Source organism: Pseudomonas sp. JV245A (assembly GCF_032424515.1).
GTDB lineage: Bacteria > Pseudomonadota > Gammaproteobacteria > Pseudomonadales > Pseudomonadaceae > Aquipseudomonas > Aquipseudomonas protegens.
In genome coordinates this window covers 1-57,671 of the sequence record NZ_VYKE01000025.1, presented here as the reverse complement: position 1 = coordinate 57,671, position 57,671 = coordinate 1, and the positions used below count along the sequence as shown (strand labels likewise).

General features: G+C 59.7%; 44 protein-coding genes (1 of these 44 running past the window's edge). 33 read left to right on the top strand and 11 right to left on the bottom strand.

The window, feature by feature from the left end; all coding sequences use genetic code 11:
• The 12 genes from F6S12_RS10330 to F6S12_RS10275 all read left to right on the top strand — a co-directional run.
• A protein-coding gene (locus F6S12_RS10330; protein ID WP_011059436.1) for a gamma carbonic anhydrase family protein crosses the window boundary here: on the top strand, positions 1-71 show its 3' portion. Its footprint begins 454 nt before the window's first position; only the last 71 of its 525 coding nucleotides appear in the window; the start codon falls outside the window, past its left edge; it ends in the stop codon at positions 69-71.
• A complete protein-coding gene (locus F6S12_RS10325; RefSeq protein WP_011059437.1) occupies positions 68-283 on the top strand; it encodes a DUF1289 domain-containing protein in 216 nt (71 codons plus the stop codon). Before F6S12_RS10330 ends, F6S12_RS10325 begins: the two co-directional genes overlap by 4 nt.
• Before the next feature lie 132 nt (positions 284-415).
• Complete coding sequence (locus tag F6S12_RS10320) at positions 416-883, top strand: hypothetical protein (RefSeq protein WP_015634275.1); 468 nt, start codon at positions 416-418, stop codon at positions 881-883.
• Positions 884-976: 93 nt separating this feature from the next.
• Positions 977-2,158 carry a formate-dependent phosphoribosylglycinamide formyltransferase gene (gene purT / locus F6S12_RS10315; RefSeq protein WP_125062598.1) on the top strand — a complete coding sequence of 394 codons (1,182 nt, stop codon included), beginning with the start codon at positions 977-979 and terminating at the stop codon, positions 2,156-2,158.
• Positions 2,159-3,269: 1,111 nt separating this feature from the next.
• On the top strand, positions 3,270-4,724 hold the full coding sequence (locus F6S12_RS10310) for a mannose-1-phosphate guanylyltransferase/mannose-6-phosphate isomerase (RefSeq protein WP_161466233.1): 1,455 nt from the start codon (positions 3,270-3,272) through the stop codon (positions 4,722-4,724).
• Positions 4,725-4,921: 197 nt separating this feature from the next.
• Complete coding sequence (locus F6S12_RS10305) at positions 4,922-5,716, top strand: ABC transporter permease (RefSeq protein ID WP_125062600.1); 795 nt, start codon at positions 4,922-4,924, stop codon at positions 5,714-5,716.
• On the top strand, positions 5,716-6,963 hold the full coding sequence (locus F6S12_RS10300) for an ABC transporter ATP-binding protein (protein WP_161466234.1): 1,248 nt from the start codon (positions 5,716-5,718) through the stop codon (positions 6,961-6,963). Before F6S12_RS10305 ends, F6S12_RS10300 begins: the two co-directional genes overlap by 1 nt.
• Entirely contained in the window at positions 6,960-9,059 is a 2,100-nt protein-coding gene (locus tag F6S12_RS10295; RefSeq protein ID WP_194237944.1) for a class I SAM-dependent methyltransferase, read from the top strand. Before F6S12_RS10300 ends, F6S12_RS10295 begins: the two co-directional genes overlap by 4 nt.
• 259 nt (positions 9,060-9,318) lie before the next feature.
• Positions 9,319-10,539 (top strand): glycosyltransferase, encoded by a 1,221-nt coding sequence (locus tag F6S12_RS10290; RefSeq protein WP_169892746.1) that lies wholly within the window; start codon positions 9,319-9,321, stop codon positions 10,537-10,539.
• Positions 10,540-10,772: 233 nt separating this feature from the next.
• On the top strand, positions 10,773-12,044 hold the full coding sequence (locus F6S12_RS10285) for a glycosyltransferase (RefSeq protein WP_315868879.1): 1,272 nt from the start codon (positions 10,773-10,775) through the stop codon (positions 12,042-12,044).
• On the top strand, positions 12,041-13,171 hold the full coding sequence (locus F6S12_RS10280; RefSeq protein ID WP_161466238.1) for a glycosyltransferase family 4 protein: 1,131 nt from the start codon (positions 12,041-12,043) through the stop codon (positions 13,169-13,171). The genes F6S12_RS10285 and F6S12_RS10280 overlap by 4 nt, the downstream gene beginning before the upstream one ends.
• A gap of 8 nt (positions 13,172-13,179) precedes the next feature.
• On the top strand, positions 13,180-14,304 hold the full coding sequence (locus F6S12_RS10275) for a glycosyltransferase family 4 protein (protein WP_125062606.1): 1,125 nt from the start codon (positions 13,180-13,182) through the stop codon (positions 14,302-14,304).
• Between the two features lie 98 nt (positions 14,305-14,402).
• Here the strand turns inward: F6S12_RS10275 and cysC are convergent, their stop codons facing one another.
• The 4 genes from cysC to F6S12_RS10255 form a co-directional block, all read right to left on the bottom strand.
• Positions 14,403-14,999, bottom strand: coding sequence for an adenylyl-sulfate kinase (cysC, locus tag F6S12_RS10270; RefSeq protein WP_125062607.1), 597 nt, complete (start codon positions 14,997-14,999; stop codon positions 14,403-14,405).
• 406 nt (positions 15,000-15,405) lie between these two features.
• Complete coding sequence (locus F6S12_RS10265) at positions 15,406-16,719, bottom strand: MFS transporter (protein WP_125062608.1); 1,314 nt, start codon at positions 16,717-16,719, stop codon at positions 15,406-15,408.
• A gap of 290 nt (positions 16,720-17,009) precedes the next feature.
• Positions 17,010-18,239 carry a transporter associated domain-containing protein gene (locus F6S12_RS10260; RefSeq protein WP_315868878.1) on the bottom strand — a complete coding sequence of 410 codons (1,230 nt, stop codon included), beginning with the start codon at positions 18,237-18,239 and terminating at the stop codon, positions 17,010-17,012.
• A 9-nt stretch (positions 18,240-18,248) separates the two neighbouring features.
• Positions 18,249-19,061, bottom strand: a complete 813-nt coding sequence (locus F6S12_RS10255; RefSeq protein ID WP_011059442.1) for an inner membrane protein YpjD — start codon at positions 19,059-19,061, stop codon at positions 18,249-18,251.
• Positions 19,062-19,270: 209 nt separating this feature from the next.
• Between F6S12_RS10255 and ffh the strand changes: the two genes are divergently transcribed.
• The 5 genes from ffh to rplS all read left to right on the top strand — a co-directional run bounded on the left by ffh (position 19,271) and on the right by rplS (position 22,842).
• The gene (gene ffh / locus F6S12_RS10250) at positions 19,271-20,647 is read left to right on the top strand and encodes a signal recognition particle protein (RefSeq protein ID WP_161466239.1); all 1,377 of its coding nucleotides are present in this window, start codon (positions 19,271-19,273) and stop codon (positions 20,645-20,647) included.
• Positions 20,648-20,897: 250 nt separating this feature from the next.
• Entirely contained in the window at positions 20,898-21,149 is a 252-nt protein-coding gene (rpsP, locus tag F6S12_RS10245) for a 30S ribosomal protein S16 (protein WP_007927680.1), read from the top strand.
• Between the two features lie 5 nt (positions 21,150-21,154).
• Positions 21,155-21,691 carry a ribosome maturation factor RimM gene (gene rimM, locus F6S12_RS10240; RefSeq protein WP_011059444.1) on the top strand — a complete coding sequence of 179 codons (537 nt, stop codon included), beginning with the start codon at positions 21,155-21,157 and terminating at the stop codon, positions 21,689-21,691.
• On the top strand, positions 21,673-22,446 hold the full coding sequence (gene trmD, locus F6S12_RS10235) for a tRNA (guanosine(37)-N1)-methyltransferase TrmD (RefSeq protein ID WP_019094770.1): 774 nt from the start codon (positions 21,673-21,675) through the stop codon (positions 22,444-22,446). The genes rimM and trmD overlap by 19 nt, the downstream gene beginning before the upstream one ends.
• Positions 22,447-22,491: 45 nt before the next feature.
• Positions 22,492-22,842, top strand: coding sequence for a 50S ribosomal protein L19 (gene rplS, locus F6S12_RS10230; RefSeq protein WP_009047143.1), 351 nt, complete (start codon positions 22,492-22,494; stop codon positions 22,840-22,842).
• Between the two features lie 58 nt (positions 22,843-22,900).
• Here rplS and F6S12_RS10225 read toward each other — a convergent pair whose 3' ends face one another.
• The gene (locus tag F6S12_RS10225; protein ID WP_315868877.1) at positions 22,901-25,027 is read right to left on the bottom strand and encodes a DUF4132 domain-containing protein; all 2,127 of its coding nucleotides are present in this window, start codon (positions 25,025-25,027) and stop codon (positions 22,901-22,903) included.
• 324 nt (positions 25,028-25,351) lie between these two features.
• On the opposite strand from F6S12_RS10225, the gene F6S12_RS10220 reads away from it, so the two are divergent.
• Positions 25,352-25,765 (top strand): acyl-CoA thioesterase, encoded by a 414-nt coding sequence (locus F6S12_RS10220; protein WP_019094772.1) that lies wholly within the window; start codon positions 25,352-25,354, stop codon positions 25,763-25,765.
• A 69-nt stretch (positions 25,766-25,834) separates the two neighbouring features.
• On the opposite strand, the gene F6S12_RS10215 is transcribed toward F6S12_RS10220, so the two are convergent.
• Positions 25,835-27,637 carry a cation:proton antiporter gene (locus F6S12_RS10215; RefSeq protein WP_053149192.1) on the bottom strand — a complete coding sequence of 601 codons (1,803 nt, stop codon included), beginning with the start codon at positions 27,635-27,637 and terminating at the stop codon, positions 25,835-25,837.
• A 107-nt stretch (positions 27,638-27,744) separates the two neighbouring features.
• Between F6S12_RS10215 and xerD the strand changes: the two genes are divergently transcribed.
• The 6 genes from xerD (at position 27,745) to F6S12_RS10185 (ending at position 37,531) form a co-directional block, all read left to right on the top strand.
• The gene (gene xerD, locus F6S12_RS10210) at positions 27,745-28,641 is read left to right on the top strand and encodes a site-specific tyrosine recombinase XerD (protein WP_011059449.1); all 897 of its coding nucleotides are present in this window, start codon (positions 27,745-27,747) and stop codon (positions 28,639-28,641) included.
• Positions 28,642-28,790: 149 nt separating this feature from the next.
• Complete coding sequence (locus F6S12_RS10205) at positions 28,791-29,522, top strand: thioredoxin fold domain-containing protein (protein WP_011059450.1); 732 nt, start codon at positions 28,791-28,793, stop codon at positions 29,520-29,522.
• Positions 29,523-29,656: 134 nt separating this feature from the next.
• The gene (locus F6S12_RS10200) at positions 29,657-30,961 is read left to right on the top strand and encodes a homoserine dehydrogenase (RefSeq protein ID WP_011059451.1); all 1,305 of its coding nucleotides are present in this window, start codon (positions 29,657-29,659) and stop codon (positions 30,959-30,961) included.
• Between the two features lie 107 nt (positions 30,962-31,068).
• Positions 31,069-32,478, top strand: a complete 1,410-nt coding sequence (thrC, locus tag F6S12_RS10195; RefSeq protein WP_011059452.1) for a threonine synthase — start codon at positions 31,069-31,071, stop codon at positions 32,476-32,478.
• Between the two features lie 100 nt (positions 32,479-32,578).
• Positions 32,579-36,181, top strand: coding sequence for an ATP-binding protein (locus tag F6S12_RS10190; RefSeq protein ID WP_315868876.1), 3,603 nt, complete (start codon positions 32,579-32,581; stop codon positions 36,179-36,181).
• Between the two features lie 90 nt (positions 36,182-36,271).
• Positions 36,272-37,531 (top strand): EAL domain-containing protein, encoded by a 1,260-nt coding sequence (locus F6S12_RS10185; protein ID WP_011059454.1) that lies wholly within the window; start codon positions 36,272-36,274, stop codon positions 37,529-37,531.
• On the opposite strand, the gene F6S12_RS10180 is transcribed toward F6S12_RS10185, so the two are convergent.
• A complete protein-coding gene (locus tag F6S12_RS10180; RefSeq protein WP_047335782.1) occupies positions 37,528-38,190 on the bottom strand; it encodes a response regulator transcription factor in 663 nt (220 codons plus the stop codon). The genes F6S12_RS10185 and F6S12_RS10180 overlap by 4 nt on opposite strands.
• 208 nt (positions 38,191-38,398) lie before the next feature.
• Between F6S12_RS10180 and F6S12_RS10175 the strand changes: the two genes are divergently transcribed.
• A complete protein-coding gene (locus tag F6S12_RS10175; RefSeq protein ID WP_011059456.1) occupies positions 38,399-38,686 on the top strand; it encodes a DUF3509 domain-containing protein in 288 nt (95 codons plus the stop codon).
• A gap of 168 nt (positions 38,687-38,854) precedes the next feature.
• On the opposite strand, the gene F6S12_RS10170 is transcribed toward F6S12_RS10175, so the two are convergent.
• On the bottom strand, positions 38,855-39,706 hold the full coding sequence (locus tag F6S12_RS10170) for a TIGR02285 family protein (RefSeq protein ID WP_015634285.1): 852 nt from the start codon (positions 39,704-39,706) through the stop codon (positions 38,855-38,857).
• Between the two features lie 76 nt (positions 39,707-39,782).
• Positions 39,783-40,982: a CaiB/BaiF CoA transferase family protein gene (locus F6S12_RS10165; RefSeq protein WP_011059458.1), complete on the bottom strand. Its 1,200-nt coding sequence runs from the start codon at positions 40,980-40,982 to the stop codon at positions 39,783-39,785.
• 320 nt (positions 40,983-41,302) lie between these two features.
• Here F6S12_RS10165 and F6S12_RS10160 point away from each other — a divergent pair, with 320 nt between their 5' ends.
• The 6 genes from F6S12_RS10160 (at position 41,303) to F6S12_RS10135 (ending at position 51,505) form a co-directional block, all read left to right on the top strand.
• Entirely contained in the window at positions 41,303-41,923 is a 621-nt protein-coding gene (locus tag F6S12_RS10160) for a YjfI family protein (RefSeq protein WP_011059459.1), read from the top strand.
• Between the two features lie 15 nt (positions 41,924-41,938).
• Positions 41,939-42,634: a PspA/IM30 family protein gene (locus F6S12_RS10155; RefSeq protein WP_041116143.1), complete on the top strand. Its 696-nt coding sequence runs from the start codon at positions 41,939-41,941 to the stop codon at positions 42,632-42,634.
• Between the two features lie 66 nt (positions 42,635-42,700).
• A complete protein-coding gene (locus tag F6S12_RS10150) occupies positions 42,701-43,342 on the top strand; it encodes an OB-fold-containig protein (RefSeq protein WP_011059461.1) in 642 nt (213 codons plus the stop codon).
• Between the two features lie 37 nt (positions 43,343-43,379).
• Positions 43,380-45,455, top strand: coding sequence for a flotillin family protein (locus tag F6S12_RS10145; protein ID WP_011059462.1), 2,076 nt, complete (start codon positions 43,380-43,382; stop codon positions 45,453-45,455).
• 176 nt (positions 45,456-45,631) lie between these two features.
• Positions 45,632-50,779, top strand: a complete 5,148-nt coding sequence (locus F6S12_RS10140) for a DNA repair ATPase (protein ID WP_019094778.1) — start codon at positions 45,632-45,634, stop codon at positions 50,777-50,779.
• Between the two features lie 36 nt (positions 50,780-50,815).
• The gene (locus F6S12_RS10135; protein WP_011059464.1) at positions 50,816-51,505 is read left to right on the top strand and encodes a phospholipase D-like domain-containing protein; all 690 of its coding nucleotides are present in this window, start codon (positions 50,816-50,818) and stop codon (positions 51,503-51,505) included.
• A gap of 29 nt (positions 51,506-51,534) precedes the next feature.
• Here F6S12_RS10135 and F6S12_RS10130 read toward each other — a convergent pair whose 3' ends face one another.
• Both F6S12_RS10130 and F6S12_RS10125 read right to left on the bottom strand, forming a co-directional pair.
• On the bottom strand, positions 51,535-53,253 hold the full coding sequence (locus F6S12_RS10130; protein ID WP_315868875.1) for a hypothetical protein: 1,719 nt from the start codon (positions 53,251-53,253) through the stop codon (positions 51,535-51,537).
• Between the two features lie 69 nt (positions 53,254-53,322).
• Complete coding sequence (locus tag F6S12_RS10125; RefSeq protein ID WP_019093924.1) at positions 53,323-55,059, bottom strand: hypothetical protein; 1,737 nt, start codon at positions 55,057-55,059, stop codon at positions 53,323-53,325.
• 219 nt (positions 55,060-55,278) lie between these two features.
• Between F6S12_RS10125 and F6S12_RS10120 the strand changes: the two genes are divergently transcribed.
• Together F6S12_RS10120 and recJ are read left to right on the top strand one after the other, a co-directional pair.
• A complete protein-coding gene (locus F6S12_RS10120; protein ID WP_011059467.1) occupies positions 55,279-55,821 on the top strand; it encodes a YaeQ family protein in 543 nt (180 codons plus the stop codon).
• A gap of 57 nt (positions 55,822-55,878) precedes the next feature.
• On the top strand, positions 55,879-57,588 hold the full coding sequence (gene recJ, locus F6S12_RS10115; protein ID WP_072451195.1) for a single-stranded-DNA-specific exonuclease RecJ: 1,710 nt from the start codon (positions 55,879-55,881) through the stop codon (positions 57,586-57,588).
• Positions 57,589-57,671: the final 83 nt, after the last annotated feature.

Genomic DNA, 57,671 nt, shown 5'->3' with positions numbered 1-57,671 from the left:
AAGCCAGCGCCGCGCACTACGTTCATAATGCCCAGCGTTATGCCCGAGACCTGGTTGAGCAAGAACAATGACAGCCCCTGAAAGACCCGTCGCTTCGCCCTGCGTGAGCATCTGTGCCCTGGACGAGCAGGATATCTGCACCGGTTGCCAGCGCACGGTGGACGAGATCACCCGCTGGAGCCGCATGGACAACGCCGAGCGGCGTGCGGTCCTGGCCCTGTGCCATGAGCGGGCCAAGTCCAGCGGCTTGCTGTGGATGATCGGCTCCAGCTCGGCAAGTTGATCCGCTGGTTTCGCCAGCAAGCCGGCTCCTGCAATCTTGTGCAGGTGCCAGCGTGCTGGCGAAAGGGCTTCTTGGCCCAGCCCCGGGCCTGCAGTAACCTGTGCACCTTCCTGACAGGTACCCTTCGCCCCCATGTTCTTCCTGATCGCCTATATCAGCAGTGTCGTGCTGATCAACTACGCCTTTTCGTCTGCCCCGCATCTGGACATCATCTGGTCGGCCTGGGGCGGGTTGGTGTTTGTCCTGCGGGACATGGTGCAGACTCGTTTCGGCCACGGCGCCATCGTCGCGATGCTGGCGGCCCTGGTGCTGTCCTATGTGACCTCCGATCCGACCATCGCCCTGGCCAGCGCCACGGCATTCGCCGTCTCGGAATGCATCGACTGGCTGGTGTTCAGTATCACCAAGCGGCCCCTGCATGATCGTCTGTGGATCAGCTCGGCCCTGAGCATTCCCCTGGATACCTTCATCTTCTTCGGCATGATCGATGCCTTGACCCCTGGGGTGATCCTGACCGCCCTGGGTTCGAAGTTCGCCGGTGTCACCGTGGTCTGGCTGGCCATGGCCTGGCGTTTGCGCAAAGCGGCGTGCGCCGGCTGAGCCAAAGCCCGCGCTTCATGTAAAATGCCGCTCCCCATGGGTCGCCCGCCTGGCGCTCGGCCCTCGATGATCCGCTCCTTTGAGGACCTTCAGATGACTCGTATCGGAACTCCACTGTCGCCAACCGCGACCCGCGTCTTGCTTTGTGGCTGTGGTGAGTTGGGCAAGGAGGTGGTGATCGAGCTGCAACGCCTGGGTGTCGAGGTGATTGCCGTGGACCGCTACGCCAACGCTCCGGCGATGCAGGTGGCCCATCGCAGCCACGTGATCAACATGCTTGATGGCGCGGCGCTGCGGGCCGTGATCGAAGCCGAGAAGCCGCACTTCATCGTGCCGGAAATCGAAGCCATCGCCACCGCGACCCTGGTGGAACTGGAAGCCGAGGGCTTCACCGTGATCCCCACCGCCCGGGCCACCTCCTTGACCATGAACCGCGAAGGCATCCGGCGCCTGGCCGCTGAAGAGCTGGACCTGCCGACCTCGCCGTACCATTTCGCCGACACCTTTGAAGACTATTCCAAGGCCGTGCAAGACCTGGGCTTCCCGTGCGTGGTCAAGCCGGTGATGAGTTCCTCGGGCAAGGGCCAGAGCCTGCTGCGCAGCGTCGACGACGTGCAGAAAGCCTGGGACTACGCCCAGGAAGGCGGCCGTGCCGGCAAGGGCCGGGTGATCATCGAAGGCTTTATCGACTTCGACTACGAAATCACCCTGTTGACCGTGCGTCATGTGGGCGGCACCACCTTCTGCGCGCCGGTCGGCCATCGTCAGGAAAAGGGCGACTACCAGGAATCCTGGCAGCCTCAGGCCATGAGTCCCAAAGCCCTGGCCGAATCCGAGCGGGTGGCCAAGGCTGTCACCGAGGCCCTGGGGGGGCGCGGCCTGTTTGGCGTGGAACTGTTCATCAAGGGCGACCAGGTGTGGTTCAGCGAAGTGTCGCCGCGCCCACACGACACTGGCCTGGTGACCCTGATTTCCCAGGACCTGTCCCAGTTCGCCCTGCATGCGCGGGCCATTCTCGGCTTGCCGATTCCGCTGATCCGCCAGTTCGGCCCTTCGGCTTCGGCGGTGATCCTGGTAGAAGGCACATCCACCCAGACCGCCTTCGCCAACCTCGGTGCCGCCCTGAGCGAGTCGGACACTGCGCTGCGCCTGTTCGGCAAGCCGGAAGTCAATGGCCAGCGCCGCATGGGCGTAGCCCTGGCGCGTGACGAGTCGATCGAAGCCGCCCGTGCCAAGGCGACCCGTGCTGCGCAAGCGGTGGTAGTCGAGCTGTAAAGCCCTTATCGACAGTGGGCCACTTCATTCTGACTGATAGTGGGAATATATTTCCCTCGGTTGTGACATGAATAGTGGCCTGCTGTTCCTGCCTATCAATATGTACATATTCAATGTTCAGGTAGTGTCTGAATGCTGGATGGTGTCTCAATGAATATCTAGTTACTTTAGTATGGACAACAATATGTTCCATTCTAAGTGTCCAGGCGTAATAACCCTCAGCAAAGAAACCTGAGTTCTACAGGGCAGAGAAGCTATGTGTGCTTGATTCTGCCTGCTACGAAGCAAGCGTGCCGAGATAGCGCAAGCATGTTTTCTTGCTTCATAATCTTTGGATAGCCGATTGAACTGCTTTTTAAGGTGCCTGCTTTTTGAGTGGTCCGCATCCAGCATAGGTGTTCTCGAGTAAAATTAATAACCAGAAAATTCTCGTATATATATAGAAAATTCTTGCATATTTTTTTGGGATATTCGTGAATTATAGACGCGCTTGCTAACGGCAGATCCCCCTAGTCTCAACTCATCCGAACAACTGGGCTCTAGAGTTAATCATACTTCACTTTAACGACTGTGCTGTTGGGGTTTTTATATGGCGGCCAGGAGTTTTGGGTATGTAATGGTTGAATTAAGTGCTTTGGAATCTTGGTAGTTCCTTCATGAAAAAACGGTTGATCTAGATGGGGTCTCCGGCTTGATTTTTTGTGTCTAATGCAATTTAAGTATTGTGGCGGTAGTTAACTAGCGTCTTGTTTTCAATGTTCTTTCTTCTTTTTTAAGTTAAACATTGGATGGGAAAATTGTTGTAGGTATGGATGGTTTAATTACAGATTCTAACAAGTTAAAGGAGCGAAAAGAGCATCTGTATCCAGCGTATCCAAGGTACGGAAGTGTCTTGGATGCTTTGATTTTTTAGTTATATATAGTTGGTTTTTTACAATTTTTTGTGCGGATTCCCTTGTGGTCGGTTATGATCTGACTGATTAGTCCTATCAGTGATCCATCATCGAGGGTCAGGAACGAGTCGGAATGGCAAGCGACCAGCCGGCAAAATTTGAATGCTGCATCAAGACTTCCGGTGGTCCGGGAGGTCTTAGCGAAAGGAATAGCGCTCGTGAATCTTATTCCCGTAATCATGTCTGGCGGTGTGGGCAGCAGGCTTTGGCCTGTGTCTAGGGAACTCCACCCCAAACTATTCATGCCTCTTCCAGATGGCCAGAACCTGATCCATAAAACCTTCGTGCGCGTCTCTAGTCTGGAGGGCGTATTGGAGGTGATGACGGTGACCAACAACGAGTTGTTCTTCAAGACTGAGGACGAGTATCTACGCACGGGAAAAGCGTGCTCTGCGCAAAGTTTCATCCTCGAACCTTTTGGCCGAAACACCGCGGCGGCGGTAGCAGCAGCGGCGACTCAACTGAATGACATCCATGGGGCGGATGCTCTGATGTTGGTTTTGGCGGCAGATCACCTGATTACGGATCAGGCAGCTTTTGCCGAGTCGGTTAAAAAAGCGCAGGTGCTGGCAGCAGAAGGCTGGCTGGTGACCTTCGGCGTCAAGCCCCAATACCCTGAAACAGGTTTCGGTTACATCCAGGCCGATAGCAACTCTCCGCTGAGCAACGGATTCAAGGTTCAACGTTTTGTCGAGAAACCCGATCTTGAGACTGCCAAGGAATACATGGCAGCGGGGAGTTATTACTGGAATTCGGGCATGTTCTGTTTTCGCGTAGGCACACTACTTGAGGAGTTAAGTGCTCACGCTCCCGACATCCTTGATGCCGTACGTACCACTCTTGAACATTCTCGCTTCAGCGAGGGAGAGCAGCATCGCTGTGTGCGTCTGGACGGAGAGTACTTTGCCAAGGTCGCGGATATCTCCATCGACTACGCGTTGATGGAGCGATCGGACAGAGTGGCAACCGTGCCTTGTGATATTGGCTGGAGCGATATCGGTTCCTGGAGTGCCATGAGCGAGTTGACTCCCGCAGATGCCAGCGGTAATCGCCTGGAGGGCGAAGTCCTTGTTCACCAGGCCAACGGCAACTTCGTGCAGAGTCCTGAGCGTCTGACCGCGCTGGTCGGCGTCAAGGATCTCATCGTCGTCGTTACTCCTGATGCAGTCCTGGTCTCTCACAAAGACAGCGCTCAGGAGGTCAAGCAGATTGTCGCTCAATTGAAAAAGAGTGGTCATGACGCTCATCTGACTCACCGCACTGCCCAGCGCCCTTGGGGTACTTACACCACGCTTGAAGAGGGGGAGCGTTTCAAGATCAAGCGCATCGTGGTAAAGCCAGGGGCTTCCCTTTCGTTACAGATGCATCATCACCGCAGCGAGCATTGGGTCGTGGTCAGTGGCATGGCGCGGGTGCTCAATGATGAGAACGAGATGTTACTCGATACCAATGAGTCCACCTTCATCCGTGCAGGGCGCAAGCATCGCTTGGAAAACCCAGGCGTGATCGATCTCGTACTGATCGAAGTACAGAGCGGCTCCTATCTTGGTGAAGATGACATCATTCGTTTTCAGGATATTTACGGTCGCGCTGGAAGCGAGAAGAACTTATAGAGTAAATATGCAGTGCTGCTATATAAAGTCCAGTGCTGCAGTCTATTAAGGCTTAAAAATCATATTTGGTTTGTGTGATGGCTTTATTGTTTGAATGAATCATTAAGCTATTGGTGGGCGGGGCTTGAATCTCAAGTCGTATATATATTATGTCTGGAAGACTTAAGTGTTTTTGTGACAAATGAGGAAGCCTGCAGATGCAAGACGCGGTTAAAGCGCTATGGGGCTATCGAGGATTCATATCTGGTAGTGTCAAGCGTGAGTTTCAATCAAAGTATCGTAACTCCCTGCTGGGGGTCGCATGGACAGTTCTTCAGCCCCTTGCGATGATCATCGTATATACCGTGATTTTTTCCCAAGTCATGCGCGCCAAGTTACCTGGCGCAGAAAGCCTATTCGGTTACAGTATCTATCTCTGCGCAGGGATACTTACGTGGGGCTTTTTCAGTGAGATTGTGGGGCGTGCGCAAAATATTTTTATCGAGAACGCCAATCTTCTTAAGAAACTCAGTTTTCCTCGGCTTTGTCTTCCCGTGATCCTGGTTCTCAGCGCCTGCTTGAATTTTACGATAATTTTCACTTTGTTTACTGCCTTTCTGTTGATAAGTGGCCAATTTCCAGGGTGGGTGTTCGTCGCTTTATTTCCAGTTTTTTTGATCCAGATCCTATTCTCTGTCGGGCTGGGTATTACGCTTGGTGTTTTGAATGTGTTTTTTCGAGATGTCGGCCAATTATTTGGTGTGGTGCTGCAGTTCTGGTTCTGGTTAACGCCTATAGTTTATCCCGCGAGTATTCTACCAGCAGCGGTAAAATCTCTGATGGAGTTCAATCCAATGGCTTCTTTTATTGGCGCCTATCAAAAAATTTTAGTTTATGGGCAATGGCCGGTATGGGGGACCCTCTGGTTTCCTGCCTTACTGAGTATCTGTTTATGTGCCTGGGCTTTACGCTTGTTCAGGAAGCATTCAGGTGAGCTGGTGGATGAACTCTGATGGGGAGAATTATCGTTCGAAACTTGGGCAAGGCCTACAAGCAATACCCTTCGCGTTGGGCACGCCTGTCTGAGTGGATAATTCCGTATCGAAAACCCCGGCATGTTTTGAAGTGGGTGCTGCAGGACTTGAATTTTGAAGTGCATCCAGGAGAGGCCTTTGCCATCGTTGGAATCAATGGTGCTGGTAAGAGCACCCTGCTCAAGATGATCAGCGGTACCACCCAGCCAACTACTGGAAGCGTCACTATCACTGGTCGAGTGGCAGCCTTGCTTGAGTTGGGGATGGGATTTCATCCCGATTTTACAGGGCGCCAGAATGTGCTTATGTCCGGACAGTTATTGGGCTACAGCAGCGAAGAAATATCTGAATTGATGTCGGCGATAGAGACTTTCGCTGAAATAGGGGATTACATTGACCAGCCAGTACGGGTTTACTCCAGCGGAATGCAGGTGCGTTTGGCATTCAGTGTGGCTACCGCAATAAGACCATCAGTATTGATTGTTGATGAAGCACTGGCTGTTGGTGACATAGCTTTCCAGAGGAAGTGCTTTGCACGGATTGAAGAGTTCAGGAAGCTTGGAACTACATTGCTTTTTGTAAGTCACGATCTAGAGACAATAAAGAAACTGTGCGATAAGGCGGTATTTTTAAATCAAGGAAGTATCCAGTGCCAGGGAGCTCCAAAAGCGGTATGTGCCGAGTATGAAAAAGTCATCTTCGGGGTCGAATGCCCAAGTGATGGGGCGGTGGAAGTAAATGCCTGCAAATATGACGGAGCACTCTCCGTTTCCGCCTGTGAAGAGTACGGAGACTCTGCTGTAGTTATTTGTGGTTATCGCATTGAAGATTCCGAAGGGAATAAGGCCAATGTGTTTTCTGGTGGAAGTCGGATAATAATTACATATACGCTTTTCTTTAACGAAGAAGTGATGGATCCGATTGTTGGCATGATGCTGAAAACTCGAGAAGGCGTTTGTATATATTATATTGATACGAAGATTTTACGGCTTCATCCTGGTGGTTTCGGTGCTGGGCAAAAGTGCGATGTGAAGATAGTTCTCGAAAATAACCTCACCCCGGGAAGTTATTTTTTAAATTTTTCAATAAGAACAGAGATGGGTGATAAACAAGCAGTCCACCATCGTATGCTTGATGCCGCAATCATAACAGTAAACCCGCGGCACGCTGGTAAATATCCAGGTGGTTTGACTGATTTAGACGCAAAAGTTAATTTTTTGAGATGAGTTTAGATATGCAATCAGAAAAAAGCGTCATGATCCACTCCATGTTTCGGACTGGAAGTACCTATATTTTCAATGTGTTCAGGCGCTCTAAATCAGGATTTTGGTGTTATCAGGAACCACTGAATGAGGCTCTTGCTGATCTCTCGCCTGATGCTATGTGGCGTCAACAGGGAATGGGTGAGGCGCGGACATCCATAAATAGGCACCCAGAGTTGGATCGCCCATATTTCTGGGAGTTTTCACACTGCCCAGATGTTGTGGAGTCGCTATACAAGAAAGAATTTGAGTTCAACAGGTTTTTCTTGGAAGCCGAAGCAGATGAGCCAGATCTGCTGAGATACATCAAAGCTTTAGCTACGGCAGCGTGTGGGCGGCCGGTATACCAGTTCTGTAGATCAGTCGGCAGGATGGGCTGGTTCCGGCGCCAGTTCGATGCGACTCATCTATATCTGTGGAGGAATCCATGGGATCAGTGGTGGTCCTATAAGGTAGATAGTTATTTTGATAATACTTTATTAAGCGTATATTCCAGCAAAAATTTGCCTATTTTTTTTAAAAATCTAAAAGAACACTCCGGACTCATTAAGCTTAAATGCCCTGATGCTCTGGAAGGTGTTTACGATTATGAAAATGACGTTCCGTTAATTTCGGATTCGCAGTTGAGCTATTTTCTATTTTATGGACTTTGGGTGTACGGGCTTGTTTCGAGCCGAGAGTGTGTGGACGAATATATAAATATAGATTCACTTAGCCAGTCCCCCGAGTATCGTCAACGCCTTATCGAACGACTTGCTGAGCATGGGTTGAGCGGAATCGAATTCGATGACGCGAGAGTGGCGCAGATTGGTTATGAGGAACGGGATCGAGATTTCTTTACCCCAATAGAGAATAGAGTCCATCAGGTGCTGATGTGCAGTGGCTATGCACAGGAAGATATCGATTGGTTACTTGAGCAGAGAAAAGCTCATGAACCAAATATCCCTGTGGCATCTGCTGGGCAGCAGGTGATTGCGCTGAGACACCTATATCTACGAAGCGGAGAGTCTGTCTCGGAACTTAAGAGAAAGCAGGCTGCAGTTTTGAATAAGGTCACAGACCTAGAGCAAAAAGTAGCTGACTTGGAGATGCAACTGCAGCGTGAAGAAAAGAAAGCGGTTTCCGCAGAGCGTGATAGGTCTGAGTTGGAGGGACAGCTGATACACAGCAGATATGAGTTCGAGAAGGTACTAAAAAGTACTTCATGGAGGATCACCGCGCCATTGCGTTATTTGCGAAATGCAGATTTTAGGTTTATGCAGGACGGACAAGGAAAGCTTCCTGATGCTGGGGGAATGAAGCTGGAAGGCGGCCGACCTATGTTTTCTCCGCTAAATATATCGTGTTCCCCGGAATGTTCGAATATTTTGAATTCAAGTATCGAACATCGCCGAAAAGCATTTCTTGAATGGCTCGAGGAAAATACACAAACTCAATATGATCTCGATCATAAGCTTCGCTTCTGGGAAACTTATTTACGGCTTGATGAGTTTCTGAGTCCTACTACCAAGATTGTCGAGCTTGGAGGAGAGTCAAAAATAACTAACTACCTTAAGGGTGAGTTGGGGTTGTCTGTAGATGTATATGGCCAAGACTTGCGGTATGAGTTCGATGTTGAAAGTTCCGTCTATGATTTGGTCTTGTGTCTCGAAGTGATTGAGCATATCAAAGATCGTACTGAAACGCAGGGTATAAATGAAGTTGCGATGTTTACTCGGTCGGGAGTGCGCAACGTATTTGCTGAAAGTAGTCGTGTTTTAAAAAGAGAGGGTCTATTGTTTATGACGACCCCGAACGCCTGCGGCGTTGATTCGATTGCAAAGTTGTTCCTTTATCAGTCACCACAAATTTATGCACCTCATGTGAAGGAGTATGCGGCTCAGGAACTCCAGCAACATGCTGAAGAACATGCTTTTGAGTTGGTTGCTTTTAGCACTGCTAATGTGTGGAATCCTCATCCAGCTATTGAGCGTAGTAAAGTTATGGATATTCTGCGTGAACATGAAATACCAACTGATCATCGTGGTGATGATATGTTTCTTGTCTTTAGAAAGAAGTGAAGGCTTTTCATGATTCTGGCACGGGTTAAAAGTTATATTAAACGGCTCATTAATTGGTGGCGTCGTCGGCGTGATGTTGCGGCGCGCGTTTCTCGACTCGAAAGCGAAGTGCAATCGCTGCGTACCCGGATAGAGGTCATGAGTGCTTTCTACGAGCGTAGGCTCGATGCAGCTATTCATGCCCTGATGGAAAGAGAAAGCAAACCGGGATGCAGTCAGTATAAAAGTGAACTGGATAGCTCAAAGAGCACCCAATGATATGAGTCGGCGAGCACTTCAAGTTTGTTATTACCCTATCCGAAATCCAATTGCTGGAGGACAAATTCGTGCTACGCAACTGGCAAACCTGATTGAGGGCATGGGCTACAAACGTGAGTTCATGGGGATATATCCACATCGTGTTGATGGCTGGGTAAGTGACTTCCCCATAGGGCAAGTAGCCAATGATTGGGTTTTCAGTGTGCCACATGATTTTGAAATGCGGCTCACTGACGCTGTCATCGCTGATATCGATTTTTATAATAAAATCTTGAAGCAGGCCAGTGCTTATGATCCGGATCTATTATGGCTGGAACATCCATTTTTGTGGCCGATTTTTAAAACCTGGGCATGTTCTCGTCATGACCGCATGAAGGTTGTTTATAGCAGCCATAATGTCGAGTGGGCCATGAAAGAGCAACTTTTGAAGCGTCATGAGGTATTTGATAATTATTGTGTGCAGCGAATATACACTACTGAGCGGGATCTACTTCTGAGTGCTCATGGGGTTTTATGTTGCAGCGAGGATGACCAGAAGACCTATGCGTACCATGGAAGGAAAGATGCTCTAGTTATCCCAAATGGTTCAAGTTGTCCAGAAATCAGTGAGGAGAACTTGGGGGAGCCGAGCTTAATGGGGGGGCTGGACATATCAGAGGGTAAAGTTGTCCTGGTTTTTATAAGTTCTTACCACGAGCCGAATTGGTTTGGACTACGAGACCTTGTTCTTTCCCATATGGTTTCAGGTGGGCTGTTGGAGAATTCGCTTCTTATCTTGATGGGCGATATATGCCGACTGTATGAGGATTGGTGTGCGAGCACGGGGCATAGAATTTCCGGGGTGCATTGTGTAGGGCGAGTCACTGACGAAGAAAAAAGCAGCTACTTCAAAACCGCGGATATTGCGGTTTTGCCCATTACTGATGGTGGTGGAACAAACTTGAAAACGGCTGAAGCACTACTCTCATGCCGTGCGGTAGCTGCCACTAGCATCGCATTTCGTGGTTTTGAACGCCATATGACATTGCCTGGTGTTTTCTGCTCTCCAGTCGAGGGTTTCGCTAGCGCACTTTTCGAGGCGATGTCCTTCGTCAAGGAAATGGGGACCCGGTCAAAAATGGAGCTGGCATGTGCTGCTCGCCATGATCAAGTTGAAGACTGTCGTTGGCCTGAAATAATCCGTAATGGAAAAAAGTTCTCTGAAATTTTAGATAAACAATAGTTGCCTTCCAATAATGGTGAAGTCTTAAACTAAGGGAGTGCGATATCCGATGCTAAGCAGGCTTCGCGTGCCATCTATACAGAGTTGGAGTAACGCGATGAACTGGAAATGTATGCAGGGATAGTTATTGCTACATCAGGTTTGGTTTTGTACCGACCCTTCATATAAAAAATGGGGACTTGGAGTGCCTGGCGTGGTGGCTTTGTCCGCCTGAAATTAATTGGAGTTTTATAATGATTTACTTTTTATCTCCATTGCCCCCTAAACAAACGGGTACCGCAGATTACATAATGCAGCTTCTGTTTGACTTGGAGTGCGATCTGGGAAGTAAAGTTCGTCAGAATATAACGCTTTTAGATAAGGCTCCAAGTGCCGATGGGCTGAATGAACTTCGAGGGAAGGGCTGGCTCGCCGAAGATATTTCCGATGTGGTTTTTTGCGATACAGATGTAGTGATTCTATTCCTTGCATCAAACGAATTTCATCGTTGGGTATGGGAGGTGCTCGCCGAGTCCAACCTTCCTAATGTTGTTGCGGTAGTACACGATTTAACAGCCTTTCCAATGCTTAGATCTATGGCAAGAGACCCAAATAGTTCTTTCTCTCGTGAAGATGAGATTCTGGCATTACAGTTCGAGTTTGGTATGCAAGCGGAGTGGATGGCGGATAACTTCGACAATTTACCTGAAACATCACGTTATTTTCTTATGGGGCAAGGTATAACGCTTTCCCGGGCAGATATAGTGGTTGTTCATTCAAAGTATGCACGATTACGCTTGGTTTCTGAGGCGATAAAAGGAGTGCAGTTGCCCACTATTCTAGTGTATGACCATCCGCGACCAAGAGTATTTGAAGTTTCTCCCCTTACTACAGGTCCGGCTGAGGGGGGTTTTTGTGTAGGGTCTATTGGGTTCTATAGTGACATCAAAAGAAATGAGATTTTGCTCGAGGCATTTGGGGCTTTTGCACGTTCTCTGTCGGCAGCAGATAGAGCGCGTGTTGAACTAGTGTTTGTGGGGAAGATTGATGGGGACCTACGTTTTGCCGCGGAGCAGATTATTGAGCGTTGGCAAATCAAGGAGCTAGTCAGGTTCACCGGCTATGTAGAAGAGGAAGTTCTGCAGGCTTGGCAAAATCGTATCGATTTACAAATGAACTTGAGATTCCCTTCGTGTGGAGAAACATCCGGGACTCTTGCCCGTGCCCAAGTCATGGATAAACGTGTAGTTTGCTCAAGTTTTGCAGCCTTCCATGAGGAAAATGCTACTTGGAAAATAAGTGTAGATCCGCTTAGGGAGTTTCCGCAATTGCTTGAGGTAATAGAAAAGGAGTTTTTACTTTGGAGGGATAAAGTTGCGCCGTCAGGGATCCGTGAAGAGCATATTTCTAAAAAGTTGGCCTTTTCAAGGTTAGTGTCGCTTCTGCTTGATGGTAATTATTTAATGGGAAAGGGCAAGGGCTCCCTTTCCGAATTGGTAATCATTAATGAAGAATTGGTGCGATGAGAATTGGTGTTGATGCGAGTTCTATCTCCGGGGATATAACTGGAATTGGCCGCTACACGTTGGAACTGCTCAATCGACTAGTGATGATGGGACACGAGTGGTTTCTATATTCGAGTGACGATGTCAGTTCCAAGGTTCCGGTAGGGGGCGAGGTTAGTTTCAGGGTCTCGGAAAAATTTGGGCGTATTCCCAATCTATTTAATGCCCAGTCTTTTTTTCCTTTTTATGCTTGGAAGGACAGGGTTGACGTGTTCTGGTCTCCGACACATCGACTACCTTTTTTTTTGAGCAAACGTATTGCTAGTGTAGTTACTGTTCATGATTTGGTCTGGAGGTACGCACCGGCAACAATGCATCCGGTTAATAGGCGTATGGACTCTTTTTTCATGCCGCTCGCAGTTCACGCAGCTGACCGGGTAATCGCGGTTTCTAAAAGTACGGCGTCGGATTTGAGCGTAGAGTTTCCAAATCATGTGGCGAAGATAAGGGCTCTTCAATTGGGAAGTTCTTTGCCCTCTGGAGAGGAGCAACTGGGTCTCTTAGAGTCCACCGGCATAAATTACCCATATTTTCTGTTTGTTGGGACCCTGGAACCTCGCAAGAATCTTTCTCGATTGATTGAGGCTTTCTCTCTCTTACCGTTACGTATTAGAAATGGACGTAAGTTGGTCGTGGCTGGTGGTGGTGGTTGGGGAGGGATCGATGCAAGCAATATCGCGAAGAGGTTTTGTGTTGAAGATGATGTCGTTGTACTTGGCTATGTAAGTGAGGCACAGCTATCAGCTTTGTATCGAAATGCGTTGTTTTTAGCAATGCCATCTCTCTATGAAGGCTTCGGCCTTCCGCTTCTGGAGGCGATGGCCAACGGCGTACCGGTTCTTACCTCTAACTGCTCTTCGATGCCGGAGGTCGCGGGACAGGCGGGGATCTTGGTTGATCCCACTAACCTGGCATCAATTGTGAACGGGTTGGCTCAACTATTGGACGATGAGGCTGGTCGGAAACGCCTGGCTGGATTGGCGGTATCTGTAGCGGGCCATTTTAGCTGGGACTCGACAGCAATGGAGACACTTGCCGTCTTTGAAGAGGCCTTTATGAGTCGTAAAAAACGCAATTCGCAATGTTAGGCCTGTAAATGAAAGTATTGCATTTTTATAAGACTTCATACCCAGATACCATGGGCGGGGTTGAACAAGTAATTAATCAAATTGCCCGTGGCGCCAAAAGATTGGGTGTTGAAACCGATGTTCTGTCACTGACCTCTGAAAGATTGCCGCGCTCATTTGAGGTAGATGGTTATACAGGGCATCGAGCCAGGATGGACTTGCAGGTGGCCTCGACTGGATTCTCCGCTTCTGCTTTTTTCAGATTTGCGAAACTTGCTAAGGAAGCGGATATAGTTCATTACCATTTTCCTTGGCCGTTCATGGACTTGGTGCATTTTGCCACCCGTGTCAAGAAGCCAACAATTGTAACTTATCATTCCGATATAATTAGGCAGAAAAATTTGTTGAAAATTTATCGGCCATTGAAGTTAAAATTTTTGGGGGATGTTCAACATATAGTAGCAACCTCTCCTAATTACTTTGAAACTAGCGATGTTCTAAGGAGGTATTCTGACAAAGTCAGTGTTATCCCGATTGGCTTGGATAAATTAAGTTACCCTTCTGTGCCACCATCATTGCTCGAGGCTTGGCGTGAAAGAGTCGGATCTAAATTTTTCTTGTTTGTCGGGGTTATTCGTTACTATAAAGGCTTGCATATACTGATGGAGGCTGGCCAAGGGTTGAACCACCCCATTGTCATTCTTGGTGCGGGGCCTATCGAATTAGAGTTAAAGGCCCAGGCTGAAGCTCTCGGTTTGTGCAATGTTCACTTTTTGGGGCAACTGCCAGACGAAGACAAGGTTGCATTGCTTACGCTTTGCTACGGAGTGGTATTTCCATCCCATTTGCGCTCCGAGGCTTTCGGTATCTCGCTGCTCGAGGGAGCAATGTATGGAAAGCCAATGATTTCAAGTGAGATTGGTACCGGTACTACATTCATCAATATTCATGGGGAGACCGGTATGGTTGTGCCTCCTAGTGACGCAGGGGCCTTGCGTCAGGCCATGAACTATCTTTGGGACAACCCCGTGCATGCCGCAAATATGGGGGAAAACGCTGAAAAGAGATATTGGGAACATTTTACTGCGGAGCAGATGGTTCGATCATATGTGGGCTTGTACTCGGAGCTGATAGCGACGTTTCACTCTAGATAAAATAAAGGCGTATTGAGCTCTTGGTGGTTAAACGATAGCAAGGGTTCAAGAACCTTGCCAATTTAATGACCGTTTGTTTTTATGTACTCGCTTGGTTATCAGGAAGAGTGGTTTTTCAAGTCGAGATACTCCAGGATTTTTTGTACTCCGGTTGCTATGGCCTCTTCCTGTGTATTGATCCGGATGTCTGGATTGATGGGCACTTCATAAGCCGAGTCTATGCCGGTGAAGTTCCTGATCAACCCAGATCTGGCTTTGTCGTACAGGCCTTTGGGGTCTCTTCGTTCACATTCGACCAAGGGGGTATCAACAAATACCTCTATGAATCTATCGGTAGAAATTACTTCCCTGGCCATGGCTCGGTCACGTTGGAATGGAGAAATGAACGCGGTGATCACGATAACACCAGCATCTACAAATAATTGAGCGACCTCGGCAACTCTTCGGATATTTTCCTCGCGATCGATATCGCTGAAACCTAGATCGCGACATAGCCCCATTCGAACATTATCGCCGTCCAGGAGATAAGTATGATGTCCAAGTTCAAACAGAGCCTGTTCAAGGGCATTTGCCAGTGTTGATTTACCCGCACCGCTCAATCCGGTAAACCATATAACTGCCGGCCGCTGCTTTTTCAGGTTGGCTCGAGCGTGTGCATTCACCGTGGAATATTGAAATACCAACTCTTGAGTCATGCGTTATTCATCCTTAGAAACGTCCTGGACAGTTATGCCTCTATACCTGGGCTCATGCCGAATATAAAAATTCACATTCAGTGAAGGCTATCTCGGAAGCTCTGGTTGGAGCTTGTCCAGAGGGACAGTTCGGTCGTTATCGATAGCTGAGCACTATCTTTTAACAGGAGTATTCAATATTTGCCATGTCGCGGTTTAATTGTTTGCGAAGTGGCCATCGATCTCATAGCTAGCAGGTGGATTTTTATAGCGGAGTGACTTATGCAGAGGCAGCCTGCGGCGGCTAAGAGCTGACCGGTCAGAGTGACGTGTATATGGAAACATCAGCATTCGAGTTCAGGTGAATTTTTTCATTCATTGAAGGGCTCGTTCCCACGCTCTGTCTGGGTGGGAACGATTTATTTCTTCAGATTTTGTTCAAATCGTTATTGCGCGTTTCCTTCAGGCACAGCACCGCGATCAGGCTCAGGATCGCCGCCCCTGAAACATACCCCCCAACCCAGCTCAAACCGCCCATCGTCACCAGTTTCTGGGCGAAGAACGGCGCGGCCGAAGCTCCGACGATGCCCCCCAGGTTGTACGCCGCCGAAGCGCCGGTATAGCGCACGCGGGTCGGGAACAGTTCCGGCAGCAGGGCGCCCATCGGGGCGAAGGTGACCCCCATCAGGAACAGTTCGATGCACAGGAACAGCGCCACGCCGGCGGTGGAACCCTGGGTCAGCAGGGGTTCCATGGTGAAGCCGGACAGAATCGCCAGCACGCCGCCGACAATCAGCACCGGCTTGCGCCCGAAGCGGTCGCTGGCCCAGGCCGACAGAGGCGTGGCCGCGGCCATGAACAGCACGGCGAAGCACAGCAGGCCGAGGAAGGTTTCCCGGCTGTAGCCCAGGGTAGCGACGCCGTAGCTCAGGGAAAACACCGTGGAGATGTAGAACAGGGCGTAGCACACCACCATCGACGCGGCGCCGAGCAGTACCGGTAGCCAGTACTGGCTGAAGAGTTCCACCAGTGGCATCTTCACCCGTTCCTGGCGTGCCACGGCGTTGGCAAAGACCGGGGTTTCGTGCAGCTTCAGGCGCACGTACAGGCCCACCATCACCAGGGCGGCGCTGAGCAGGAAGGGAATGCGCCAGCCCCAGGAGCGGAACTGCTCGTCATCCAGGCCCATGGCCAGGGCCAGGAAGAGGCCGTTGGCAGCGAGAAAACCGATGGAGGGGCCCAACTGCGGGAACATGCCGAACCAGGCGCGCTTGCCTTCTGGTGCGTTCTCCGTGGCCAGCAGCGCGGCGCCGCCCCACTCGCCACCCAGCCCCAGGCCCTGGCCGAAGCGCAGCACGCAAAGCAGGATGGGCGCCCAGGCGCCGATGCTGGCGTAGCCTGGCAGTACGCCGATCAGGGTGGTGCACACGCCCATCAGCAGCAGCGAGGCAACCAGGGTCGACTTGCGTCCAATACGGTCGCCGAAGTGGCCGAACAGTGCCGAGCCCAGGGGGCGGGCAAGGAAGGCGATGCCGAAGGTCAGGAACGCCGAGAGCATCTGGGCGGTGCCGGAGGTCTGGGGAAAGAATACCGGCCCTATCACCAGTGCGGCGGCGGTGGCGTAGACGTAGAAGTCGTAGAACTCGATGGCGGTGCCGATAAAGCTGGCAGTGGCCACCCGCGAGGCGGAATTGCTCGGTTGGGCAGGCGTGGTGGCGCTGTAGGCGGTGCTGGTCGTCATGTGGTTATCCCTGACAGTCTGTGCTCCGGTGGAGCGAATTATTATGGTCGAGCACCCAGGGATGTGGGTTTGGCGCGGTCGTCCCTCGGGATGGGAGTGACGTCGAACAGAAGGGCTGGTTATCGGCAGGTTTGCGCTGGGTGCGGGTAGCACGCGGGTCTGCACAGGGCTTGGGTAAGCGGATCGATTATAGAAAGGCGGCTAACGATTCAACAAGGGGCTTGGCGGCTGCCGGGCTGGCGAGAAGGTTTTCGACCTTCAGGGGCGCCATTGGCTGCGGCGGCAGGCGATCAGATGCGGGCGGGGACGCTGCTGGTGTGCCAGATCAGTACGCGGCTGACGCGGTTTTCCTCGGTTTCGAGGATTTCCAGGCGGTAGCGGCCGATTTTCAGGCACACCGCGCTGTCGGGGATGGTTTCCAAGGCTTCGGTGACCAGGCCGTTGAGGGTCTTGGGACCGTCGCTGGGCAGGTGCCAGCCCAGGCTCTTGTTCAGCTCGCGGATCGATGCCGCACCTTCCACCACATAGCGGCCATCGGCCTGGGGGTGGATGTGCGGGTTGTCCAGGCTGTGCTCGCTTTCGAGCTCGCCGACGATTTCTTCGAGGATGTCTTCCAGGGTGACGATGCCCAGCACTTCGCCGTATTCGTCCACCACCATGCCCAGGCGCCGTTGCTGCTTGTGGAAGTTGAGCAGTTGCAACTGCAACGGGGTGCTTTCCGGGACGAAGTAGGGCTCGTGGCAGGCCGCCAGCAGGGCGTCCTTGGTCAGGCTGGCGTCCGGCAGCAGGTGACGGATCTGCCGGGTGTTGAGCACCGCTTCGACCTGGTTGATATCGCTGTGGAACACCGGCAGCCGTGTGCGTCTGTTCAGGCGCAGTTGGGCGATGATGTCCTCGATCGGGTCGTCCAGGTTGATGCCGTCCACTTCGCTGCGGGGCACCAGGATGTCATTGACGGTGATGTTGTCCAGGGCGTGGATGCCGGACAGGGCATGTGGCTCCTGTGGCGTGGGCTCGTCGTCCAGTAGCGCCGGGTCGTCGTCACTGTGCTTGACCGCGCCGGCCTTGCGGGCAAACGGGCGCAGCAGCAACTGGCTGAGGGTGTCGAGCAGCCAGGCCAGGGGATAGACGATTTTCATCGGGATGAGCAGCAGGCTGTTGCCAAAGCCCAAGGTACCTTCCGGGTAGCGCACGGCCAGGGCCCGCGGCAGGTATTCGGCCAGCACCAGCAGGGCGCAGGTGCTGATCAGGCAGGCCAGCCAGGGGCCATTTTCCGCCCAGTAGAACAGCGCCAGCAGGGTGCTGATGATCACCGCCAGGACCCGGCACAGGGTATTGCACAGGATCAGGCTTTCCTTGGGGAAGGCCAGGCGTGCCTGGGACTTGTCGCCATTGCGCGAGTTGCCGCGCAGGGTCAGCAGGTGCTGCTGGGCGGCATCGATAGCGGTGAACAGGCCCGACCAGACGATGAGCAGGGCGATTACCGCGAGCATGGGCCCGGTGGGCAGGGAATCGGTCATGGCCGGTCGTCAGATGTGCAGGATGTATTCACGAACCAGCTTGCTGCCAAAGTAGGCCAGCATCAGCAGGCAGAAACCTGCCAGGGTCCAGCGAATTGCCTTGTGCCCGCGCCAGCCGAGGCGATTGCGGCCCCATAGCAGCACGCTGAACACTACCCAGGCCAGGCAGGCCAGCAGTGTCTTGTGCACCAGGTGCTGGGCGAACAGGTTCTCGACGAACAGCCAGCCGGAGATCAGCGACAGCGACAGCAGGGTCCAGCCGGCCCAGAGAAAACCGAACAGCAGGCTTTCCATGGTTTGCAGCGGCGGGAAGTTCCTGATCAGCCCGGACGGGTGCTTGTTCTTCAGCTGATGGTCCTGCACCAGCAGCAACAGGGCCTGGAACACCGCGATGGTGAACATGCCGTAGGCCAGGATCGACAACAGGATGTGGGCGAGGATCCCGGGTTCCTCATCGATCACCGGCACTGTGCCGGTGGGGACGAATTGCGCCAGTAGCGCGGTCAGGGCGCCGAGCGGGAACAGCAGTACCAGCAGGTTTTCCACCGGGATGCGCCAGCAGGCCAGCAGGGTCAGGGCGATGACTGCAGCGGCAATCAGGCTGGCGGCGCTGAAGAAGTCCAGGCCCAGGCCGACCGGAGTTAGCAAGTGGGTCAGCAGGCTGGCGGCATGGGCCAGCAAGGCCAGGATGCCGAGCGTAACCAGCAGGCGCTTGTTCGCCTTGGCGCCTGTGGCCAGGCGGGAGCCTTGGTAGAAGGTCGCAGCGGCATAAAGGACGGCGGCGGCGAGGGTGGGTAGCAAACTGGGTGACAAGGGGAGCATAAATCCTGTTAGGCAGGCCCGAAAGTCGCTGAGTTTGGCATAGAACCCAGAGCCCTGAAAGACCAGGCAAGCAGACGGCGAGGTGTCCGCCACGCACAGTCTTCGCTATAATCCGCGACCTGCCCACGCCGCAGGCTCATCGAGCACCTGTTTATTACGCTCTGGGCCGCCATTACCCCCGGTCTACCTTGGGCCTGAAAGGATCGAGCATGTTTGAAAACCTAACCGACCGTCTCTCGCAGACGCTGCGCCATGTCACCGGCAAGGCCAAGCTGACCGAGGACAACATCAAAGACACCCTGCGCGAAGTGCGCATGGCGCTGCTCGAAGCCGACGTTGCGTTGCCGGTGGTCAAGGACTTCGTCAACTCCGTGAAGGAGCGTGCGGTCGGCACCGAAGTGTCCCGCAGCCTGACGCCGGGCCAGGCTTTTGTGAAGATCGTCCAGGCCGAGCTGGAAAGCCTGATGGGCGCGGCCAACGAAGATTTGAACCTCAGCGCAGTGCCACCGGCCGTGGTGCTGATGGCCGGTCTGCAGGGTGCGGGTAAGACCACCACCGCCGGCAAGCTTGCGCGCTTTCTTAAAGAGCGCAAGAAAAAGAGCGTGATGGTGGTCTCCGCGGACGTCTACCGTCCGGCGGCTATCAAACAGCTGGAAACCCTGGCCAATGATATTGGCGTGACCTTCTTCCCATCGGACCTGAGCCAGAAGCCGGTAGCTATTGCCGAAGCGGCTATTAAGGAAGCGAAGCTCAAGTTCATCGATGTCGTGATTGTCGACACCGCCGGTCGCCTGCACATCGACAGCGAGATGATGGACGAGATCCAGGCGCTGCACGCGGCCATCAAGCCGGTGGAAACCCTGTTCGTGGTCGACGCCATGACCGGTCAGGACGCCGCCAACACCGCCAAGGCCTTTGGCGAAGCGCTGCCGCTGACCGGTGTGATCCTGACCAAGGTCGACGGCGATGCCCGTGGTGGTGCCGCGCTGTCGGTGCGGGCCATTACCGGCAAGCCGATCAAGTTCATCGGTATGGGCGAGAAGAGCGAAGCCCTGGAGCCGTTCCACCCTGAGCGCATCGCTTCGCGCATCCTCGGCATGGGCGACGTGCTCAGCCTGATCGAACAGGCTGAAGCGACCCTCGACAAGGACAAGGCCGACAAGCTTGCTAAAAAACTGAAGAAGGGCAAGGGCTTCGACCTCGAAGACTTCCGCGATCAGTTGCAGCAGATGAAGAACATGGGCGGTCTCGGCGGCCTGATGGACAAGCTGCCGAACATCGGTGGCGTGAACCTGGCGCAGATGGGCAATGCCCAGGGCGCGGCAGAGAAGCAGTTCAAGCAGATGGAAGCCATCATCAACTCCATGACCCCGGCCGAGCGCCGCGACCCCGAGCTGATCAGCGGTTCGCGCAAGCGCCGGATCGCCCTGGGTTCCGGCACCCAGGTGCAGGACATCGGTCGCTTGATCAAGCAGCACAAGCAGATGCAGAAGATGATGAAGAAGTTCTCCGCCAAGGGCGGTATGGCCAAGATGATGCGCGGCATGGGCGGTATGTTGCCCGGCGGCGGCATGCCGAAGATCTGAAGAATCCGCGCCGGCCGTCATGCCGGCGCTTTTTCCACGGGGACGTGGAATCCCGGGCAAACCCTCGATTGGGGTGCGCTCACTCGCTGTCGCTTGCGGCAGCTCCATGGCAAATCTGAATGGCAGCCGACGGGCGCCGGAAAAAGTCATTTGCAAAAGTCCGGATATTCCTTAGAATATGCGGCCTTTCGGGCACCCATGCCCGCTGTGCATTTAGATTTGCAGCACCGACTACAGGAACGATGTTCACATGCTAACAATCCGTCTTGCCCTTGGCGGCTCCAAAAAGCGCCCGTTTTACCACTTGACCGTGACCGACAGCCGCAACCCACGCGACGGTTCGCACAAAGAACAAGTTGGCTTCTTCAACCCGATCGCTCGTGGTCAAGAAGTCCGCCTGTCCGTGAACCAAGAGCGCGTAGCCTACTGGCTGAGCGTTGGTGCACAGCCTTCTGAGCGTGTTGCTCAGTTGCTGAAGGAATCGGCTAAGGCTGCAGCCTGAACCCTATGAACGCGACGCCAGCTCCTGCTGATGATTTGATCGTTATCGGCAAAATCTACTCTGTTCATGGCGTTCGCGGCGAAGTGAAGGTCTTTTCCTTTACTGATCCGATTAAAAACCTGTTGGACTACAAAACCTGGACGCTCAAGCGCGAAGGTAGCGTGAAGCAGGTTGAGCTGGTCAGCGGACGCGGGAACGACAAGTTCCTGGTCGCAAAGCTCAAGGGTCTTGATGATCGCGAGGAAGCTCGTCTTCTGGCCGGTTACGAGATCTGCGTGCCGCGCAGCCTGTTCCCTGAACTGACCGACGGCGAGTACTACTGGTACCAGCTGCAAGGTCTCAAGGTTATCGACGGCCTCGGGCAACTGCTCGGGAAGATCGATCACCTGCTGGAGACCGGCTCGAACGATGTAATGGTGGTCAAGCCTTGCGCTGGCAGCCTGGATGATCGCGAACGCCTGTTGCCCTATACCGAGCAATGCGTGTTGGCTGTCGACCTGGCCGCGGGCGAGATGAAGGTGGAATGGGATGCGGACTTCTAAGCGTGGCTAACTTGCGCGTAGAAGTGATCAGTTTGTTTCCCGAGATGTTCTCCGCCATCAGCGAGTACGGCATAACCAGCCGCGCGGTGAAACAGGGGCTGTTGCAGCTGACCTGTTGGAATCCGCGAGACTACACCACGGATCGACATCACACTGTGGACGATCGCCCGTTTGGCGGTGGTCCGGGCATGGTGATGAAGATCAAGCCCCTGGAAGATGCACTGGTTCAGGCCAGAAACGCAGCCGGGGAGGGCGCGAAGGTGATCTACCTGTCGCCCCAAGGCCGCCAACTGAATCAGTCGGCGGTGCGCGAGTTGGCGAATGAGGATGCATTGATCCTGATTGCTGGTCGTTATGAAGGCATTGACGAGCGTTTTATTGATGCTCATGTCGATGAAGAGTGGTCGATTGGCGACTATGTACTCTCCGGTGGCGAGCTGCCGGCGATGGTCCTGATTGATGCGGTTACGCGACTGCTGCCCGGAGCTTTAGGGCATGTGGATTCCGCGGAGGAAGATTCCTTCACGGACGGTCTGCTGGATTGCCCGCACTACACCCGACCGGAGGTGTATGCGGATCAGCGTGTTCCCGACGTGTTGCTAAGTGGCAACCACGCACACATCCGGCGTTGGCGTTTACAGCAGTCCCTTGGTCGGACCTATGAACGACGCGCCGATCTTCTGGAAAGCCGCTCGCTTTCTGGAGAAGAGAAGAAGCTGCTCGAGGAATATCTCCGCGAGCGGGACGATAGTTAACAACGTATCGATGGTAGATCCGACGATTTACCTTAGGAGCACAGCATGACCAACAAAATCATCCTTGCACTCGAAGCAGAGCAGATGACCAAAGAGATCCCAGCCTTTGCCCCGGGCGACACCATTGTCGTTCAGGTGAAAGTGAAGGAAGGTGATCGTTCCCGTCTGCAGGCGTTCGAAGGCGTAGTTATCGCCAAGCGCAACCGCGGTGTGAACAGCGCGTTCACCGTACGTAAAATCTCCAACGGCGTTGGCGTAGAGCGTACTTTCCAGACCTACAGCCCGCAGATCGACAGCATGGCTGTCAAGCGTCGCGGTGACGTGCGTAAAGCCAAGCTGTACTACCTGCGCGACCTGTCGGGTAAAGCAGCTCGCATCAAGGAAAAACTGGCTTAAGTCCAGCTTCCGATGCAGAAAAAAGCAGCCTACGGGCTGCTTTTTTGTTGCCTGTCATTTAATGCCCGGAGCGGTTCAGCAGGGCGCAGACCGTGTTGGCGATCCGTTCCAGCAGTACCTCGTCATAAGGCAGCCAGGGCAGGGCGGTCAATTTGCCGCTTTGCGCCGCCAGGGCCATCTCCACGGGTTCGCCATCGCGTGTCACGCGCCCGGTGGCCAGATGCACCGCATGGTCGCCGATGCGGACATGGCGCCCCTCCATCGACAACACCCCCTGCTCGATAAGTGGGGCGAAAGCCCTGCCCAGCACGTTCTGGCGCATCAGAGCCATCTGGGTGAGGTTGTGCCCGGCCAGCAGGTTCAGGCGTTGCTCGCGCCTGGCTGTCGGCATTTGCGGCAGGGGCTGGCCGGTGGCGCTCTGTGCCAGCTCTTCGATGGCGAAACTGCTGACGCTCACCAGCAGGTCGATGGCCCGGCAGGCTTCTGAAAACACCTGCGGCGGCACATCCTGCAGCAGCATCGGCTGCCAGTGTTTATCGGTGCGCCGAGCGAAGCTTGCGCTGCCGGACAGGCAGTGCCCCTGCAGCCCCGGATAGAGTGCCGCGTCCACCGCAAAGCTCACCCGGATATCCCCCAGGTTCCGGCTCAGGCCGCTGTCCCTGTCGATCTTCCAGCCTTCGCGGCGGGCCAGGCCGATCAGGGGGCGGATGGACAGGCTGTATCCGGCGAATGCCTGGCAGGTGTGGCTTTCCAGCTCTTGCTGAGAGGGCAGGTAGTACTCGCGAAACACTTGGCGCAGCGGTTGTTTGATCCGGCGTTCGCTGATCAGGGCCTGCCAGGCGTGGCGCTCTGCGGCGTTGGCTGACAGCGGGTGCCATAGCGAAATCCTGCACCCGGCATCCAGGCTCAGCGGTTGGCCCCGGGAGTCTAGCGCTTGCGCATCTGCGTCCAGCAGGAAGCTGCGGCGTTGGCCATCTGTGCAATGGGCAACCCAAACCAGTGAGCGGGCAAAGGGCGAGCCCACGGCGGAGTCCGCCAGTTGCGCTCGCCAGTCGCGCAAAGACAACTCAAAGGCTTGCCACAGCCCGGATTCCAGGCAACTGGCCAGAAGCCCGTGCTGGGCCTTGCCGGGCGTGCTGGTGGGGGCCAGGCGCAGGGCGATCTCGGGGCGTTGGGCCAGGCCGCGTTCGGCAGGTTTGAGGTTGCGGGCGAGTTTTTTCTGGATGCTGGCATGGCGCACCAGGCCCAGGGCGCTGCGCAGTGCCTGCACGCTTTCCGGGGTTGGCACCTGCTCGATGCAATGCCCCAGGGCAATGGCCAGGGACTGCGACGGCGCAGTCTTGGCCTGGGTCGGGGCGACGCAGGCCTTGGGCAGCAAAATGTCCATTAGTGGCGGCAGCCAGGAGGCATCGCGCAGCAGGGCGACCCGCGCGGCGCGGGCGATCACCGGAGTGTCATCGGTGGTAAAGGCGCCATCGGCCACATAGGGCGTGGCGCCGTTGTGGATGGCGTCCAGGCGCTGGGCTGCGGTACTGAGGATCTGCTGTGAGAATTCGACGTACGCCGCGTCATCCATCAGCACCCTGGCCGGATCGGCGCTCAGGTGATGATGGCCGGTCCAGTACTCGCTGCCGGCCAGGGCCTGCCGTGAGCGAGGCTCCAGTTGCCCAAGCAGTTCGAACTCCTGCCGGGCGTAGGGCGCATCGGCGTAGTGTTGTTCCACACAACGCCGCAGCGCCGTGCGGGTTTCTTCATCCACCCATTGCGCCAGCACGTACGCCTGGTGGTAGTACAGCGCCCACTGTGGGCCCGGCTCCGCAAGGATCCTGCGCAGTTCCTCGGCCAGGGCGGGGCTCGGTGTTCCGCTGAAACAGGCCAGTTGTTCCAGCGCTTCCTGCCAGTTCACGCAACTGCGCAGCGCCTCCAGCAGGGTGGTTTGATCGAGGGCCGGGCTCAGCTCCAGTTGCGTGGCCTGCTGCACGATCGCGGTCGCCAGTTGCTGCGCTGCCGGGTTGGCATGATCGCGCAGGGCTCGGCGGATGGCCGGCCACAGGCTGCCCAATTGAGCGGGCGTCAATGGGCTGATGTCGGGCGGCGGGCCGATGAAGTTCGGATGATCCACTCGGTCGGTGTTCAGGCGTTGTTGCAGGTGCGCGACGAGCGAAGGCGCGAGCGGGGCATCCATGGCGGCGGGTCTCCTTTTTCAGTGCGCGGATAATCGCATTTTTTATCGCCGGTTGTGGCCTCTGGCCCCTGGCGGGTTCTTTCGGCCCCTGCCGGGCGGCGATATACTCGCCGGCCCAATAAAGTGTGATCGCCCGATCCGTGCAGCCTGCACGGACGCCCAGGGTGCGTCGCATCCTCCCGGCAATCCTGGCCTGGTTCTATCCACAGGCAGGCCGCCCCGATTATTCCCATCAAGCCTTGGGTCGCTGCCCTGCAGCGCTCATGGGCGTTCCATGCCCGCAGCGTGCCCGTGCGCGGATCCATCCATTCAGGCAGTAGTCCGATGACCCTTCGTGAGCAAGAAATCCAGCGCCGTACCGAACTCTCGGTGACCCGCGTGACCAAGGCGGTATTCCCGTCCACCACCAATCATCACAACACCCTGTTCGGCGGCACTGCCCTGGCCTGGATGGACGAGGTTTCGTTTATCGCCGCGACCCGCTTCTGCCGGCTGCCGCTCGTGACGGTGTCCACCGACCGCATTGATTTCAACCATCCGATTGCCGCAGGTTCGATCGTCGAATTGGTGGGGCGAGTGGTGAAGGTGGGTAACACCAGCCTCAAGGTCGAAGTCGAGGTGTTTGTAGAGAGCATGAGCTGTGATGGTCGGGAAAAGGCCATCCATGGCTTGTTCAGCTTTGTCGCCATCGACGATGACAAGCGCCCGGTGCCGGTGCTTCCAGGGTTTGCGACGTAGGAGCCGGCGTGCCGGCGAATAAGCCATCGGGCCTCTTCGCTGGCAAACCAGTTCCTGCAAGGGGGAGCGTTACAGGGACTCGGGCTGGATCAGGGCCAGCAGCGTCCAGCCTGCCGCCGGCTTGAGGCTGCTGTCTGGGGTGACGACATGCACCCAGCCGCTACTGTCGCGGGCAAACAGCAGAGTGGCGCGTTCGCCGTGCAGGGCCTGGTAATCGTCCCAGCCAAAGGCTTCGGTCAGGTTGGTGCTGTACAGCTCCGCGCCCTGGCCCAGCAGGCTGGCCAGCTTGGTGTAGGTCAAGGCCTCGCTGCCCAGCAACTGGCCGCGGTGTTCGTGGCTGGCCCGGTGCTTGTCGGTGCGCCGGCTTTCCTGGCTGTTGGCCAGGGCGAACAGGCGCTGGTGGCCGAAGTCGTGGCGAAAGCGCATGGCGGCCAGGGTGTTCAGCTCTCCTGAGGGCGAGAGTGCAAGCAAGTGGCCCAGGCCCACCAGGTCCAGATGGGCGTCGGCGTGCTGCGAGGCCGGGTTGCCGAAATAGGTGGGCAGCCCTTCCATGCGCGCCGCGCGAATGTTTTCCCAGCTGGAGTCGGTCAACAGCACCCGGCTGCCCAGTTGCTGCAAGGCTTTGCCAAGGGTCCGTGCCGGGCCGTTGGCGCCGACGATGAGAAAGCCGCTGGGCGCCGGCTCGGCGACTTTCAACAGGCGCGCCAGGGGGCGAGCCGTGGCGCTTTGCAGGACCACGGTGCCGATGATCACGGCAAAGGTCAGTGGCACCAGCAGCAATGCCCCCTCATGACCGGCTTCATCCAGGCGGATGGCGAAGATCGCCGACACCGCTGCTGCAACAATCCCCCGTGGGGCAATCCACGCCAGCAAGGCGCGTTCACGCCAGTTGAGGTTGGAACCGGCCGTGGACAGCAGCACGTTCAGTGGCCGGGCGATGAACTGGATCACCAGCAGCAGGATCAGCACCAGCGGGCCCAGGGCAATCAGCGCCTTGAGGTCCAGGCGTGCCGCCAGCAGGATGAACAGCCCGGAAATCAGCAGCACGCTGAGGTTTTCCTTGAAGTGCAGGATGTGCCGCACATCCACGCCCTTCATGTTGGCCATCCACATGCCCATCAGGGTCACCGCCAGCAGTCCGGATTCGTGCATCACCTGGTTGGAAGCGATGAAGATTCCCAGCACTGCCGCCAGGGTTGCCAGGTTGTGCAGGTATTCCGGCAGCCACTGGCGGCGCATGATGCTGCCCAGGACCCAGCCGCCGGCGATGCCGAACAGGCTGCCGCACAGAATCACCCCGCCAAAGGTCAGCAGGCTCTGGCTCAGGCCCGCGCCCTCGGCGCTGGCGATGATGAAGCTGTAGACCACCACCGCCAGCAGGGCGCCGATAGGGTCGATGACGATGCCTTCCCAGCGCAGGATATTGGCGATCGAGGCCTTGGGCCGCACTACCCGCAGCATGGGCACGATCACCGTCGGTCCGGTGACCAGGGTCAGGGTGCCGAACAGCAGGGCCAGCATCCAGTCGAAGCCCAGCAGCCAGTGGGTGGCCAGGGTGATCACGGCCCAGGTGGACAGCGCGCCGATGGTCACCAGGCGGTGCACCACACTGCCGATCTCGCGCCACTCGGAGAGGTGCAGGGTCAGGCTGCCTTCGAACAGGATCAGCGCCACCGCCAGCGAAACCAGGGGCATCAGCAGCGGGCCGAACATCTCCTGCGGGTCGAGCCAGCCCAGTATCGGCCCGGCCAGAATGCCGCTGAGCAACAGAAAGAGAATGGCCGGCAGTTTCAGCCTCCAGGCCAGCCACTGGCAGCCCAGCGCGGCCACGCCGATGCCGCCGAAGGCCAGCAGAATCTGTTGTTCACTCATCAATGCACCCTGTTCCTGAAAATGGCTGGCTATGAAAGACTAGCGACCCTGCGCGCAGTTCACTATTTTTTTACGCCTGGCCTCTGGGCCGCGCCTTTCGAGTCTTTATGCCTGCCATCGACCACCCCCTGATCGACCGTTTTCTCGACGCCCTGTGGTTGGAGAAAGGCCTGTCCGACAACACACGCGACGCCTATCGCAGTGACCTGGCGTTGTTCAACGGCTGGTTGCAGGAGCAGGGGCTGGAGTTGCCGCGGGCCGGGCGCGAGCTGATCCTCGATCACCTGGCCTGGCGCGTGGAGCAAGCCTACAAGCCCCGCTCGACAGCGCGATTCCTCTCGGGCGTGCGTGGTTTCTATCGCTATCTGCTGCGGGAAAAGCTGATTGAAATCGATCCCACCTTGCAGATCGACATGCCGCAACTGGGGCGTCCGTTGCCCAAGTCGCTGTCGGAGGCGGATGTGGAAGCGCTACTGGCCGCGCCGGACCTGAGCGAGGCCATCGGCCAGCGCGACCGGGCCATGCTCGAAGTGCTCTATGCCTGCGGCCTGCGGGTTACCGAGCTGATCAGCCTGACCCTGGAGCAGGTCAACCTGCGCCAGGGCGTGCTGCGGGTCATGGGCAAGGGCAGCAAGGAGCGCCTGGTGCCCATGGGCGAGGAGGCGATTGTCTGGGTCGAGCGCTACATGCGTGATGCCCGTGCCGAGCTGCTGGGCGGGCGTCCCAGCGACGTGCTGTTCCCCAGCCTGCGTGGCGAGCAGATGACCCGCCAGACCTTCTGGCATCGGATCAAGCACCAGGCCAAGGTCGCCGGGATCGGCAAGGCGCTGTCGCCCCACACCTTGCGCCATGCCTTCGCTACCCATCTGCTCAATCACGGCGCCGACCTGCGAGTGGTGCAGATGCTGTTGGGCCATAGCGACCTGTCCACCACCCAGATCTATACCCATGTGGCCCGCGCCCGGCTGCAGGATCTGCACGCCAAGCACCATCCGCGCGGTTGATTTGCCTTCCGGGCCGCGCTTTGCGTCGCCCGTAGTCGGTGCCGGCAAACAGATGTGATAGGCTTTGCCGGTTTGCAAAACGGCTGTTTGCGAGCGGTTGCCATGGTGATCGCTGCGAGTGGCCCATTTGCCCGCCTTCAGGAGTTCCCATGCGCTTGACCCAGATTTTTGCCGCCGCCTCCCTGGCGCTGCTCAGCACTTTTGCCATGGCCGATGACAGTGCCGAGAAAGCCATCCGCAAGAGCCTCGAGACCCTGCAGCTCGAAACGCCTGTGGAAAGCATTACCGCCAGCCCCATGGGCGGCCTGTACGAAGTCAAGCTCAAGGGCAGCCGCGTGCTGTACGCCAGCGCCGACGGCCAGTTCGTGGTCCAGGGCTACCTGTTCCAGCTCAAGGATGGCAAGCCGGTCAACCTCACCGAAAAAACCGAGCGCCTGGGCATTTCCAAGTTGATCAACGGCATTCCGGTCGCGGAAACTGTGGTCTATCCAGCCATTGGCGAGACCAAGACCCACATCACCGTGTTCACCGACACCACCTGCCCGTACTGCCACAAGCTGCACGCCGAAGTGCCCGAGCTGAACAAGCTGGGTGTGGAAGTGCGCTACGTGGCGTTCCCGCGCCAGGGCCTGGGCTCGCCGGGTGACGAACAGCTGCAGGCGGTCTGGTGCTCGGCGGACAAGAAAGCCGCGATGGACAAGATGGTCGACGGCAAGGAAATCAAGGCCGCCAAGTGCGCCAACCCGGTGTCCAAGCAATTCGCCCTGGGCCAGTCGATCGGTGTCAACGGCACCCCGGCCATCGTTCTGGCCGATGGCCAGGTGATTCCCGGCTACCAGCCGGCACCGCAGATCGCCAAACTGGCCCTGGGTGCGAAATAATCCTGCATCGTCACGCTAGCCTTTGACGATCATGGCCCGCCGGCCAAGCCGGCGGGCCATTAATAGAGAGCCGCGCAGTTTGCGGCTGTATTCCACGGCCGGCCTAGAGTCGGCCGTTTTATGGGGAGTTCAGAGTGAATCCGGTCAAAGTAGGCATCTGTGGGCTGGGTACTGTCGGTGGCGGTACCCTAAACGTACTTCAGCGCAACGCCGAGGAGATTGCCCGCCGTGCCGGGCGTGGAATCGAAGTAGCGCAGATTGCTACCCGTACGCCAAAGCCGCAGTTCCAAACGACCGGTATTGCGATTACCAACGATGTCTTCGCCGTGGCCACCAACCCTGAAATCGATATCGTCATCGAGCTGGTGGGCGGCTACACCGTGGCCCGTGACCTGGTGCTCAAGGCCATCGAGAACGGCAAGCACGTGGTCACCGCGAACAAGGCGCTGATCGCCGTGCACGGCAACGAGATCTTCGCCAAGGCCCAGGAGAAGGGCGTGATCGTGGCCTTCGAAGCCGCCGTGGCCGGTGGCATCCCGGTGATCAAGGCGATCCGCGAAGGCCTGTCGGCCAACCGCATCAACTGGCTGGCGGGGATCATCAACGGCACCGGTAACTTCATCCTCTCGGAAATGCGCGAGAAGGGCCGCACCTTTGAAGACGTGCTGGCCGAAGCCCAGGCCCTGGGCTACGCCGAAGCCGATCCGACCTTCGACGTCGAAGGCATCGATGCCGCGCACAAGCTGACCATCCTGGCGTCCATCGCCTTTGGTATCCCGCTGCAGTTCGACAAGGCCTACACCGAAGGCATCACCAAGCTCACCACCGCCGACGTGAACTACGCCGAGGCCCTGGGCTACCGCATCAAGCACCTGGGTGTGGCGCGCCGCACCGAGGCCGGTATCGAGTTGCGGGTGCACCCGACCCTGATTCCGGCCGATCGCCTGATCGCCAACGTCAACGGTGTGATGAACGCGGTCATGGTCAATGGCGATGCCGCCGGTTCGACCCTGTTCTACGGCGCCGGCGCGGGCATGGAGCCGACCGCTTCCTCGGTGGTGGCCGACCTGGTGGACGTGGTTCGCGCCATGACCAGCGACCCGGAAAACCGCGTGCCGCACCTGGCGTTCCAGCCTGACTCGCTGTCGGATCATCCGATCCTGCCGATCGAGTCCTGCGAGAGCGCCTACTACCTGCGCATCCAGGCCAAGGATCATCCCGGCGTCCTGGCCCAGGTGGCGAGCATCCTCTCGGAGCGCGGCATCAACATCGAATCGATCATGCAGAAGGAAGTGGAAGAGCAGGACGGCCTGGTGCCGATGATCCTGCTGACCCACCGTGTTCTGGAGCAGCACATCAACGATGCGATCACCGCCCTGGAGGCCCTGCAGGGCGTCGTTGGCCCGGTGGTGCGTATCCGCGTCGAACATTTGAATTAATGAAGCAGCCGCAAGTGGCAAGCGGCAAGCGCCAAGTCAGAAGCTGATCGGCTTTGACTTGAGGCTTGAAGCTTGCGGCTTGAGGCTCAAACCGAAGGTTTGTCCCCATGCGCTATATCAGTACTCGTGGCCAGGCACCGGCCCTGAATTTCGAAGATGTGCTGCTGGCAGGTCTGGCCAGCGACGGCGGTCTCTATGTGCCAGAGAACCTGCCGCGTTTCACTCAGGAAGAAATCGCTTCCTGGGCTGGCCTGCCGTATCACGAGCTGGCGTTCCGGGTCATGCGCCCGTTTGTCACCGGCAGCATTCCGGACGCCGATTTCAAGAAGATCCTTGAAGAAACCTACGGCGCCTTCTCCCACAACGCCATTGCGCCGCTGCGTCAGCTCAATGGCAACGAGTGGGTGCTGGAGCTGTTCCATGGCCCGACCCTGGCATTCAAGGACTTCGCCCTGCAACTGCTGGGTCGCCTGCTGGACTACGTGCTGGAGAAGCGCGGCGAGCGCGTGGTGATCATCGGTGCCACCTCCGGTGACACCGGCTCGGCGGCCATCGAAGGCTGCAAGCGGTGCGACAACGTCGACATCTTCATCCTGCATCCGCACAACCGTGTATCGGAAGTGCAGCGCCGGCAGATGACCACCATCCTCGGCGAGAACATCCACAACATCGCCATCGAAGGCAACTTCGACGACTGCCAGGAAATGGTCAAGGCCAGCTTCGCCGACCAGGGCTTCCTCAAGGGCACCCGCCTGGTGGCGGTGAACTCGATCAACTGGGCGCGGATCATGGCCCAGATCGTCTACTACTTCCACGCGGCCCTGCAGTTGGGCGGCCCGGCACGTTCCATCGCGTTCTCGGTGCCCACCGGCAACTTCGGCGACATCTTCGCCGGCTACCTGGCGCGCAACATGGGCCTGCCGATCAGCCAGCTGATCGTCGCCACCAACCGCAACGACATCCTGCACCGCTTCATGAGCGGCAATCAGTACGTCAAGGAAACCCTGCACGCGACCCTGTCGCCGTCCATGGACATCATGGTCTCGTCGAACTTCGAGCGTCTGCTGTTCGACCTGCACGGTCGCAACGGCGCGGCCCTGGCGGCTTTGATGGACAGCTTCAAGCAGGGCGGCGGTTTCAGCGTCGAACAGGATCGCTGGACCGAAGCGCGCAAGCTGTTCGACTCCCTGGCGGTGAACGACGAGCAGACCTGCGAAACCATCGCCGAAGTCTTCGCCCAGACCGGCGAAGTGCTGGACCCGCACACCGCGATCGGGGTCAAGGCCGCCCGTGAATGCCGGCGCAGCCTGGATACACCCATGGTGGTCCTGGGCACCGCGCACCCGGTCAAGTTCCCGGATGCGGTGGAAAAGGCCGGTGTCGGCAAGGCTCTGGAGCTGCCGGCGCATCTGTCCGACCTGTTCCAGCGTGAAGAGCGCTGCACGGTCCTGGCCAACGACCTGAAAGCGGTGCAGGCTTTTGTCAGCCAGCACGGCAATCGTGGCAAGCCGCTCTGATTCATTGGCTTCGCCGACTAACAAGCCCGTCTTCTGACGGGCTTTGTTTTTTCTTGCCCCAGTGGCATGAGTGTGGCTCGCAAGACGTCGGGAGGCCCGGATGATTCGCCGTCGAACCTATCGGAAACTGCCCGTCCAGCGCTGGCTGTGCGGGCCTGTGCTGGTCTGTGCAATATTCGCTTGGGCGGCACCTGCCTACGCCGCTCAGAACCTGTCTTTCAAGTTGGTGCCGGCCTTTGTCGATCTCGACCCCTTGCCCCTGGCTCCCGCCGAGCAGCGATGGCTGAAAAGCCACCGGACCCTAAGGGTGGGGATTTCCATCGATGACTACCAGCCCATCGACATCACTCGCGACCGTAACCGTTACCAGGGCATCAGCGCCGATTACCTGAGCCTGGTGGGCGAGCGCCTGGGGACGTCCATGGAGGTCCTGGGCTTTTCCGAGCGCGAGCAGGCGGTGGAAGCGCTGCGCAACGGCGCCATCGATGTGCTGACCAGTGCCAACGGCTATGAGCGCGGGGCGCCGGGGCTGCGTTTTACCAGTGACTACATGCCGGACCTGGCGGTGGTCGTGGTGCGTCGGGACGAGCCGCAGCCCAGTGACGACCTGGCGGGCAAGAAGGTGGTGCTGCTGGACGGCTACGCCAATGCCGCCCAGGTCCATGCGGCCTATCCCGACAGCCAGATCATGCTTTCACCGAACCTCTACAGCGGCCTGGAAGCGGTGAAGCAGGGGGATGCCGACGCCTTCATCGGCAACGAGGTGATCGTTCGCGCCTACAAGGCCCTGCGTCCCTACCTGGGGTTGCAGATCCACGTGGAAAGCCGCCTGCCGCCCACCGGCTTTGCCTTCGCCACCCGCGACAGCAATGTGCTGCTGGCGCAGTTGCTGGAAAAGGCCCTGCAAAGCATCGATGAATCCATACGCCGGGAAATCCAGGCTCGCTGGACCACTGGCCTTGGGGCGAGCAACTTCGCTGAGCCGATCGAGCTCAGCGCCCAGGAACAGGCCTGGATCCTCCAGCACCAGCATGTGGTGGTGGCCTCCCAGCAATACCCGCCCCATGTGTTCAAGGACAAGGAAGGCCAGTGGACCGGCCTCAATATCGACCTGCTCAACCGTATCTCGCGCATGACCGGGCTGCATTTCGTGCAGAAGGAAAGCCAGACTACTGCCCAGACTCTGGAACTGCTGGAAAGCGGACAGGCGCAGATGAACACCACCCTCACGGCCAGCGACGACCGGCGGTTGTTCCTGAACTTCTCCCATGCCTTCGGCGGCGCGGCGTGGGTGTTCGTGGTGCGTCCCGAGGACCGGCGCCTGAGCAGCCTGAAGCAGATGGCGGGGGAGGTGCTGGTGCTTCCGGCCCGGCACACCCTGGAGAGCTTTATCCGGCGCAACTACCCGGACATTCGCCTGCGCAGCGTTGCCAGCTATGAAGAGGCCCGGGCCCTGGTCAGCAATGGCGAGGCCATGGCGACTATCCAGAGCGAGGTGCAAGCCCTGGGGCCGGCCGAGACCGGGGTGATGGTAGGGCGCAGTGTCGAGGGCACCTGGTCGGCCGACGAGTTTTCCGTGCGCAAGGACCAGCCCGAGCTGCTGAGCATTCTCAACAAGGCACTGGAAGCCTTGCCGGTAGCGGAGCTCAGCGCTCTGCGCCTGAAATGGCTGGGGGCTACGCCAGTGCCGGTGCCTGCCTGGCAGCGCGTGCCGAACTGGGTGTATTGGGCGATTGCCACAGCACTGCTGTTCGGCCTGATTTCCCTGGCCTGGAACAGTCGCCTCAAGCGCCAGATCCAGCAGCGATTGCTGGCTGAACAGCGGCTCAATGATCAACTGGTGTTCAAGCGGGCTTTGCTCGACGGTATTCCCAACCCGATATTCGTGCGCGACCTGCAGGGGCGTTTGATGACCTGCAACAAGAGTTATGAACAGCAATTGGGCACCAGCCTGGCGCAGATCCAGGGGCGGCAACTGACCGAACTGGACATCCTGCCGCCGGCCACCGCCCAGCAGTTGCATGGTGAGTTCATGCAGTTGCTGGCCTCCGGTGAATCGGTGTTCGCCGACCGACAGGTGGAGTCCAGGGATGGCCCTATCGATGTCTATCAGTGGGCGGTGCCCTTCTACAGTGCAGAAGGGCAGTTGCAGGGCTTGCTGGGCGGCTGGATCGACATCACCGAGCGCAAGCGCCTGGAGAACCAACTGGTGGAGGCGCGCCAGGCGGCCGATCAGGCCAACGCGGCGAAGACGGCTTTCCTGTCCACCATGAGCCACGAGATCCGCACACCGATGACCGCCATCCTTGGCCTGCTGGAGCTGGAGAAAGAGCAGGCGCGGCTGCGCGGCGTGCCCTTTTCCGAAGCCCTGCGGGTGGCTTACCAGTCTGCCCAGGAATTGATCGGCCTGATGGGCGATAGCCTGGACCTGGCCAAGATCGAGGCCGGGTATATGCACCTGGTGCCCCAGGTCACCGCCCTCAAGCCGTTTTTCGAGAGTATCCGGCAGTTGTTCGAGGTCACGGCGCGCAACCAGGGCGTGCAGTTGCAGCTGGTGTTCAGTGAGCGGGCCAAGGGCCGTTATCTGTTCGACCCGGCGCGCCTGCGCCAGGTAGTGCACAACCTGTTGAGCAACGCGCTGAAATTCACCGCCCAGGGCGAGGTGCGGATGACGGTGGAGTGCCAGCCTGACGAGTCCGGCCTTGAGTGCCTGCGCATCAGCGTTGCGGACACCGGCCGCGGTATCAGCGCCGAGCAGCAGGCCAAGCTGTTCACGCCTTTTGTCCAGGCCGATGCCATGACCTCGTCAGCCTACGGCGGCACCGGGCTGGGGTTGAGTATCTGCCGGCAACTGGTGGAACTGATGGGCGGGCGGATTCACCTGCTCAGCGAGCCCGGGGTCGGTACCGTGGTGTCGCTGGAGTTGTACCTGGAGCGGGTCAGTGACGATTTCGAGTCTGGGCCGGCGTCGACGCAGGAACGTCCGCCGAGCCGGAGCATGGAGGTGCTGGTGGTGGATGACTTGAGCGCCAACCGCATGGTCCTGTGCCAGCAACTGATGTTCCTCGGGCACCGGGTGGTGGCTTGTGACAATGCCCGGGAGGCGTTGCAGCAATGGCGTGGCGGCACCTTCGACGCGGTGATGACTGACTGCAACATGCCGGACATGAGCGGCTACGCCCTGGCCGAGGCGATACGCCAGGCCGAGGCACAGGAAGGGCGCGGGCGTTGTCCGGTGATCGGCTGCACCGCCAATGCCTTTGAAGATGAACGCGAGCGCTGCGAGGAGGCCGGAATGGATCAACTGCTGGTCAAGCCGGTAACCCTGGATCAGTTGGCCCAGGCCCTGGCGCGCTTCCTGCCGCCGCCATCCTTCAACATCCAGACCTTGCGCAGCATGACCCAGGCCGACGACCAGGTGCTGCAACGCATGCTGCACGAGTTGTTGCGCAACCTCGCCGAGGAGCAGCAGGCGCTGGAAGCGGCGCACCAGGCCCGCGACCGGGAACGCCTTGGGGGTACCCTGCATCGGCTCAAGGGCGTGTGCTGCCTGATCGATGCCCTGCCCCTGGCCAGGGCCTGTATCGAGCTCGAGGGGCTGGTCAAGGGGCGGCAGGACGAGGCCATCGATCGTCATTGGCCATTGTTGCTGGAGGTCATCGCCAGCTTGCGCAGTGATATCCAGGCTGTCCTGGATGATTAAGACTTGTCCTATGTGTGCGTAGGAATTGTCTGATTAACCTGCCGGTTCGTTGTGGATACTTGCCACGCACGTCGTACCGGAGGTTGCCCCATGCATTCGCTTAAAGTGCTGATTCTCGAAGATAACTCGTTCCAGCTGATGGCCCTGCACCAGATGCTCAACGCCAATGGCGTGTTCAATGTGCTGACCGCCGAGAGTGTCGAGGCCGCGCGGCGTTCGCTGGACAGCAAGGGGCCGGTGGATATCGCCATCTGCGACCTGTACCTGGAGCAGGCCGACGGGCTGGAGTTGATCCGTGACCTGGCCCGCCAGGAGCGGGCCCGGGCGCTGATCATCCTCAGCGATGCTGAAGAGGATGTGCTGGAGGGGGCGGCCGGCATGGCCCGGGAGCTGGGCCTGAAAGTGCTGGGCTGCCTGCCCAAGCCGGCCTCGGTGACGGTGATCGGTGACTTGCTCACGGCCTACCAGCAGCACTCCAGGCAGGGGGCGCCGGCGCCGGACCAGGCGTTGCTGCGGGACTTGCTCGGGCTGGAGCCGTTTTCCCTCGACAGCGTCACCCAGGAGGAAGGGCTGGCGGCGATCCTGGGCCACGGCGTGGCGCATTTCCAGCCGGTCATCCAGCCCCACGGCGAGCTCCAGGGGGTCGAGGCCCTGGCCCGCTGGCAGCACCCCGAGCGCGGGCTGCTGATGCCCGGGGAGTTTCTGCCATTGATCGAGTTCGCCGGCCTGCAGGAGATCTTTACCTGGCACATGCTGGAACAGGCCCTGGAGCTGGCGGCCGGGGTGAAGCTGGTGATGGGCCATTCGTTGCCGGTGGCAGTGAACATTCCCATCGGCATCCTTGAACGGCCGCTGTTTCCCCGTCAGTTGGAGGCCTTGCTCAGGCGTTTCGAAGTGCCAGCCCGGCTGCTGACCCTGGAAATCATCGACACCACCCGGCTACAGACCGATACCGCCCATGTGGAGGCGCTGCTGCGCCTGCGGATGATCGGCTGCAAATTGTCCATCGGCGACTTCGGCATCGGCGGCACCAGCCTGCAGCGCCTGCTGGAACTGCCCTTTACCGAGTTGAAGATTCCCCCGGTGTTCGTGGCGGGCATGGCGGCCGACGAGCGCAAGGTGGCCCTGGTCGGTGGGGCGATGAACATGGCCCGGCGCATGTCCCTGGGAGTGGTGGTGGCCGGGATCGAGAGCGAGGCCGACTATAAGGCGGCCAAGGCCCTGGGGGCGGCCCATCTGCAGGGCTGCTTCCTGGCCGGGCCGATGAGCGCTGCCCAGATGCGCCAGTGGCTGGCGCAGGCGCTGGACCGGGGTGCTGAGGGGGCTGGCGCTGAGGGCCTGTGTGCCTAGGACAGCCCGTGCTCCTGCACGTAGATGTACAGCGCGGCTTCGCTGGACAGGCCGAGCTTGCGCATGGCACTGACCTTCTGCGCACTGACGGTCTGCTTGCTGCGGTTGAGTTGCGCGGCAATTTCCCCGACCGCATGGCCAGCGGCCAACAGGCGGATCACTTCCAGCTCCCGCGGCGACAACTGATCGCTGGAAACCAGGCGGTCCGGCCCCACTTCGCCGGCCAGGCTCAGGGCCTGCTTGATGGCCTGGGCGATGTAGGGCTTGTGTTGCCGTGCCCGGGCGATGGCGGTCGGCAGCTCGTCCGCCAGGCTGGCCTTGCTCAGCAGGCCCGTCACTCCCAGATCGAGGATCGAGCGGAACAGCCCGGGGTGGTTGAGCATGGTCACCACCACGATGGGCAGGTCGGGGTGGTGGCGGCGCAGCTGTTCGATCAGGCGCAGGCCGTCGTTCTGCTGTTCGGCTGGCATCATGAAATCCGTCACCAGCACATCGCATTCGATCTCCTGCATCAGTTGCGCCAGGGCGGAGGGCGAGCTGGCCTCGCCGACGATGGCCAGGCTGTCGTCCTGTTCCAGGACGGCGCGCAGGCCAATGAGGAAGATCGGGTGGTCGTCGGCAAGGATGATGCGCAATTTGTTGTTCGTCGTTGCTTTCAAAGCTGAGCTCCAATGCAAAGGCGGCGTTGTTTGCGCCTGGTCGGCCGTTTTTCAGCTGTCATATTACCCGTGCATGCTCGATTGACTCAGGTCGGCAGCAGTAGGTGTGGCGAACTTTCTTCTCTGAGCGATGGTCACTTGAATGTCAGAAAGCTACCGGCATTTTTGTTTTCGAACCTTTAATTCGAGCTATTGAGTGGTGATCTAGATGGAAAGTATCAGTCTTTTATTGAGTGAGGCCCTGAGCCCTTACCAGGTTGCTCTGACGCCTTGCGGGGCTCGGGGCGAATGCCTGGTGACCTTGAAGAATGCTGCCGGCGCCATCGTGGTGGAGCGTGAGGTCAATCGGGCCCAGCTCACTGACAAGCGCCTGCTCACTGATGTGGTGGACGGCCTGCACCGTGATGTGCTGATCGCCGAAGGCCGGCTCGAACCCTGCGTGATCGCCGCCCTGCGCCATGCCGCCGAAGACAAGGCGTTCGCCCGGCGCAATTGATCTGAAATTTTACGGAACCTTCCGCCAGGCCCGTCAGTCAGACTCAGTATCAGCAGGATCAGGCATTGTGCTCCGGTGCTTGTGGCCTGCTGGTACGGGTCTGCAAAGACCACGTTTAACCCCGAGTCGTCTCCCCACTTCTCGGGGTTTCTTTTTGCCCGGCGTTTGTCAGTGGTCCTTCAAGTCCTGGAAGTAGGCCCGGGCATCGGCGCGGTATTCATCGCGCATTCCGGGGTCCAGCCAGGCGGCATACAACTCCACCAGTCGCTCCTCGCGCAGCTTGAGCAGGGCCTGGTTGATCCGGGTGATGGCTTTGCGGCCCTGCGGGGTATCGGAGCAGCCGACGTGGATTTCCTGATACTTGCTGGTGCCTTCGACCGGGTAGAACTCCAGATCCTGCGGGTCCATGCCCTGCTGCACGGCCTGGTAGCGGATTTCCGGCCAGTAGCCCAACAGCAGTTGCAGGCGCCCCAGGCGCTGCATCTGCAGCAGGCTGCCCAGGGCGTCGTTGCCGTAGTGGGCGCGGATTTGCTGCGGAGCAACCTGCTGCAGCAGGTTGTCGAGCTGTTGCCCGTAGCTGCGCTCGGCCACCACCCCGATCAGTTCCTTGCCGCTGTCGAGCAGGCCATGCAGGTCGACCTTGCCGTCATGGATGAAGTGCGCGATCTGTTCACGGTCGGCACGGCGGATCGCCAGGCCATTGCTCAGCACTCGAAAGCTGGTGATGGAAAAGGCCACCCATTGCGCACGCTCCTTGTTCCAGATCAGCGCCGGATCACAGGTGAAGCTGGGGTCGCGCAACATCTGCATGCCCCGGGCGCGATTGACCCGTACCAGTTCGTGCTGGTACTCCGGCAGGCTGGCAATCAATTGCGGCATCAGCAGGTCGACCACTCCTCGACCTTTTTGCTGGCCCTCGAAAATATTCAGCGGCGGCAGGTCGCGCAGCAGCCAGGTGAGCATTTCGCCGGCGTGGCCGGGGGCGCAGGGCAGCCACAGCAGGCAGGTCGCGAGCGCCATCGTCAACCGGCCAAGGCCTGGCCTCGGGCGTCTCTGGGCCCGTTGCGGGGGGGCAGTGTGAGACGGCTGTTTCAGCTTAGATTGCCCCAGAGTTGCGCAGGTCCTGGATCTGCTCGCTGCTGTAGCCCAGGCCGGCCAGAACTTCGCTGGAGTGTTCGCCGAGCTCGGGGCCGACCCAGTCGGCCGAGCCCGGAGTCTGCGAGAGCTTTGGCACGATGCCGGGCATCTTGAAGGCCTTGCCGTCCGGCAGCCTGGCCTGGAGGAACATTTCCCGGGCGAGGAATTGCGGGTCGTGGAACATGTCCTCGGCGCTGAAGATCCGGCTCGCCGGGACTTCGGCCTGGTTCAACTGCTCCAGCACCTGCTCCAGGGGCAGGGACGCCACCCAGCGATCGATCACCCCATAGAGTTCGTCGCGGCGGGTGTCGCGCCCGTCGTTGCTGGCCAGGGCCGGGTCATTGGCCAGGTCCTCACGGCCGATCAGGAGCATGAAGCGCTTGAAGATCGCATCGCCGTTGGCGCCGATCTGCACGTGCTTGCCGTCGGCACTGGTGTGGATCGACGAAGGGGTGATGCCGGGCATGATGTTGCCACTGCGTTCGCGGATGAAGCCGAATACATCGAACTCCGGAACCATGCTTTCCATCATGGCGAAGATCGCCTCGTACAGCGCCACGTCCACCACCTGCCCCTGGCCGCCGTTGACCTCGCGGTGACGCAGCGCCATCAGCGCGCCGATCACCCCCCACAGGGCAGCGATGGAGTCGCCGATGGAAATTCCGGTGCGCACCGGTGGGCGGTCCTCGAAACCGGTGATGTAGCGCAGGCCGCCCATGGATTCGCCCACCGCGCCGAAGCCCGGTTGGTCCTTCATCGGCCCGGTCTGGCCAAAGCCCGATAGCCGCACCATCACCAGTTTGGGGTTGAGGGCGTGCAGCACGTCCCAGCCCAGGCCGAGTTTTTCCAGCACGCCGGGGCGAAAGTTCTCGATCAGGATGTCCGCTTCGCCCAGCAGTTGCTTGAGCACCGCCAGGCCTTCCGGGTGCTTGAGGTTCAGGGTCAGGGACTTCTTGTTGCGTGCCTGGACGAACCACCACAGCGAGGTGCCTTCATACAGCTTGCGCCACTTGCGCAGCGGATCGCCGCCATCGGGTGACTCGACCTTGATCACCTCGGCACCGAACTCGGCGCAGATGCGCGAGGCGAAAGGGCCGGCGATCAGGGTGCCGAGTTCTATCACTTTCAATCCGGCGAGGGGCTTGCTGAGGCTGGTCATGGGGCATCCGCTGGGCAGGAAAATCCGCCTAGCCTAGACCATTGGTCGCCATTAAGGCAGCGCCTGACGCCTGCCTTTGCCGATTATTTCCCGCCCGGGCCAAGGATTATTGTGCTTCTCATTCTATTGGGCGGCAGGGTTTAATGACGCCGCTTGAAAAAAGAGCGGTTGCGAAAGCTGTAAAAGGGTCTATGCAGCGATGGACGCCTTGCGGCTGTTTGCCGAGCGATCTTCCTGATATTTCTTGTTACAAATGTCGCCTGTAAATTTTACATGTGATGAATTGAAAACCTTACATGTGATGTTCTAGTCTCTGCGCCATGGAAAACAAATCCTCAGCCCATTACCAACGTTTATTCCGCCAGCGCCTGCGTGATCAGGGCCTGGTGAAAAAGGAAGTCTGGATACTGCCGGAGAACGCCCAGGCGTTGCTGGCGGTTGAACGCAAACTGCGTCAGCCCTCAGAAGGGCTGGCTCCTGTGGAAAAGGATGGAGAAATGAGCATGCCGCAGATCTGGAATGCCCGATCGCTGTGCCAGGCCCTGGTAGCCACCGAGTTGTTCAGCAGTGGCGAAGCCAGCGTTGAACTGCTGGAGGGTGCCGAGCCGAGCTTGCACGTGACCATGCGCGAATACGGCGACCTGCCGTTGTTCGTGGCCCTGTCCGGCGAGCAGATCCTGGTGGAGGCGCTGCTGTGGCCGCAAAGCGAAGTGACCGATGTGGCCGCGTTCAACGAGGAAGTGTTGCTCAGCCGCCAGTTGTTCCCGCTGTCGAGCATCGGCCTGGAAACCCGCTTTGGCGGTGAGCGCCACTACATGATGTACGGCGCCCTGAGCGCAACCTCGATTCTCTCCAACGTGCTCTACGAGATCGAAACCCTGGCCAGCAACGTGATCAGGGCAACCGAGGCCTACGAAGGCTACCTGAAGGCTCAGGCCTGACCTGGAGGAATGCACATGAACGTATGGAGCAAGCTGCTCACCGCGCTGCGCGGTGGTGCCAATGAGGCGGGCGAGGCCCTGGTGGACAGCCAGGCACTGAGGATTCTCGATCAGGAGATCCGCGACGCCGACCAGGAACTGCGCAAGTCCAAGGAAGCCCTGGCCGAGATCATGGCCCGGCAGAAACTCGCCGCCGAGCGCGCCAACGGCAGCGCGGCCAAGATCGCCGAGTATGAAAGCTACGCCCTCAAGGCCCTGGAAGCGGGCAACGAAGCCCTTGCCCAGGAAGTGGCGCAAAAGATCGCCAACCTGGAAAATGACCTGGCCGTGGAGCGTGAGCAGGCCGATGGTTTTGCCGCCAGCGTCGCGCAGTTGCGCAAGGCCGTGACCCAGGCCGAGGGCAATATCAAGCATTTGAAACAACAGGTGGATACCGTCAAGGCCACCGAAAGCGTGCAGAAGGCCCAGCAGGCCGTGGCCCAGCGCTACGGCGGCTCCCAGAGCAAGCTGCACACCGCCGTGGAGTCCCTGGAGCGGATCAAGCAGAAGCAGGCCGAGCGCGCGGCAAAGATGGACGCCGCGGCCGAGCTGGCCAATACCAGCAGCCCGGACGATGCCCTGGATGCCAAGTTGCGTGAAGCCGGGATCGTTGCTGGCAGCACCAGCGCCGACAGCGTGCTGGCGCGCCTCAAGGACCGTAGCAAGTCCTGATTCACCGTTGTGTTGTAGGGGCGGGGCCGCCTGGCCTTGCCCGGCTTTTTCAGGGATAGGAAAGCAATGGAAATCTTCCTGCAGACAGTGTTGTCGTTCCCCACAGTGCTGTTCAGCTTCATGCTCTGCCTGGCCGTGATCTACTGGGCCGTGGTGGCCATGGGCATGCTTGAAGTCGACCTGCTGGACTTCGAGGCCGACTCGCTGCTCGACAGTGCCCACGCCGGCGAAGGCCTGGCCGGGCTGCTGATCAAGTTCAAACTCAACGGGGTGCCGGTCACCCTGGTGCTGACCCTGCTGATGTTCTTCAGCTGGTTCCTGACCTATTTCGCCGAACTCTACGTGCTCAGCCACCTGCCCCTGGGTTGGCTGCGCTATCCCCTGGGCCTGTTGCTGGCGGTGCTCGCACTGTTCCTGGCAGCGCCCATCAGCGCGACGATCTGTCGTCCGCTGCGCCCGCTGTTTCTCAAGATGGAGGCCACCAGCAGCAAGTCGGTGCTGGGGCAGACGGCTGTGGTACGCAGCGGCAGAGTCACCCTGGAACATGGCGAAGCCGTGCTCGAGGACGGCGGCGCGGGCCTGATCCTGCGTGTGCGTGCCGATGAGGCACGAGCTTTCAAACGCGGCGATCGCGTCGTGTTACTGGAGTATCTGGAGGCGCAACACGCCTATCGGGTCATTACAGAGGACGAGTTTCGCGGCCTCTGAGCCCGGGCTCCCTCAAGAATCAAAGGAGATTGATTGCATGAATTTACCGTCGCTGCTGCCCATCCTGCTCGGGATCGGCCTCGTCGTCCTGGTGGTCTTCGGCCTGTTGGCCCTGTTCAAGGCCTTCTATATCAAGGTTCCCCAAGGCACGGCGTTGATTGTCAACGACATGTCCTCGACCCCCAAGGTGCATTTCACCGGTGCCCTGGTGTACCCGGTGATCCACCTCAAGGAGTTCATGCGCATCTCGCTGATCACCCTGGAAGTCGACCGTCGGGCCAAGGACGGGCTGATCTGCCGCGACAACATGCGCGCCGACATCACCGTGGCCTTCTACCTGCGGGTCAATGAAACCCAGGAAGACGTGCTCAAGGTGGCCAAGGCCATCGGTGTCGACCGTGCCTCCGACCGCGCCGCGGTCAACGAACTGTTCAACGCCAAGTTCTCCGAAGCGCTGAAGACCGTGGGCAAGCAGTTCGATTTCGTCCAGCTGTTCGAGAACCGCCAGGACTTCCGCGACCGCATCATCGAGATCATCGGCAACGACCTCAACGGCTATGTGCTGGAAGACGTGGCCATCGACTACCTGGAGCAGACCGCCAAGCACTCCCTGGACCCGAGCAACATTCTCGACGCCGAGGGTATCCGCAAGATCACCGAGCTGACCGCGGCGCAGAACGTCATCACCAACGAACTGGAGCGCAACCAGGAACTGGCGATCCAGAAGAAGAACGTCGAGACCCGCGAAGCCTCGCTGTCCCTCGAACGCCAGCAGGCCGATGCCGAAGCCCGGCAGAAGCGCGAGATCGAAACCATCCGTGCCCGCGAGGAAGCCGAGACTGCCAAGGTCAAGGAAGAAGAGCGCCTGAAGGCCGAACAGGCACGCATTCAGTCCCAGCAGGAAATCGACGTGCGCACCGAGAACCATCAGCGCGAAGTCGAAGTGGCCCAGCAGAACCGCCAGCGTGCGGTGGTCATCGAAGTCGAGAAAGTCACCCGCGCCAAGGACCTGGAAGTGGTGGCCCGCGAGCGTGAAGTGGAACTGCAACGCATCGAGAAAGAAAAGGCTCTGGAAGAACAGCGCAAGAACATCGCCACCGTGATCCGTGAGCGGGTAGCGGTGGAGAAGACCGTGGCCCAGGAGGAAGAGCGGATCAAGGAAGTGCGCGAAGTCTCCGAAGCCGAGCGCGCCAAGCAAGTGGTGGTGATCCAGGCCCAGGCCGAAGCCGAGCAGGATCTGGTGCGCCAGGTGAAGCAGGCCGAAGCCGACGAGACCCGTTCCAAGCACAAGGCCGTGGAAATCAACAACCTGGCCCAGGCCGAACTGGAAGCCGCGGCCAAGCAGGCCGAAGCCAAGAAACGCCTGGCCGAAGGCCTGGAAGCCGAGCGCGCCGCGCCTGGCCTGGCCGATGCCCGGGTGCTGGAAATCACCGCAGCGGCCCAGGAAAAAGAAGGCCTGGCCCAGGCTCGCGTACGCACCGAGCAACTGATTGCCGAAGCCCGTGGCGAGCAGGAAAAAGGCCTGGCCGACGCCCGCATCATGGAAGCCCAGGCGGCTGCCAAAGAGAAGGACGGCCTGGCTGAAGCCAAGGTCATGGAAGAGAAGCTCGGTGCCCAGGCCCGTGGCGAAGAACAGTTGGGCGCGGCCAAGGCCAAGGCCACCAAGGACCTGGGTTCGGCCGAAGCCGAAGTGCTGCTGCAGCGCCTGAACGCCGAGGCCGAAGGCCTGGGCAAGAAGTTCGGTGCCCTGGACTCCCTCAGCGACAGCGCGCGGTCCCACGAAGAGTTCCGCATGCAACTGGAGAAGAACTTCGAGGAAGCGATGGCTGCCATCGCCGCCAACAAGGAAATCGCCAAGGACCAGGCCGAAGTGCTGTCGGCTGCCCTCAGCAAGGCCAAGATCGAGATCGTCGGCGGCGAAGGCGACTTCTTCAATTCCTTCGCCAAGTCGCTGTCGGTGGGCAAGGCCATCGAGGGCGTGGTGGGCAAGAGCCCGGTGGTCCAGGACGTGCTGGCACGCCTGCTCAATGGCAAGGGCGCTCCGGCCGTAGCCGCTGAGCTGGCCGCCGCTGCCGTTACGCGCAAGGCCGACGCTCCGTCTGCCGAAGCCTGAAATGCCTGACCACAGCTGATTCGCCAGCCCTCGCCTGATCCTGTAGCCGTCGTTTTTATCGACGGCTGCAGGGCAGGTGTCAGGCGGCGGGTTTCAGCTGGCTGGTTTCAGGTGCTGGGCTCCAGGTTTGAGGAGCCCGCTTTTTTGCATACCGCCGTAGATCCAGGAAGGCCACGATGTCGGACGCTCAAGTCGCAACTCCCCCACAGGACGTATTGGATAAGGCCGTCGCCGAAGGCGGCGCCTATGAGGTGCTGCACAAGCGCCTGCTGGACCAGGGCCAGCGCCTGCGGGCCACCACTGACGACCTCAACCAGCGGCGTCTCGACGAGTTCGGCAACAGCCGCATGGAAGTGGTCGGGCGGGTGCGCATCCGTACCGAGAACAACTGCATCGCCCGGGACATCGTCCAGGTCGGCGACTGCCTGCTGTTCGGCTACAACGTGTTTATCGGCCTGAAGAAGGAAACCAGCGTCGCTGACGTGTTTTCCCTCTATCGGTTGGTGGAAGAGGGCGAAGGCTACGAAGCCGAGCCCGTGCCCCTGGAAGGCAGCTTTTTGGCGGCCCAGGGCTTCCTCAACGATTTCAACGAGCTCTATACCTATTACAAGAACACCCGCCTGCTGCAACTGGCGATCCGTGACGGCAAGCTGCTGGCAAGTTTCCAGATCGGCGAGCGGGTCACCGATGTGCGGGTGTTCCGCTGGTCGATCTCGGTGGACGGACGTGATGTCCGTTACATCGACAACCGTGGCGAGCGGGATATCGCCCTGCCGGCGCCCTTCGATTTCGAATGGAAGAAGGCCACCCGCGAGATGGTGGTCGAAGGCCGCTTCCCGCACCTGAACATCCTCGACACGGTGTTCGTCGAAACCATCGGCGGCGACCTGACCATCAAGGTCGAGAACAACACCGAATCGGGCCTGGGCATCTATCGCGAAGAGGTGCTGGACAAGACCCAGTCCCTGGACGACTCGCAGATCGAATTCGCCCGCCTGGGCAGCCTGATCCTGCTCAAGGTCTTGCCGTACCGTGAAGAGCAGTGGCGCTACCTGGTGTTCAACAGCCTGACCCGCCAGGTGGAGCGCATCGACGCCATCGGCCTGGCCTGTGTGCAGTTGCCGGAGGACCACGGGATCATCTTCCCCGGCGGCTACTACCTGCAAAGCGGCGAGTACAAGACTTTCGAGCAGTCCATGGAGGGCATGCGCTACAAGCGCTCGGTGCGCTCGCCCAACGGTGAAGATGTGCAGTACATCTTCTACCACCCGGAGCAGGGCCGCTCGGTGCTGCTGACCTACAACATGATCAACCGCCAGTTGCAGAACCCGCTGTTCGGCCACGGCTACGCGCGGCTGGAAGACGGGCGCATGGTGATCTTCGCCGCCGAGGGCGACGAGCCGACCCGGGTCCACCCGATGCAGGTCTGGCAGACACCGTTCTTCACCGAGGAGTACGCCGCGCGGCAGCCGACCCGCAGCGGTTTCCTCGGGCGCATCGGCAACGCCGAACTGGTGCGCAGCGTTTCCGACCTCTACGACCTGTGCCGCGAGATCGACACCCCGGCGGTGTCGGTGCAGCGCTACTCGCTGCTGTGCCAGAACACCCGTCGGCTGTTCGATGTGTACCACTGGCTGGGCAGCGACGAGCTGGACGGCCTGGCCCCGCTGCTGCGGGAAGTGGCGTCCACGTCGGAGTTGGTGCTGGACGAATACGAGAAGGTCGAAAGCATCCGCCGCCAGTCGGACCAGGCCATGGTGGCCGCGGAGGCCAAGCAGAAAGCCCTGCTGGACAGCCTGCTGGTGGACAGCTGGGACCAGGTGCAGAGCTTCGTCGATGCGCTGAACGGCATCACCACCCAGCGCGGCCTGCTGCTGACCATTCGCGACTACCGCTACATCGACGTGGCGCGCATCGACGCCATGGAAGCCGAGCTGCTCAAGGCCCAGGAACGCACTGCCGCCGGCACCGCGACCTTCCTTGCCAGCGAGCAGGCCCTGCAACCCTTCGTCACCCAGCTCGAAACCCTGGACGCCCAGGCGCAGAAAGCCGAAACCGTGGCCCAGCTCAGCGAGCCCCTGGGCGCCCTGCAAGCCATGGCCGGGGACCTGGACATGCTGTCGAGCCTGATGGCCTCGTTGCAGATCGACGACGCCACCCAGCGCACCCGGATCATCGAATCCATCTCGCAGATCTACGCCCGCCTGAACCAGGCCAAGGCCCGCGCCGAACAACGGCGCAAGGCCCTGGGTTCGACCGAGACCGTGGCCCAGTTCGGCGCCCAGTTCAAACTCTTCAGCCAGGGCATCACCAACGCCCTGGCCCAGGCCCAGGACCCCGAGCGTTGCGATGAGCAACTGTCGCGGTTGCTGGTGCAGCTTGAGGAGCTGGAGAGTCGCTTTGGCGATCACGAACAGTTCCTCGGCGACATCCTCGGCAAGCGCGAGGAGTTGCTGGAAACCTTCGAGGCCCACAAGCAATCGCTGCTCGACGAGCGCCAGCGCAAGGCCCAGGGGCTGCTGGATGCCGCGCGGCGGATTCTCGACAGCCTCGGTCGGCGCACCGCCAAGTTCACCCAGGCCGAAGAGCTCAATGCGTTCTTCGCCGCCGACCCGCTGATCCTCAAGCTGCGGGAGCTGGCCGAGCGCCTGCGCGAGCTCAAGGACAGCGTCAAGGCCGACGATGTCGAGTCGCGCCTCAAGGGCGCCCGGGACCAAGCCGTGCGTGCCCTGCGCGACAAGACCGAGCTGTTCGAAGAGGGCGGCAACGTCATCAAGCTGGGGCCGCGCCACCGCTTCAGCGTCAACACCCAGGAGCTGGACCTGACCCTGATGCCCCGGGGCGATGAGCTGCACCTGCACCTCACCGGCACGGATTTCCTCGAACCCCTGCGCGACCCCGAGCTGGAGGCCCTGCGGGACTTCTGGCAGGTAGCCCTGGAGTCGGAATCGGCCCAGTTGTACCGCGCCGAATACCTGGCCGGGCAGGTGCTGGACGCTGCCGACCGCGGCCAGGAAGGCCTGAGCCTGGAAAGCCTGAAACCCTTGCTGGCGCACCCTGAAGAACTGGCGCGGGTGATCCGCGACTTTGCCGCGCCGCGCTACAAGGAAGGCTACGAGAAGGGCATCCACGACCACGACGCCGCAGCGATCCTCCTGCAGCTGCTGCCCCTGCGCGACAGCGCCGGCCTGCTGCGTTTCGGCGCGGCGGCCCGTGCCTTTGCCTGCCTCTACTGGGATCGCCAGCAGGAACAGCCGCAACCTCGGCAATGGGTGGAACGTGCCCGTACCAGCCGGCATATCCAGCAACTGTTCGGGCGTCGTGAAGGCTTGCTGCAATTGCAGGAGGAAATCCTCGTGGCGCTGGGTGACTGGCATCAGCAGCACGCCTTCACCTTGGCCGCGGAGCTGTTGCCGGAGGCTGCCGAGTACCTGGTTCAGGAACTGGCCGCAGAACGCATCGAATTCACCTTCAGCAAATACGCCAAGCAGCTGCAGGAAGCCCTGACCCTGCGTCTGCAGGGCGCGCGGATGTGGGACGACTACCAGCAGGCCTTGGCGCGGCTGGTGGAACGGCCTGCTGCACAGTGGGCATTGACCGAGAACTGGCTCTCGGCCCTGTGCGCCGAGGGCGAGTTCGCCGAGTGGGCCGACTACGTGCCCGAGGCGGTGGCCCTGTCGCTGCTGCGGGAAGACTTTGCCAAGCGCATCACCGAAGTCGATCTGCGGTTCAAGGTCGACAACCTGATGGGTGAGCACCCGCGCATCCAGGAGCGCAGCCTGTCACTCACCGTGGACGGCTTCTTCGCTCGCCTGCGGGCTCACCGCGAACAATTCCTGCCTGGCCTGCAGCGTTACCAGAGCCTGCGCCAGGGCATCATCAGTCGTGAACGCTCGGCCCTGCGCCTGAGCGAATTCAAGCCGCGGCCGCTGAGCTCCTTCGTGCGCAACAAGTTGATCAACGATGTGTACCTGGGCTTTATCGGCGACAACCTGGCCAAGCAGATGGGCACCGTGGGCGAGAACAAGCGCACCGACCTGATGGGCCTGTTGATGCTGATTTCGCCACCGGGCTACGGCAAGACCACCCTGATGGAGTACGTGGCGCACCGCCTGGGCCTGATCTTCATGAAGATCAACGGCCCGGCCCTGGGGCACCAGGTCCGTTCCCTGGACCCGGCCCAGGCGCCGGACGCCACTTCGCGCCAGGAGCTGGAGAAGCTCAACCTGGCCCTGGAGATGGGCAACAACGTGATGCTCTATGTCGACGACATCCAGCACACCCACCCGGAATTCCTGCAGAAGTTCATCTCGCTGTGCGACGGCACCCGGCGCATCGAAGGCGTGTGGAAAGGCCGCACCAAGACCTACGACATGCGCGGCAAGAAGTTCTGCGTGGTGATGTCGGGCAACCCGTATACCGAGTCCGGCGAAGTGTTCAAGATCCCCGACATGCTGGCCAACCGGGCCGACATCTATAACCTCGGTGACACCCTGGGGGGCATGCAGGACGCCTTCGCCCTGAGCTACATCGAAAACGGCCTGACCTCCAACCCGGTGCTGGCGCCACTGGCCACCCGCGACATGGCGGACGTCTACCGCTTCGTCGCCAAGGCCGAGGGCAAGGCCTTCTCCAGCAACGAGCTGAGCCACAGCTACAGCGGCGCCGAGATCAACGAGATCACCACCACCCTGCAACGCCTGATGCAGGTGCGCGACGTGGTGCTGCGGGTCAACCAGCAGTACATCGCCAGCGCCGCCCAGGCCGACCAGTACCGCAGCGAGCCGCCGTTCAAGCTGCAGGGCAGCTACCGCAACATGAACAAGATGGCGGAGAAGATCTCGGCGGTGATGAACGACGCCGAGCTCCTGCAACTGCTGGCCGACCACTACCAGGGCGAATCCCAGTTGCTGACCACCGGCGCCGAGGAAAACCTGCTCAAGCTCGCCGAGCTGCGCGGTAACCAGACCCCGGAGCAGAGCGAACGCTGGACCCAGATCAAGCGCGACTTCGTGCGCAACCGTTCCATGGGCGGCAGCGACAGCGATGTCGGTACCCGCGTCGTGGCCCAGCTCAACGATCTGGTGGAAGGCGTGCGCGGCCTGGCCCGGCCCGCGCCGCAGCAAGGCATGCGTGAAGTGCTGGAGAACCTCTCCGAGCACCTGGAGCAGAGTTTCCTGCCGCTGCTCAAGGTCATGCACAAGAAGATCGATGTCGACCTGCACAGCCACCAGCGCATTGGCGACATTGCCACGCGCCTCGACGAACTGAGCCAGATGCTCAGTAACGGCGAGGTTCCGACCCTCAAGGACTCCCAACCGTAGGAGCCGGCTTGCCGGCGAACAGCCAAGGATCACGACATGGATTTTGCCCACCTGGACCAGCAACTGCGCGACAGCGTGCTGGACCTGAAACTGAGCAACGAAGAGCGGGACGAGCTGCGCCAGCTGGGCAGCGAACTGGGCCAGGACCAGGTGCGCTACATGCGTAACCGTGCCTTTGACCTGGTACGCGAGCTGGCGCTGGCGGACAGCGTCAATGTGCTGCCGGCGTTGAAGTGGCTGGAACAAGTGATCAAGACCCTGGACGCCAACAGCGCCCCGGTGCGGGACATGGCCAGCGCCCACTTCAGCCCCGGCGAAGACTGCCGGCGCAAGATCCGCGACCTGTGCCGCCAGGCCCGAATCTCGGTGGATATCTGTGTGTTCACCATTTCCGACGATCAACTGAGCGACGAAATTCGCGCCTGCCACCAGCGCGGCGTGGCCGTACGGGTGATCAGCGACAGTGAAAAGCAGTTCGATGTCGGCAGCGATATCGCCGCGCTGCGCGAGGCCGGGGTGCCGGTGCGGATCGACGACACGCCGTTCCACATGCACCACAAGTTCGCCGTGTTCGATGGCCGGACCCTGCTCAACGGCAGCTTCAACTGGACCCGCAGCGCCACCACCGGCAATGAGGAAAACCTGCTGGTGATCGACCATCCGCAACTGGTGGCCAGTTACCTCAAGGAGTTCAACGAACTCTGGAGCCGCTACGCGCCGCGTTAAGGCGTGCAGCGGCGGGCCTTGACGCGGCCTCAGGCGGCGTTCGGCTGGCCCCAGGCGCTCTCGGCGGCCAGGTGGTCGATCAACTTCTGGCACAGCCCTTGGGCTTTTTCCGGGGCGCTCTGGCGCAGGGTTTCCAGGGCCAGGTGCAACTGTTGCACCGGGTTTTCGCCGATAAACAGGTTGCCCGGTTCCAGCCCGGCAATCGCCTCGTCGAAGCGTTGCTCGTGGATGTGCTTGAGCACCATGGCCTGGCTCAACTGGTGGGTGTAGGCCGCCTGCTGCTCCAGGCGAGCTTTCAGTTCGACAGCCTTTGCCTGGTCGTCGATGTAGACGTAGCTCAGCGCCAGCTGTTCCAGGAAGAAGTTTTTTTCCGCTGGATCCAGAGGCGCATTCTGACTGTCGTCGAGGGCTTGCACCGCCTGGTCCAGCAGTTCACCGGCTTGCCGGGTCTGCTCCAGGTCGTGCAGCAGCTTGGCCTGCAAGGCCAGTTTCATCGGTCGATCGGCGTATTCGAGCTGGGTGTTGAGGCGCGCCATTTCCTCCAGATTGTTGCGGATCAGCCAGCTGTCGCGGCGCAGGCGCGGCAGGTCGGCCTGCACCCGCAGTTGGGTTTCCAGGATCAGCAGGCGCAACCATGGCCATTGCTCATCGCCACGCAGGGTTTCCAGGGTCAGCAAGGCTTGCTCCAGCAGATGGGCGCACCATTGCGAGTGTTCCTCGACGTAGCTGCCCCACAGGCAGACCAGGCACCAGATACGCTGCGAGGGCGAAACGGCGCAGGCCTGCAGGGCCGCCTCGGCCTTGGCCATTTCGTTGCGCCCGACATGCCAGTTCAACAGGCTCAGCAGTAGATCGCTGGCGTAGCTTTCCGGCATCTGGGCGATCAGCTGTGGAGCCAGATCCGGGCGGTTGGCGTCCAGTATCAGCTTGAGCAGCGGCGGGTAGCCGAAGTAGTCCTCGGGCTCGAGGGCCTGCGCCAGCAGTTCGAACCCGGCCTCGAATTCCCCGGTTTCCATGAGCAGGGTCACGACGATGATCCGAGCCGATCCGGGCAATTGCGCAGCCATGGCCGGGAACTGCGCATCTTGCCCCTGGGCACGGTACTCGCGCAGGGTCTGCTCTATCTCGTGTGGGTCCAGTTCGTTGACCGGCTGTTTGAGCAGCAGTTGCCAGGCCAGGCCGATGCTGATGGCAGCCTCGTCGGCCAGGCCCAAGCTGCGTTGCAGGGCAGCCAACTGCCGGTGCTCGCCGGGGGAGTCCGGGCTCAGCTGGTTGACGCCGAAGGTCACCAGCAAGGCGCGGGCCTGCTCGTGTTCACCCTTGGCCAGCAGCAGCGGGATGCGCAGCAAGGGCGCTGACGGCAGGGGTTGATGCAGGCGCTCCAGCAAGCCCAGCACAGCCTGCGGGCCGTCGTTGTCGAGCAGGGTTTCGAGCAACTGGTTCAGTGCCATGGGCTGGTAGGTTTCATCCAGCTCGGCCAGTACTTCCAGGGCCTGTTCCGGGTGCCCCTGCCGGTACAGCGCTGCGGGCATCTGGAACAGCCCCAGTTGCCGGGCTTTACCCGTCAGGCGTTGGGCCAGTTGCAGGCCCACTTGCGGTTCGATGGCGCTCAGGTGCGCCGCGCGATTGATCTGCGCCGCCTCGTCTAGGGTGATGCCCAGGTCATTGCCGGCGCTGCGCTTGTTGGCATAGACCACCAGCAGCGTTATCACGCCGGTAATCAGCAGCAGGATGATAAGTACTTCCATGATGAATCTTCCTCGGGTGCGGCTGTTGGCCGGTGACGCGCCCCGCCAAGGGCGCGCAACCGGGGGGCGTCAGTTGGTCTGGGAACTGAGCCAGATCTGGCCGTTGGCAATGCGCGCCATCAGCTGCTGTTTCAGCTCGCCGGCACGTTCGGGGGCACGCTGCTGCAGGTCTTCCAGGGCCTGGTACAGCAGCGACAGGGGCTTCTTGTCACTGAGCAGGATGCCCAGGTTCAGGCCCTCGATGGCTTGGGCGTAACGCTGATGCTGGATATGGTTGAGCAGCAGTTCCTCTTCCAGGATGCGACTGCCTGAATCCTCGGCGTTGAGCCGGTCCTGCAGGGCCTGGGCCTGTTGTACATCGTCGATGTTCAGATAGGCGCTGGCGATGTCCTCCAGGTAGAAGCGGGCGTCCATCTCATCCACATCCGGCAGCGGCTCGCCATCCAGTAGCTGCACCGCCTGCTCCAGCAGGGACCTGGCCTGGGCGGTCTGGTCCAGGGCGTGCAGCAGCTTGGCCTGGTCGCACAGATGCAGCAATTGCTCGTCACCGGGCATCTGCTGGCGCAGGCGGTGCATTTCCTCGATGCTGCTGCGCACCAGCCAGCTATCCCGGCGATGAGCTGGCAGGTGGCTTTGCATCAGTAGCTGGGTTTGCAGGGCCTGCATGCGCAAGCTGTTGTAGAACTCATGTTCATTCTTGTAGCCGTCGATCAGTTGCAGGGCCTGGGCCAGCAGGGCTGTGGTCCATTGCGGCTGCGCCTGGTGCAACTCATCGCAGAGGTTGAGCATCAGCCCCGGACGCTGCGACTCGTGGCTGGCTCGCGCCTGCAGCAGGGCCTCGGCTTCGGCGGTCTGGCCCTGGGCCGCCAGATGGTTGAGCAGTTGCAGCAGCAGGCTGTGCTGGTGCATCTCGGGGGTCAGGTCCAGCAGGCGCAGGGCGGTTTCGGTTGGCTGGCGTTTCAGGGCCGAGTCCATCAGGTCGCTGTAGGTCGAGGAGTAGAGGGTGCCGTTGTCGGCCAGCAAGCTGAAGGCCGGCTCCACCTGGCCGGCATCGAACAGCGCGATCAGCGCCTGCACCTGTTCCTCGGCCGGCAGTTCGGCCGAGTGGGCCAGAATCCGCTCGGCATGCCCTTGGGTGGCGAAGGCGTCGAACAGGCTGCGCAGCACAGTGTGATAGCGCTCCTGCCCGGGTTGCTGGAAGCTCGCCCAGGCCTGTTCGAGGCTGATCAGCGCGGCGTCTTGCATGCCCGCCTGAAATTGCAGGCGCGACAGCATCAGCAGATTGCCGATGCTCTGGCGTTCATGGGCCGCAGGGTTTTTCGGGTCGCCGAGCTCGCCGATCAGGGCCAGGGCGCGCGCCTGTTCACCGCGGGCCTGGAGGATTGGCACCTGCAGCAGCGGCCAGCTGGGCAGGGATTCGCCCCAGTGCTCCAGGAGCTCCAGGCAGGCCTGGGTATCCTGGCTGTCGAGCAGCGTTTCAATCAGGGTATTGAGCACGTATTCCCGAGCGTGAGGCGGCAGTTGCTGGTAGATCGCCGTGGCCTGGGCCTTGTGCCCAGCTACATAGAGCTCGCTGGCCACCAGTTGCAAGGCCAACTGCTGCGCTTCGCCCTCCGGCAGTTGCAGCGCCAGTTCTAGGGCCAGCTGCGGCTCGGCCTTGCTCATCAGCAGGGTCTGATTGATCTGGGCGGTGAGGTTGCCGGTCTGTTCCAGGTACTGCTGCTGGTCGGCGGATTTCTGGCGCAAGTACAGGATCAGTGCGATGAACAGCAGCACGATGACGAGCAGGGTGACAAAGAGGGTCATGGACGTCCTTTTCTATTGCACAGCGGCTCTGGCGCGGTGCGCGTCAGCCGGTTTGCGCGGGGTTATAAAGCCATGGCTACAGGCTGGCAACCGACTTTACCCAGCCAATGCGTTTCAGCGGATGTCATCCAGGGCGGGGGCGGCCCGGTCAGCGGTCGGGCAGGGCGGCGGGTTTCGGGTTAGACTTGCCGCCTTTTCGCACATTCAAGAAGCCCGCACATGGCCCAGCCGTCCACCACCTACAAATTCGAACTGAACCTGACCGACCTCGATCGTGGGGTCTATGAAAGCGTCAAGCAGACCATCGCCCGTCACCCTTCGGAAACCGAAGAGCGCATGACCGTACGGCTGCTGGCCTACGCCTTCTGGTACAACGAGCACCTGTCGTTCGGTCGGGGTCTGTCGGACGTGGATGAACCCGCCCTGTGGGAAAAGAGCCTGGATGACCGCGTCCTGCACTGGATCGAAGTCGGCCAGCCGGACGCCGATCGCCTGACCTGGTGCTCGCGCCGCACCGAACGCACCAGCCTCCTGGCCTACGGCAGCCTGCGGGTCTGGCAGACCCGGGTGCTGGACGCGGTGAAGAACCTGAAGAACCTCAACATCGCCGGCGTGCCCCAGGAAGTCCTCGAGACCCTGGCCAAGGACATGCCGCGCGTCATCAAGTGGGACGTGATGATCAGCGAAGGCACGATCTTCGTCACCGATGATCGCGGCCAGCACGAAGTGCAGCTGGAATGGCTGCTGGGCGAGCGCGGCTGATCGCCCGCTCTGCCCCTGAACGATCCACCGTCCCCCCAGAGAAGTTGCTGTTAGCCCATGCGTATCGAACCCCGTGAGTTGCCCGCCGTCCTGCCCTTTCTCGGCGATCTGCCGCCGCTGCTGACCCGCCTCTACGCCGCCCGTGGCGTGCAGTCGGTGGAGGAGCTGGACAAGAGCCTGGCGCGGCTGATCCCGTATCAGCAGCTCAAGGGCATCGATGCCGCGGTGGACCTGCTGGTGACCGCCCTGGACCAGCGCCAGCGCATCCTCATCGTCGGCGACTTCGACGCCGACGGCGCCACCGCCAGCACCGTGGGCCTGTTGGGCCTGCGCCTGCTGGGCGCGGCCCATGTCGATTACCTGGTACCCAACCGCTTTGAATACGGCTACGGCCTGACCCCGGAAATCGTCGCCGTGGCCCTGCAGCGCGAACCGCAGCTGCTGATCACCGTGGACAACGGCATCTCCAGTGTCGAGGGCGTGGCGGCGGCCAAGGCAGCAGGCCTGCAAGTGCTGGTCACCGACCACCACTTGCCCGGCCATGAATTGCCTGCGGCGGACGCCATCGTCAACCCCAACCAGCCGGGCTGCGAGTTTCCGAGCAAGGCCCTGGCCGGGGTCGGGGTGATCTTCTATGTGCTGATGGCCCTGCGCGCGCGTTTGCGCAGCCTGGGGCGCTATGAAACCCGGCCGCAGCCGAACATCGGCGAGCTGCTGGACCTGGTGGCCCTGGGCAGCGTGGCGGACGTGGTGCCCCTGGACGCCAACAACCGCATCCTGGTGCACCAGGGCCTGGAGCGGATTCGCGCCGGTCGCGCGCGGCCGGGGCTCAAGGCGATTCTCGAAGTGGCCAAGCGTGATCATTCGCGCATCACCTCCACCGACCTGGGCTTTATCCTCGGCCCGCGGCTCAACGCCGCCGGGCGCCTGGACGACATGAGCCTGGGTATCGAGTGCCTGCTCAGCGACGACGTTTCCGCCGCTCGGGCCATGGCCGCCCAGCTGGACGAACTGAACCAGGACCGCAAATCCATCGAGCAGGGCATGCAGCGCGAAGCGTTGGCCCAGCTCAAGGAACTGCCGGTGGAGTCGATGCCGTTCGGCCTGTGCCTGTTCGACGCCGACTGGCACCAGGGGGTGATCGGGATTCTCGCCTCGCGCCTGAAAGAGCGTTACCACCGGCCGACCATCGCCTTTGCCGATGCCGGTGACGGCATGCTCAAGGGCTCGGCGCGTTCGGTGCCGGGCTTTCATATCCGTGACGCCCTGGACGCCGTGGCCGCGCGCCATCCGCAACTGATCAGCAAGTTCGGCGGCCACGCCATGGCCGCCGGCCTGTCGTTGCCGGAGCAGAACTTCCCGGCCTTTGCCGAGGCCTTCGACGAAGAAGTGCGACGCCAACTGCGCGAAGAAGACCTCACCGGGCGCCTGCTGTCGGACGGCACCCTGGCCGTGGAAGAGTTCCACCTGGAACTGGCCCGCGCCCTGCGCCACGCCGGCCCCTGGGGCCAGCATTTCCCCGAGCCGATGTTCCATGGCGTGTTCGAACTGGTGGAGCAGCGCATCGTTGGCGAACGCCACCTGAAAGTGGTGCTGCGCAGCGAATGCGGCTCACTGAAGCTGGACGGCATCGCCTTCGGCATTGACCGCGAAGTCTGGCCCAACCCGACCATCCGCTGGGTGGAACTGGCCTACAAACTCGACCTCAACGAGTTCCGTGGCCAGGAAACCGTGCAGTTGATGATTGCCCACATCGAACCGCGCTGACCTGCGAAAGGGCGCCGGGCCTTGCCTTGTGCGTCCCCACCACCTTCCCCCGCCTCTGCTGGCAACCCCTGTAGCCGCTGCCG

Excerpts from the sequence above, each read along its gene's own strand:
- F6S12_RS10280 (WP_161466238.1), top strand. The coding sequence starts at position 12,041 with ATGAGAATTGGTGTTGATGCGAGTTCTATCTCCGGGGATATAACTGGA.
- F6S12_RS10135 (WP_011059464.1), top strand. The coding sequence starts at position 50,816 with ATGGATTTTGCCCACCTGGACCAGCAACTGCGCGACAGCGTGCTGGAC.
- thrC (WP_011059452.1), top strand. The coding sequence starts at position 31,069 with ATGCGCTATATCAGTACTCGTGGCCAGGCACCGGCCCTGAATTTCGAA.
- F6S12_RS10225 (WP_315868877.1), bottom strand. The coding sequence starts at position 25,027 with ATGGATGCCCCGCTCGCGCCTTCGCTCGTCGCGCACCTGCAACAACGC.
- F6S12_RS10155 (WP_041116143.1), top strand. The coding sequence starts at position 41,939 with ATGAACGTATGGAGCAAGCTGCTCACCGCGCTGCGCGGTGGTGCCAAT.
- F6S12_RS10275 (WP_125062606.1), top strand. The coding sequence starts at position 13,180 with ATGAAAGTATTGCATTTTTATAAGACTTCATACCCAGATACCATGGGC.
- rpsP (WP_007927680.1), top strand. The coding sequence starts at position 20,898 with ATGCTAACAATCCGTCTTGCCCTTGGCGGCTCCAAAAAGCGCCCGTTT.
- F6S12_RS10290 (WP_169892746.1), top strand. The coding sequence starts at position 9,319 with ATGAGTCGGCGAGCACTTCAAGTTTGTTATTACCCTATCCGAAATCCA.
- F6S12_RS10150 (WP_011059461.1), top strand. The coding sequence starts at position 42,701 with ATGGAAATCTTCCTGCAGACAGTGTTGTCGTTCCCCACAGTGCTGTTC.
- cysC (WP_125062607.1), bottom strand. The coding sequence starts at position 14,999 with ATGACTCAAGAGTTGGTATTTCAATATTCCACGGTGAATGCACACGCT.
- F6S12_RS10140 (WP_019094778.1), top strand. The coding sequence starts at position 45,632 with ATGTCGGACGCTCAAGTCGCAACTCCCCCACAGGACGTATTGGATAAG.
- F6S12_RS10325 (WP_011059437.1), top strand. The coding sequence starts at position 68 with ATGACAGCCCCTGAAAGACCCGTCGCTTCGCCCTGCGTGAGCATCTGT.
- F6S12_RS10170 (WP_015634285.1), bottom strand. The coding sequence starts at position 39,706 with ATGGCGCTCGCGACCTGCCTGCTGTGGCTGCCCTGCGCCCCCGGCCAC.
- F6S12_RS10295 (WP_194237944.1), top strand. The coding sequence starts at position 6,960 with ATGAGTTTAGATATGCAATCAGAAAAAAGCGTCATGATCCACTCCATG.
- F6S12_RS10165 (WP_011059458.1), bottom strand. The coding sequence starts at position 40,982 with ATGACCAGCCTCAGCAAGCCCCTCGCCGGATTGAAAGTGATAGAACTC.
- F6S12_RS10265 (WP_125062608.1), bottom strand. The coding sequence starts at position 16,719 with ATGACGACCAGCACCGCCTACAGCGCCACCACGCCTGCCCAACCGAGC.
- F6S12_RS10190 (WP_315868876.1), top strand. The coding sequence starts at position 32,579 with ATGATTCGCCGTCGAACCTATCGGAAACTGCCCGTCCAGCGCTGGCTG.
- F6S12_RS10130 (WP_315868875.1), bottom strand. The coding sequence starts at position 53,253 with ATGGAAGTACTTATCATCCTGCTGCTGATTACCGGCGTGATAACGCTG.
- F6S12_RS10255 (WP_011059442.1), bottom strand. The coding sequence starts at position 19,061 with ATGCTCCCCTTGTCACCCAGTTTGCTACCCACCCTCGCCGCCGCCGTC.
- F6S12_RS10185 (WP_011059454.1), top strand. The coding sequence starts at position 36,272 with ATGCATTCGCTTAAAGTGCTGATTCTCGAAGATAACTCGTTCCAGCTG.
- F6S12_RS10145 (WP_011059462.1), top strand. The coding sequence starts at position 43,380 with ATGAATTTACCGTCGCTGCTGCCCATCCTGCTCGGGATCGGCCTCGTC.
- trmD (WP_019094770.1), top strand. The coding sequence starts at position 21,673 with ATGGGATGCGGACTTCTAAGCGTGGCTAACTTGCGCGTAGAAGTGATC.
- F6S12_RS10305 (WP_125062600.1), top strand. The coding sequence starts at position 4,922 with ATGCAAGACGCGGTTAAAGCGCTATGGGGCTATCGAGGATTCATATCT.
- F6S12_RS10160 (WP_011059459.1), top strand. The coding sequence starts at position 41,303 with ATGGAAAACAAATCCTCAGCCCATTACCAACGTTTATTCCGCCAGCGC.
- F6S12_RS10260 (WP_315868878.1), bottom strand. The coding sequence starts at position 18,239 with ATGACCGATTCCCTGCCCACCGGGCCCATGCTCGCGGTAATCGCCCTG.
- rimM (WP_011059444.1), top strand. The coding sequence starts at position 21,155 with ATGAACGCGACGCCAGCTCCTGCTGATGATTTGATCGTTATCGGCAAA.
- rplS (WP_009047143.1), top strand. The coding sequence starts at position 22,492 with ATGACCAACAAAATCATCCTTGCACTCGAAGCAGAGCAGATGACCAAA.
- F6S12_RS10300 (WP_161466234.1), top strand. The coding sequence starts at position 5,716 with ATGGGGAGAATTATCGTTCGAAACTTGGGCAAGGCCTACAAGCAATAC.
- F6S12_RS10220 (WP_019094772.1), top strand. The coding sequence starts at position 25,352 with ATGACCCTTCGTGAGCAAGAAATCCAGCGCCGTACCGAACTCTCGGTG.
- xerD (WP_011059449.1), top strand. The coding sequence starts at position 27,745 with ATGCCTGCCATCGACCACCCCCTGATCGACCGTTTTCTCGACGCCCTG.
- ffh (WP_161466239.1), top strand. The coding sequence starts at position 19,271 with ATGTTTGAAAACCTAACCGACCGTCTCTCGCAGACGCTGCGCCATGTC.
- F6S12_RS10125 (WP_019093924.1), bottom strand. The coding sequence starts at position 55,059 with ATGACCCTCTTTGTCACCCTGCTCGTCATCGTGCTGCTGTTCATCGCA.
- F6S12_RS10320 (WP_015634275.1), top strand. The coding sequence starts at position 416 with ATGTTCTTCCTGATCGCCTATATCAGCAGTGTCGTGCTGATCAACTAC.
- F6S12_RS10215 (WP_053149192.1), bottom strand. The coding sequence starts at position 27,637 with ATGAGTGAACAACAGATTCTGCTGGCCTTCGGCGGCATCGGCGTGGCC.
- recJ (WP_072451195.1), top strand. The coding sequence starts at position 55,879 with ATGCGTATCGAACCCCGTGAGTTGCCCGCCGTCCTGCCCTTTCTCGGC.
- F6S12_RS10205 (WP_011059450.1), top strand. The coding sequence starts at position 28,791 with ATGCGCTTGACCCAGATTTTTGCCGCCGCCTCCCTGGCGCTGCTCAGC.
- F6S12_RS10120 (WP_011059467.1), top strand. The coding sequence starts at position 55,279 with ATGGCCCAGCCGTCCACCACCTACAAATTCGAACTGAACCTGACCGAC.
- F6S12_RS10285 (WP_315868879.1), top strand. The coding sequence starts at position 10,773 with ATGATTTACTTTTTATCTCCATTGCCCCCTAAACAAACGGGTACCGCA.
- F6S12_RS10175 (WP_011059456.1), top strand. The coding sequence starts at position 38,399 with ATGGAAAGTATCAGTCTTTTATTGAGTGAGGCCCTGAGCCCTTACCAG.
- purT (WP_125062598.1), top strand. The coding sequence starts at position 977 with ATGACTCGTATCGGAACTCCACTGTCGCCAACCGCGACCCGCGTCTTG.